General features: G+C 43.2%; 52 protein-coding genes (2 of these 52 cut by a window edge). 30 read left to right on the forward strand and 22 right to left on the reverse strand.

Going from position 1 to position 57,671, the window contains the following annotated elements:
- Positions 1 to 72, reverse strand: the start of a protein-coding gene (sbcB, locus tag AWH66_RS18710; protein ID WP_063606741.1) for an exodeoxyribonuclease I. It extends 1,350 nt beyond the left edge of the window; the window shows 72 of its 1,422 coding nt (coding positions 1-72); the start codon lies at positions 70 to 72; its stop codon lies beyond the left edge, outside the window.
- A gap of 283 nt (positions 73 to 355) precedes the next feature.
- On the opposite strand from sbcB, the gene AWH66_RS18715 reads away from it, so the two are divergent.
- The 9 genes from AWH66_RS18715 to AWH66_RS18755 all read left to right on the forward strand — a co-directional run bounded on the left by AWH66_RS18715 (position 356) and on the right by AWH66_RS18755 (position 8,033).
- Positions 356 to 1,729 (forward strand): Na+/H+ antiporter NhaC family protein, encoded by a 1,374-nt coding sequence (locus AWH66_RS18715; protein ID WP_063606740.1) that lies wholly within the window; start codon positions 356 to 358, stop codon positions 1,727 to 1,729.
- Positions 1,730 to 2,019: 290 nt separating this feature from the next.
- On the forward strand, positions 2,020 to 2,613 hold the full coding sequence (locus AWH66_RS18720; RefSeq protein ID WP_063606739.1) for a GNAT family N-acetyltransferase: 594 nt from the start codon (positions 2,020 to 2,022) through the stop codon (positions 2,611 to 2,613).
- 431 nt (positions 2,614 to 3,044) lie between these two features.
- Positions 3,045 to 3,680 carry an alternative oxidase gene (locus AWH66_RS18725; protein ID WP_063606738.1) on the forward strand — a complete coding sequence of 212 codons (636 nt, stop codon included), beginning with the start codon at positions 3,045 to 3,047 and terminating at the stop codon, positions 3,678 to 3,680.
- Positions 3,681 to 3,853: 173 nt separating this feature from the next.
- A complete protein-coding gene (locus tag AWH66_RS18730; protein WP_063606737.1) occupies positions 3,854 to 4,447 on the forward strand; it encodes a DJ-1/PfpI family protein in 594 nt (197 codons plus the stop codon).
- On the forward strand, positions 4,444 to 4,947 hold the full coding sequence (locus AWH66_RS18735) for a GNAT family N-acetyltransferase (protein WP_063606736.1): 504 nt from the start codon (positions 4,444 to 4,446) through the stop codon (positions 4,945 to 4,947). Before AWH66_RS18730 ends, AWH66_RS18735 begins: the two co-directional genes overlap by 4 nt.
- Positions 4,948 to 4,987: 40 nt before the next feature.
- On the forward strand, positions 4,988 to 5,662 hold the full coding sequence (locus AWH66_RS18740; RefSeq protein ID WP_063606735.1) for a YoaK family protein: 675 nt from the start codon (positions 4,988 to 4,990) through the stop codon (positions 5,660 to 5,662).
- 9 nt (positions 5,663 to 5,671) lie between these two features.
- A complete protein-coding gene (locus AWH66_RS18745) occupies positions 5,672 to 6,049 on the forward strand; it encodes a VOC family protein (RefSeq protein WP_063606734.1) in 378 nt (125 codons plus the stop codon).
- 97 nt (positions 6,050 to 6,146) lie between these two features.
- Positions 6,147 to 6,770, forward strand: a complete 624-nt coding sequence (locus AWH66_RS18750) for a LysE family translocator (RefSeq protein WP_063606733.1) — start codon at positions 6,147 to 6,149, stop codon at positions 6,768 to 6,770.
- Between the two features lie 222 nt (positions 6,771 to 6,992).
- On the forward strand, positions 6,993 to 8,033 hold the full coding sequence (locus AWH66_RS18755; protein ID WP_063606732.1) for a DUF2157 domain-containing protein: 1,041 nt from the start codon (positions 6,993 to 6,995) through the stop codon (positions 8,031 to 8,033).
- Between the two features lie 39 nt (positions 8,034 to 8,072).
- Here AWH66_RS18755 and AWH66_RS18760 read toward each other — a convergent pair whose 3' ends face one another.
- Positions 8,073 to 8,717 carry a DUF3299 domain-containing protein gene (locus tag AWH66_RS18760; protein WP_063606731.1) on the reverse strand — a complete coding sequence of 215 codons (645 nt, stop codon included), beginning with the start codon at positions 8,715 to 8,717 and terminating at the stop codon, positions 8,073 to 8,075.
- Between the two features lie 118 nt (positions 8,718 to 8,835).
- Positions 8,836 to 9,858: a helix-turn-helix domain-containing protein gene (locus AWH66_RS18765; RefSeq protein WP_063606730.1), complete on the reverse strand. Its 1,023-nt coding sequence runs from the start codon at positions 9,856 to 9,858 to the stop codon at positions 8,836 to 8,838.
- 236 nt (positions 9,859 to 10,094) lie between these two features.
- On the opposite strand from AWH66_RS18765, the gene AWH66_RS18770 reads away from it, so the two are divergent.
- From AWH66_RS18770 to AWH66_RS18785, 4 genes are read left to right on the forward strand one after another with little or no spacing between them, the layout of a single operon-like run.
- Entirely contained in the window at positions 10,095 to 11,249 is a 1,155-nt protein-coding gene (locus AWH66_RS18770) for an HlyD family secretion protein (RefSeq protein WP_063606729.1), read from the forward strand.
- Positions 11,239 to 12,258 (forward strand): DUF2955 domain-containing protein, encoded by a 1,020-nt coding sequence (locus AWH66_RS18775; protein ID WP_063606728.1) that lies wholly within the window; start codon positions 11,239 to 11,241, stop codon positions 12,256 to 12,258. The genes AWH66_RS18770 and AWH66_RS18775 overlap by 11 nt, the downstream gene beginning before the upstream one ends.
- A 9-nt stretch (positions 12,259 to 12,267) precedes the next feature.
- Positions 12,268 to 13,332 carry an AI-2E family transporter gene (locus tag AWH66_RS18780; protein ID WP_063606727.1) on the forward strand — a complete coding sequence of 355 codons (1,065 nt, stop codon included), beginning with the start codon at positions 12,268 to 12,270 and terminating at the stop codon, positions 13,330 to 13,332.
- Positions 13,333 to 13,351: 19 nt separating this feature from the next.
- The gene (locus AWH66_RS18785) at positions 13,352 to 15,115 is read left to right on the forward strand and encodes a phospholipase D family protein (protein ID WP_063606726.1); all 1,764 of its coding nucleotides are present in this window, start codon (positions 13,352 to 13,354) and stop codon (positions 15,113 to 15,115) included.
- Between the two features lie 208 nt (positions 15,116 to 15,323).
- Here AWH66_RS18785 and AWH66_RS18790 read toward each other — a convergent pair whose 3' ends face one another.
- Positions 15,324 to 16,082 carry a hypothetical protein gene (locus AWH66_RS18790; RefSeq protein WP_240495638.1) on the reverse strand — a complete coding sequence of 253 codons (759 nt, stop codon included), beginning with the start codon at positions 16,080 to 16,082 and terminating at the stop codon, positions 15,324 to 15,326.
- A 147-nt stretch (positions 16,083 to 16,229) separates the two neighbouring features.
- Between AWH66_RS18790 and AWH66_RS18795 the strand changes: the two genes are divergently transcribed.
- The 4 genes from AWH66_RS18795 (at position 16,230) to AWH66_RS18810 (ending at position 20,743) form a co-directional block, all read left to right on the forward strand.
- Positions 16,230 to 17,189 carry a helix-turn-helix domain-containing protein gene (locus tag AWH66_RS18795; protein ID WP_167360971.1) on the forward strand — a complete coding sequence of 320 codons (960 nt, stop codon included), beginning with the start codon at positions 16,230 to 16,232 and terminating at the stop codon, positions 17,187 to 17,189.
- Positions 17,190 to 17,386: 197 nt separating this feature from the next.
- Positions 17,387 to 18,766, forward strand: coding sequence for an amidohydrolase family protein (locus tag AWH66_RS18800; protein WP_063606725.1), 1,380 nt, complete (start codon positions 17,387 to 17,389; stop codon positions 18,764 to 18,766).
- Between the two features lie 52 nt (positions 18,767 to 18,818).
- Positions 18,819 to 19,466 (forward strand): DUF3299 domain-containing protein, encoded by a 648-nt coding sequence (locus AWH66_RS18805; protein ID WP_063606724.1) that lies wholly within the window; start codon positions 18,819 to 18,821, stop codon positions 19,464 to 19,466.
- Positions 19,467 to 19,477: 11 nt separating this feature from the next.
- On the forward strand, positions 19,478 to 20,743 hold the full coding sequence (locus AWH66_RS18810) for a carbohydrate porin (protein ID WP_063606723.1): 1,266 nt from the start codon (positions 19,478 to 19,480) through the stop codon (positions 20,741 to 20,743).
- A 24-nt stretch (positions 20,744 to 20,767) separates the two neighbouring features.
- On the opposite strand, the gene AWH66_RS25995 is transcribed toward AWH66_RS18810, so the two are convergent.
- The 4 genes from AWH66_RS25995 to AWH66_RS18825 form a co-directional block, all read right to left on the reverse strand.
- Positions 20,768 to 20,920, reverse strand: a complete 153-nt coding sequence (locus AWH66_RS25995; RefSeq protein WP_006071423.1) for a hypothetical protein — start codon at positions 20,918 to 20,920, stop codon at positions 20,768 to 20,770.
- 144 nt (positions 20,921 to 21,064) lie between these two features.
- Positions 21,065 to 23,863 carry an Hsp70 family protein gene (locus AWH66_RS18815; RefSeq protein ID WP_063606722.1) on the reverse strand — a complete coding sequence of 933 codons (2,799 nt, stop codon included), beginning with the start codon at positions 23,861 to 23,863 and terminating at the stop codon, positions 21,065 to 21,067.
- An 85-nt stretch (positions 23,864 to 23,948) separates the two neighbouring features.
- Positions 23,949 to 25,811 carry an Hsp70 family protein gene (locus AWH66_RS18820; protein ID WP_063606721.1) on the reverse strand — a complete coding sequence of 621 codons (1,863 nt, stop codon included), beginning with the start codon at positions 25,809 to 25,811 and terminating at the stop codon, positions 23,949 to 23,951.
- On the reverse strand, positions 25,811 to 26,443 hold the full coding sequence (locus tag AWH66_RS18825) for a DUF2760 domain-containing protein (protein ID WP_063606720.1): 633 nt from the start codon (positions 26,441 to 26,443) through the stop codon (positions 25,811 to 25,813). The genes AWH66_RS18820 and AWH66_RS18825 overlap by 1 nt, the downstream gene beginning before the upstream one ends.
- A 335-nt stretch (positions 26,444 to 26,778) precedes the next feature.
- On the opposite strand from AWH66_RS18825, the gene AWH66_RS18830 reads away from it, so the two are divergent.
- Positions 26,779 to 28,314, forward strand: a complete 1,536-nt coding sequence (locus AWH66_RS18830; RefSeq protein WP_063606719.1) for a sensor domain-containing diguanylate cyclase — start codon at positions 26,779 to 26,781, stop codon at positions 28,312 to 28,314.
- Between the two features lie 88 nt (positions 28,315 to 28,402).
- Positions 28,403 to 28,933: a 3'-5' exonuclease gene (locus AWH66_RS18835; protein ID WP_063606718.1), complete on the forward strand. Its 531-nt coding sequence runs from the start codon at positions 28,403 to 28,405 to the stop codon at positions 28,931 to 28,933.
- A gap of 75 nt (positions 28,934 to 29,008) precedes the next feature.
- Here the strand turns inward: AWH66_RS18835 and AWH66_RS18840 are convergent, their stop codons facing one another.
- From AWH66_RS18840 to AWH66_RS18850, 3 genes are all read right to left on the reverse strand, one after another.
- On the reverse strand, positions 29,009 to 29,455 hold the full coding sequence (locus AWH66_RS18840) for a tellurite resistance TerB family protein (RefSeq protein ID WP_063606717.1): 447 nt from the start codon (positions 29,453 to 29,455) through the stop codon (positions 29,009 to 29,011).
- A 71-nt stretch (positions 29,456 to 29,526) separates the two neighbouring features.
- Positions 29,527 to 31,449 (reverse strand): alkaline phosphatase D family protein, encoded by a 1,923-nt coding sequence (locus tag AWH66_RS18845; protein ID WP_063606716.1) that lies wholly within the window; start codon positions 31,447 to 31,449, stop codon positions 29,527 to 29,529.
- Between the two features lie 23 nt (positions 31,450 to 31,472).
- Positions 31,473 to 31,859: a VC1380 family protein gene (locus AWH66_RS18850; RefSeq protein WP_063606715.1), complete on the reverse strand. Its 387-nt coding sequence runs from the start codon at positions 31,857 to 31,859 to the stop codon at positions 31,473 to 31,475.
- A 250-nt stretch (positions 31,860 to 32,109) separates the two neighbouring features.
- Between AWH66_RS18850 and AWH66_RS18855 the strand changes: the two genes are divergently transcribed.
- From AWH66_RS18855 to AWH66_RS18875, 5 genes are all read left to right on the forward strand, one after another.
- Positions 32,110 to 33,441 (forward strand): MipA/OmpV family protein, encoded by a 1,332-nt coding sequence (locus AWH66_RS18855; RefSeq protein WP_063606714.1) that lies wholly within the window; start codon positions 32,110 to 32,112, stop codon positions 33,439 to 33,441.
- Between the two features lie 114 nt (positions 33,442 to 33,555).
- Positions 33,556 to 37,476, forward strand: a complete 3,921-nt coding sequence (gene hrpA / locus AWH66_RS18860; protein ID WP_063606713.1) for an ATP-dependent RNA helicase HrpA — start codon at positions 33,556 to 33,558, stop codon at positions 37,474 to 37,476.
- Positions 37,477 to 37,661: 185 nt separating this feature from the next.
- The gene (locus AWH66_RS18865; RefSeq protein WP_063606712.1) at positions 37,662 to 38,174 is read left to right on the forward strand and encodes a porin family protein; all 513 of its coding nucleotides are present in this window, start codon (positions 37,662 to 37,664) and stop codon (positions 38,172 to 38,174) included.
- A 217-nt stretch (positions 38,175 to 38,391) separates the two neighbouring features.
- Positions 38,392 to 39,510, forward strand: a complete 1,119-nt coding sequence (locus AWH66_RS18870) for a linear amide C-N hydrolase (protein WP_063606711.1) — start codon at positions 38,392 to 38,394, stop codon at positions 39,508 to 39,510.
- A 157-nt stretch (positions 39,511 to 39,667) separates the two neighbouring features.
- Entirely contained in the window at positions 39,668 to 40,054 is a 387-nt protein-coding gene (locus tag AWH66_RS18875; RefSeq protein ID WP_063606710.1) for a VOC family protein, read from the forward strand.
- Between the two features lie 110 nt (positions 40,055 to 40,164).
- On the opposite strand, the gene AWH66_RS18880 is transcribed toward AWH66_RS18875, so the two are convergent.
- Positions 40,165 to 41,646 carry a carboxypeptidase M32 gene (locus AWH66_RS18880; RefSeq protein WP_063606709.1) on the reverse strand — a complete coding sequence of 494 codons (1,482 nt, stop codon included), beginning with the start codon at positions 41,644 to 41,646 and terminating at the stop codon, positions 40,165 to 40,167.
- A 167-nt stretch (positions 41,647 to 41,813) separates the two neighbouring features.
- Between AWH66_RS18880 and AWH66_RS18885 the strand changes: the two genes are divergently transcribed.
- Positions 41,814 to 42,455 (forward strand): LysE family translocator, encoded by a 642-nt coding sequence (locus tag AWH66_RS18885; RefSeq protein WP_063606708.1) that lies wholly within the window; start codon positions 41,814 to 41,816, stop codon positions 42,453 to 42,455.
- Here AWH66_RS18885 and AWH66_RS26000 read toward each other — a convergent pair.
- The 7 genes from AWH66_RS26000 to AWH66_RS18915 form a co-directional block, all read right to left on the reverse strand.
- Complete coding sequence (locus AWH66_RS26000) at positions 42,418 to 42,687, reverse strand: hypothetical protein (RefSeq protein ID WP_063606707.1); 270 nt, start codon at positions 42,685 to 42,687, stop codon at positions 42,418 to 42,420. The genes AWH66_RS18885 and AWH66_RS26000 overlap by 38 nt on opposite strands.
- A gap of 184 nt (positions 42,688 to 42,871) precedes the next feature.
- Complete coding sequence (locus AWH66_RS18890; RefSeq protein ID WP_063606706.1) at positions 42,872 to 43,138, reverse strand: DUF2960 domain-containing protein; 267 nt, start codon at positions 43,136 to 43,138, stop codon at positions 42,872 to 42,874.
- A gap of 27 nt (positions 43,139 to 43,165) precedes the next feature.
- Positions 43,166 to 44,938: a bifunctional molybdopterin-guanine dinucleotide biosynthesis adaptor protein MobB/molybdopterin molybdotransferase MoeA gene (locus AWH66_RS18895; protein WP_206360062.1), complete on the reverse strand. Its 1,773-nt coding sequence runs from the start codon at positions 44,936 to 44,938 to the stop codon at positions 43,166 to 43,168.
- A gap of 2 nt (positions 44,939 to 44,940) precedes the next feature.
- Positions 44,941 to 45,549 carry a molybdenum cofactor guanylyltransferase MobA gene (mobA, locus tag AWH66_RS18900; protein WP_063606704.1) on the reverse strand — a complete coding sequence of 203 codons (609 nt, stop codon included), beginning with the start codon at positions 45,547 to 45,549 and terminating at the stop codon, positions 44,941 to 44,943.
- On the reverse strand, positions 45,527 to 46,249 hold the full coding sequence (locus AWH66_RS18905; protein WP_063606703.1) for an energy-coupling factor ABC transporter ATP-binding protein: 723 nt from the start codon (positions 46,247 to 46,249) through the stop codon (positions 45,527 to 45,529). Before AWH66_RS18905 ends, mobA begins: the two co-directional genes overlap by 23 nt.
- A gap of 63 nt (positions 46,250 to 46,312) precedes the next feature.
- Positions 46,313 to 47,011 carry an ABC transporter permease gene (locus AWH66_RS18910; protein WP_063606702.1) on the reverse strand — a complete coding sequence of 233 codons (699 nt, stop codon included), beginning with the start codon at positions 47,009 to 47,011 and terminating at the stop codon, positions 46,313 to 46,315.
- Positions 47,011 to 47,844, reverse strand: coding sequence for an ABC transporter substrate-binding protein (locus AWH66_RS18915; RefSeq protein WP_268680794.1), 834 nt, complete (start codon positions 47,842 to 47,844; stop codon positions 47,011 to 47,013). Before AWH66_RS18915 ends, AWH66_RS18910 begins: the two co-directional genes overlap by 1 nt.
- Positions 47,845 to 48,168: 324 nt before the next feature.
- Between AWH66_RS18915 and AWH66_RS18920 the strand changes: the two genes are divergently transcribed.
- From AWH66_RS18920 to AWH66_RS18935, 4 genes are read left to right on the forward strand one after another with little or no spacing between them, the layout of a single operon-like run.
- Positions 48,169 to 49,623, forward strand: a complete 1,455-nt coding sequence (locus tag AWH66_RS18920) for a sigma-54-dependent transcriptional regulator (protein WP_063606701.1) — start codon at positions 48,169 to 48,171, stop codon at positions 49,621 to 49,623.
- On the forward strand, positions 49,616 to 51,640 hold the full coding sequence (locus tag AWH66_RS18925) for a sensor histidine kinase (RefSeq protein ID WP_063606700.1): 2,025 nt from the start codon (positions 49,616 to 49,618) through the stop codon (positions 51,638 to 51,640). The genes AWH66_RS18920 and AWH66_RS18925 overlap by 8 nt, the downstream gene beginning before the upstream one ends.
- Positions 51,641 to 51,654: 14 nt before the next feature.
- A complete protein-coding gene (locus AWH66_RS18930; RefSeq protein WP_063606699.1) occupies positions 51,655 to 52,101 on the forward strand; it encodes a GNAT family N-acetyltransferase in 447 nt (148 codons plus the stop codon).
- On the forward strand, positions 52,091 to 52,309 hold the full coding sequence (locus AWH66_RS18935) for a DUF1059 domain-containing protein (RefSeq protein ID WP_240495639.1): 219 nt from the start codon (positions 52,091 to 52,093) through the stop codon (positions 52,307 to 52,309). The genes AWH66_RS18930 and AWH66_RS18935 overlap by 11 nt, the downstream gene beginning before the upstream one ends.
- An 82-nt stretch (positions 52,310 to 52,391) precedes the next feature.
- Here AWH66_RS18935 and AWH66_RS18940 read toward each other — a convergent pair whose 3' ends face one another.
- The 3 genes from AWH66_RS18940 to AWH66_RS18950 all read right to left on the reverse strand — a co-directional run bounded on the left by AWH66_RS18940 (position 52,392) and on the right by AWH66_RS18950 (position 56,148).
- The gene (locus tag AWH66_RS18940) at positions 52,392 to 52,763 is read right to left on the reverse strand and encodes a thiamine-phosphate diphosphorylase (protein WP_240495640.1); all 372 of its coding nucleotides are present in this window, start codon (positions 52,761 to 52,763) and stop codon (positions 52,392 to 52,394) included.
- 155 nt (positions 52,764 to 52,918) lie between these two features.
- Positions 52,919 to 53,797, reverse strand: a complete 879-nt coding sequence (locus AWH66_RS18945; RefSeq protein ID WP_063606697.1) for a mechanosensitive ion channel family protein — start codon at positions 53,795 to 53,797, stop codon at positions 52,919 to 52,921.
- Positions 53,798 to 53,805: 8 nt separating this feature from the next.
- The gene (locus AWH66_RS18950; protein ID WP_063606696.1) at positions 53,806 to 56,148 is read right to left on the reverse strand and encodes an ATP-binding protein; all 2,343 of its coding nucleotides are present in this window, start codon (positions 56,146 to 56,148) and stop codon (positions 53,806 to 53,808) included.
- A gap of 248 nt (positions 56,149 to 56,396) precedes the next feature.
- On the opposite strand from AWH66_RS18950, the gene AWH66_RS18955 reads away from it, so the two are divergent.
- Positions 56,397 to 57,671, forward strand: the 5' portion of a protein-coding gene (locus tag AWH66_RS18955) for an ABC-F family ATPase (RefSeq protein WP_038230565.1). The gene runs 312 nt beyond the window's last position; only the first 1,275 of its 1,587 coding nucleotides appear in the window; its start codon is at positions 56,397 to 56,399; the stop codon falls past the right edge of the window.

The raw sequence follows: 57,671 nt of genomic DNA on the forward strand, positions 1-57,671 counted from the left end.
TCTGTCTTTAGCTGGGCTCACTCCCCATGTTTCATAATCGAAAAAGAAATAAGTGGGTTGGTGTTGGGACATTAGAAATGGTTCCTTAAATCATAGACTAAGCACAATGAAATGATGCTTGGATAACTCTTATTAGACCACCCGAGAGAGTGTATGGCAACGAACATTGAGCATTCTCAGCGGTATTATCCACGCGATTTTGGTGTTTCATTTCTTTCAGTGTTTACCGCGCTTTTCGTTTAGCTGGTTTATCATACAGTTGAATGGCCAATAGACATTTAGACGTCTAGACGTTGACATGTCTTGATGGTGGCATTATGCTGCTCGCCTTCCTGTTATTGCTGCCACTTTTGATATGACCAACACGAATAAAGACAAACAATCTATTGTTCCTTCATCTATAGCACTGCTTCCTCTTGTACTATTCCTGACACTATTTATAGGTGTAGGCACCTATTTATCCTTACAAGGTGTAGATTTCGCGTTTTATCAACTTCCTGCGCCAATTGCTGCATTACCTGCGGTGGTTCTGGCGATCATTTTAAGTAAAGAAGCACTGAACAAGGCTATTGAGCATTTTATTAAAGGCGTGGGACATCAAGATATCATCGCCATGTGCCTGATTTATTTGTTAGCGGGTGCGTTTGCTGCAGTAGCGAAAGCCTCTGGAGGTGTTGATGCAACAGTGAACCTCGGGTTATCGGCCATTCCAACAAGCATGATTCTTCCTGGTATATTCCTAATTTCAGCTTTCATTGCGACCGCAATGGGGACGTCAATGGGCACCATAGCTGCCGTCGCACCTGTTGCTCTCGGTATTGCAGAATCTGCGGGCATGAGTGTGCCACTGACCGCGGGTGTCGTATTAAGTGGCGCTATGTTTGGTGATAACTTATCTATTATCTCCGACACAACTATTGCTGCGACACGTTCGCAAGGGTGTGAAATGAAAGATAAATTTAAAGAAAATATACGTATTGCTATTCCTGCAGCGTTTATTGCTTTAGTGATTTTCGCATTGAATAGTTCTGCGACTCAGTTACCAGAAACTGGAGATATTGAGTGGTTTAAAGTCATGCCTTACATCGCGATTCTGGTGTTGGCTGTCTCTGGATTAAACGTCTTTGTTGTTTTAGCCGTAGGGATTCTGCTTGCGGGGACGGTGAGTCTGACCTCTGTTGAGGGTTACCAACTGACAAGCTTTGCCAAAGATATTTATGCTGGCTTTGGCAACATGCAAGAAATCTTCTTATTGTCTATGTTAATTGGTGGGCTGAGTGAGCTAATGCGTCGTCAAGGCGGCTTAGCATTTCTAACGCAAGTTATTACTAAAATGATTCGTAAGTTTGGGTCAACGCATTCAACGCAAGCAAACAGAAAGGCGAGTGAGTTCGGTATTGCGGGCTTAGTCTCTCTGGTCAATATGTGCACGGCAAACAATACCGTAGCCATTATTGTCTCTGGTAGCGTAGCTCGAGAACTGGCTCAAGAAAACAACGTAACCGCACGCCGCTCAGCGAGCTTACTTGATATCTATTCATGCGTAATTCAAGGAATACTGCCTTATGGTGCTCAAGTGTTACTGCTTGGCTCCGTGTTCCAATTATCGCCTTTAGAAGTGGTTTCTAACTCCTATTACTGCTTCGCATTAGCATTATCAGCGGTGGTAGCGATCGTGTTAAAACCATGCGCGAAGCAATCGAGAGGTTGCGAAGAGAAACACGCATAATAGCCTCATAGTTGAAGGGCTAAACATCCAATTTTGATAATAAGTAAGGCTTCATTGTATGGAGCCTTTGCTTTATTTGGGGAACTCAGACTCTCAACACCTGTCCAAATACCGTCAGATAAAACGCCTCTATGTGCAGGTTATGCTGCTTTATTAATCGATATGTTATTAACTATCGTAGAATATTGACTTTGCTTTAAAGTGCTGTTTTATTGGAGGAAGAAGGCAAGCAAATGCGCGTGTGTTTCTTTTCCTACGATTTCGATTTAAATCCGCCATGAGGAAGTAGCATGTCTGAATTACAAATTATCAAAGCCGATTACTCTGCAGTACCAGAACTATGTAACATGTTTCTAGATGCTTACGCTGATAATGAAGCGATGCAAGCAGCATTACGTCAAGACGAGGTGGCTAACTTCGCACATGATTGTTACTGGCGTTGGGCTGTTGGCGAATGGGGTTTAGCCGGTGGTGAAGTGTACACCACTCCAGAGCGCGATGGTTGCGTTATTATGCGTTCACCTGGTAAGCATCAGCCGGATGTTATGCAAAAAATGGAGATTCTATCCATTGTTACCCGCATGATGGGCTCTTGCAAAATTGAGTTGGCAAAAGAAGTCTGCGAACAAATGCTGGCGGTGCCACCGTTGCAAGATTGCTATTGGTTATGGGGCCTAGGAGTGTCACCGAAAGCTGGAGGAAAAGGTCTTGCGAGTGCGTTAATCAAAACCGTCACTGACCAGGCAGATGCGGCGGGCAAACCAACTTATGTCGTAGCATCAAGTGAGAAAGTTGTGAAGACTTTTGAGCGTCGAGGCTTTGAAGTACTGTCTAAGAGTGAAAATTTCCCATACTGGTTCATGCTTCGACCTGCTCAAAGCTAAAAACAGTTGTCAACAAAGAGCCTTGGTTAAACCGAGGCTCTTTTTCTTTTGAACCTACCTCTAAACGTATAACCCTCCACCTGTTTCAATCCTCCTCGCTATAATCCGATTCCCTTTATCTTACTAAGCGAAACAAATCCAACATTGAGGCAATTGTGTAACTGCCTGTGTCTGCTAGATAGTGTCTTCGTTTAATTATTCTTAGATAGCCAGTATTCCCAATATGATTCAATTTTTTCGACAAAATGATGATTGATTGTAAGTTACTGATATAAATAAACTAATACCTTTAATCAATACCTTGTTTCTAGTGTCTTTTCCTTAATAACCCTACAAAAACTCAACTATTATTGGTGTTATTCAAAAATAGTTGAATGAATGATAGGAAGTAGGTATGTTGTTTGTAGATTAATCATATGGAGATATCAGTAATGGTAGAATTCAAATTGACGCACAAGAAAGCTGAACGTGTTTCAGAAAAAGTCGCTCTTTCTGTCACTAAGTTGCTGAAGTATGTACTCAACCTTTTTTACGGTAAGAAGTACGATAAAAGGGCGGTTATTCTGGAAACTATCGCCGCCGTACCTGGAATGGTAGCGGGTATGTTCAATCACCTAAAAGCACTTCGGCGTATGAGAGATGATGAAGGTTGGATTCGAGAGCTTTTGGACGAAGCAGAAAATGAGCGAATGCACTTAATGATTTTTCTAGATATTGCCAAACCTAGTTGGTTGGAGAGGCTTATAGTCCTACTGGGTCAGGGCGTGTTTATTGTTGTCTACTCAATAATCTATTTACTCTCGTCAAAAGTTGCACATCGAGTAGTAGGTTACTTTGAAGAAGAAGCGTGTAAAAGCTATACAGAATACTTAGAGAAGATAGATGAAGGGCAAATAGAGAATATTCCCGCTCCCAAAATTGCGATCGATTACTACCAGTTAGCCGATGATGCACTATTGCGCGATGTCGTTTTGAGAATTAGACAGGATGAAGCTGGTCATAGAGATAGAAACCACGGTTTTGCTGACGCTTATGAGCGTAAAGATTTGCCTTCGCATCTCGCCTAACCAATAAAAAAGACGCTTCGGCGTCTTTTTTATATTTAGAACAACGATTTCATTTGTTGTGAGTGAGATGCCTTTGAGGTCATCCAATATTTATGGTCTGTGTTACAAAGGTTGAAATAATCTTTGTAACTCAATACTGTAGGTAACAGTATCTTAACAGAATGGAGGCTGTGATGAATGTTGGAATCTACGTGTATCGTGATGTAGAGGTATTAGACTTTGCTGGGCCTTTTGAAGTATTTTCTACAGCGAATCGGTTTCTGGACGAAGAAGAAAAATGGTCGGTCAGCCTTCTATCTCAAACACAAGGTATCGTCTTCGCAAGAGGTGGTCTTAAAATCCAATCCGACTACTCTATCTACAGTCATCCGGCTATTGATGTACTGATTGTGCCCGGAGGGGTTCATACTCAGGAGATGGAAAATACTCGTGTATTAGATTGGATAGGTGAGACAGCAGCTAACTCGACGCTTGTGGCATCTGTGTGTACAGGCGTATTTTTGCTGGCTAAATCGGGCGTTCTTTCTAACCAAACCGTCACGACCCACTGGGAAGATCAAAATGAACTACAACAGCTGTTTCCAGGGTTAACCATTATAAATGATACACGCTGGGTAGATTGCGGTGACATTGTCACATCAGCTGGTATTTCTGCGGGGATTGATATGAGCTTGAGGCTGGTTGAAAAATTGCACGGACGTGATATCGCACTTAAAACAGCAAAACAGATGGAGTTTGATTGGCGTGAACATGGAGTGACGTTATGAGCATTGCTGTCAGACGTTTAACCCATCCAATATCGGAAACTGTGTTAGCACTAGCTGTGTCAGATGAGCAATTGCCTTTTGTGGGTGTAGTTTCCTGTATTATTCAGAGCAGTTTAGGTAACCCCAAAGAGAGCCAATGGGTAATCTATTCGGGTGAGACTCCAGCAGGGTTTTTCCTTCTTGATGAGGCATACCAAGTTACATTGGGGACTAAGCTGGAGAATGCTACTGGCCTTCGTGCTTTCTTTATCGATTCACGGTTTCAAGGTAGAGGTATTGCTAAAATGTGTTTAAAGCTTTTAGTTAAAGAATTTAACGTTTGGCTGGGCACTGAACACAATGACCTATATTTGACCGTTAACCGTAAAAACAAGGCAGCGTATCAACTTTATTTAGCGGTAGGGTTTATCGATACGAAAGAACTATATCTAGGTGGTCAAGCAGGTCCTCAACACATTATGTGCTTTAAATCAAAGACAACAGATGAAATAGGTCTATGATGCTGCCTTCTGAATTATGTTGTTGAGATAGGTGATTGCTGTGATATCTAAGTTACCTCGTTGGATTGAGTCGGGTGCGTTTGTACTCTCTTTACTAGCAGGGACAGTGAATGCTGTGGGGCTCATGGGGTTTCAGCATCAGGCTATCTCACATTTGTCTGGTACTGCAACATTACTAGGTACTCAACTGATTCACGATTGGTCTCTTGCTGGTCATATGTTCGCAATTATCGTTAGCTTCTTAGCTGGGTCGGCGATTTCTGGTTTATTCATTTCTAATGTGTCGTTAAAGCTCGGTCGCCAATACGAGTGGCTTCTTTGTATTGAAAGTCTATTCTTGCTTATCGCCACCTATTTACTACTCAATGGTTCTCAAAGTGGAACCTACTTTGCTTCAGCTGCATGTGGATTGCAAAATGCCTTGGCAACCACGTTCAGTGGAGCGGTAGTTAGAACGACTCATGTTACTGGTATCGTTACCGATTTGGGGATCATGATTGGTTCGACATTTAGAGGCGAGGCATTTGATAAACGAAAAGCCAAGTTGTTTGTCACCATATTAACGGGGTTCATCGTTGGCGGTATAGTGGGTGCTCTGTTATATCGGAATTTAGCGTTTATGGCACTCGTTGTTCCTGCTGCAGCATGTCTCGTTTTAGCGTTGGTGTATCGAATTTACCGTAAGAAAATCGCCTATACCAATAGAGCAAATTAGAGGGAATTTATGAATATTCAATCGATTGATCATCTCGTACTCACAGTGGCAGATTTGAAATCATCTGTGAGGTTTTATGAAATGCTTGGGATGAGGTATGAAACATTTGGTGATAATCGGCATGCGCTTCATTTTGGTTCTCAGAAGATCAATCTACATATCAAAGGGCAAGAGATAGAACCGAAAGCAACCTTTGCAGTGCCAGGAAGTGAAGACTTGTGTTTTGTGATAGACACTCCGGTTGAACAAGCCAAACAGATACTCATTTCTAAAGCTATTGACGTATTCACTGGGCCTGTAAATCGGACAGGCGCCACGGGTAGCATATTATCAATTTATCTGCGCGATCCTGACGGTAATCTCATCGAACTGTGTAACTATCCATAATAGCCATTTCTGGAATAAGTTACGGTATCCAATGACGACAACAACTCAAAAAAAACTTACACTGATTAATATTGTTTTAATAGGCTAGCGAATTGTCATGGGTGATATTCTATCTTTTAGTTTGATTGTAATTTTGTTAGTGATGTCACCGGGTCCCAACGGTGTCTTAATTCTCAGAACAACATCTATATACGGAAAGCAATCTGCGACCTGTAATATTCTTGGTTTTATCCTAGCGATGTCTTTGCAAGCGAGCATGGGCATTTTCGGTATTTCTGCGATTTTAATGGGTTCACCACTTTTCTTTGTTGTACTCAAGTATATTGGAGGAGGTTATTTTCTTTATATAGGGGCGAAAATGTTGTTGGGCTCATTTAAGTCTAGCGATACTGCTTTGCCGGAGAAGATTAAACACTACACACAGCCCAAGTGGCGAAAATCAGTTATTGAAGGGTTTATTACTCAATTTTCAAACCCCAAGGGGATACTGTTTTATCTTGCAGCCTTCCCCCAGTTCTTAGATTTTGAGCACTTCTCTTACATCGATGCTTATACGTTAGTCGCGATACATGGTGTCATGTTGTTTGTTTGGTTTTCTGCTTTATCATTGTTCATTGCTAAAATGACGGGAAGTATCAAAAATACAAGATTTGGTTGCTGGGTTAACCGAGTAGCTGGTGTTGTGATGATTTATTTTGGTTGTGTTCTATTTATTCAATAGTGACATGATGTGTGGCTTGGAGCCGCTATTTTTTTAAGGGAGTTCATAAGGTCTTCTTATTGATTGGCTGTGATTATATCGGTTTTCGATATAATAATGTTTACGAGGACTACACTGAATGTATCGAGATTTACAATAATCTGACAAATAATGAGTTCCCGTTTAAGTGCGTTGTGGGTTACAAAGGCATTCATTTATCCTAGGAGTAGAAGATTCAAACGAATGAAGCTTTCAAAAAGAGAAGGTCGTGTTGTTGGCAGTGCGATAGAACAGTGGCTCGAACAAGGCACTATCAACCAAGAAGAACATGACAAACTGAAAAACAGCTATCAAGTCGCCAGTGTCGATTGGTCACTTATTGCTAAGTATTCATTTTGGATTGCGATTGTTTGCATCGTTTTATCGGTACTTTCCGTGTTGCTCGATGAATGGCTGATTAAACTACTGGATGAGATATTCTCTGCACCTGACATAGCGAAGAGTGGATTTTTCGCTGCAATATCAGCGGGCTTTTATTTTATTGGCGTAAGACGAAAATCGAAGACGCCGGACAAAGCTTTTAGCAATGAGGCCTTATTTGTACTGGGTATTGTCAGTACTGCGGTGTCGATCTATTTTCTTGGTCAGGTTATTCAAACCAATAGTTTAACCAAGTTGATCCTGCTTGCATCGCTGGTGTACGGCGTATTGGGTTTATGGATTCCTTCGCACATTGTTTGGTTGTGTGCGCTATTGTCATTTGGCACTTGGCTTGGTTTTGAAACTTATCAGTTGAGTGATGAAGGTTACTTTCTTGGCCTCAATTTCCCATTTCGATATGTGTTTTATGGCTTAATACTGATATTGACAAGTACTTTGGCAATGAAACGTTGGCCATCGAAGGAAGATTTTGCAATCACTACTCGTGCTTTGGGGCTGTTTGTGTTCTTTATATCGATGTGGCTAATGTCGGTGTTTGGCAACTACGCAGATTTTAGTGTGTGGAGTAACGTCACTCAATTTTCTTTGCTGCATTGGTCGATACTGTTACTTATTGCTTCTGTTGTAGCGGTGTATCACGGGATGAAGTTTGATGATGAACTTACGCGTGGCTTCGGACTTATTTTCATCTTCATCAATCTGTACACCCGCTTCATTGAGTACTTCTGGGAAGGGACACATAAAGCGGTATTTTTTGCCATTTTGGCAATGAGCTTTTGGTTCTTTGGAACTCGTGCTGAGAAGATTTACCGTCTTGGTCGTGGCAAGAACACTGACCTTTAAGCGTCTGACTCTCAAAAGCCTGTAAAGCAACAATAGATACTACTGCTCATACACAGTGACATTGTCTGCTGTCATTGTGTATGCGCTTATGACTTCAGTATTGCCATCGGAGAGCTCAATACTGGAAGCGGTAGACTGCTCCATCAAAGTCCCATCGACCCATACGGGGGAGTATAAACCTCGAAACTCAATTCCTTGAGGGTAACTCACCAGAACCATTTGATTTCCAGGAGGTGGTGGAGTATGGATACAGGCTCCGGCAGTCGGGACAAGTATAAACTCAGTAACAATCAACTCATCAAACTCAAGGGGCACAATAAACCCTGGAAGTCGCCCCTTCTTACCAATAAGCTTGGGATTGATATTCATATTCCAATCTGAATGATCAGCATCTATTTGTTTTTGTTCTTCGATTAGAGCAAGGATATTGATGCCGTTCTTTGCAAAGCGTATCAATGCTTCCCGATAGCTTGTCTCTAGTTCAGCACGTTCAGGTTCGTGTTTGTTTTGATAGTCTACGATCGTCATCAGATCATAGCGCTGTGTAGGTGTAAAACTCGCGAATTTGTTTTGGTAAGTAGGCGTGTCAATGGTTGGCGAGAGATCTTGCCATTGCCAGTCATTTGCATGTGCTTGCACCATAAATAGCAATGAAAGACTGACTAAAGTAACTAACGAACGCATGCTTTAAATACCAATATTTGACTACTAACCAACAAAAACTATCAGTAAGCGCGTCATGTGTACATCCTCAACCCACTCTTTTTGGTATCTTGTTGCAAGAGTGAACCTTGTGATCTTGTTATGGAGTACGCTGTGTTTCGTTCAAACTTAATATCGTTCTTTGATACATCTTTGGAGTCAGGCCGCTGATACGTTTAAACGAACGTGAAAAGTGAGAAATATCGGAAAAACCAAGCTGGCTAGCGATATGAGTCAATGATAACTCTTCTCCCATCATTTCTACCGCGACAGTAAATATTAGGTTGTCTTTTATATGACGAAAACTTGTTCGTTCCTCATTAAGTCTTCGCTGTAAAGTACGAGGGGCGAGTTTTAGCAGTTTGGCAGCTTGCTCTAATGTGAGGTTATGCTCTCGAACATAGGGTAACAGTGCAGTAAAAACTCGGTCAGTAAAGTTAGCATGCCAGGTCACTAAGGGCTCTTTTGGCGCATAGTCTTTACTGGTGATATTTGGAACTTGCTGCAAGATCTCTTCATCAATTAGCCATTCTATACGTTCGTTCTCAACGAAATATTGTGGTGACTTTCCGATAATAGCTTGAAAAACATCGACTTCTTTAGATTGGATTTTGATCTGTTTCGGTGTCCATGTTGATTTAGTCATTGCTCGGACTAACTCTATCGTATAAAGCACGGCCCAAATCTCTGACCAAAGGAATAGAGGGCTGTCATCAAACGGACGCCTGCACCAATACCATGTCCTTCCATGACTCTCTTCTAGACCAACATTGACGCCTACGGCATCGTACTGAAACACCTCTTTGGTACGCACTAGCGCTTCTTCGACCGTCATGCATTCAGATAATTCACCTAGAAGACGCGGTATCACTTTTTGTCTAATCGCCGTTCGCAATAGCTCACCGAATTGCGTTATTCCTAACTGATTTCCCAATAAGTAGATGAGTTTTTTCACTGGCTCTTGAGGCAAAAATTCTTGATCCAGATCGAACAGGTCTGGAGGAAGCCCGGACTCTTTTATCGCTTGGTGTGGGTCATGGTTGTATTCGCGAAACAGCTCTACCAATACGCGAGCATAACCAGATTTTATTAGTGGAGTAATGGGGTCGTTACAGTTTGTCATAGGTCGTTCTGAGATTCATTAGCGTGCGTCAATTACAAATAGATTAGACCGTTGGCGTAAAATGGCAAATTTAAATGGACACATCAACTACAATTTTCGCTCAGTGATAATCAACAAAGCAAACGCGTGTTGGCTCTCTAATATACTAATTTTTAAAGCAATTAATTTTAATTTGTTCCGATAATAGTCTATACCTAGATAGGATTGGTTATTAAGTTGTTAACAAGGGATGAGTAATGAGCGATAAACCAGAATCTAAAAGTCAGCCAGTAGAGAAACAGAACAAAGATTCTCAAATTGAACAGGTTCAACAAAACGCCGAGCAAGCTAAACAAAACAAAGTGAAAAAAGTCACCAATGCTCTCGTTGTCTTTATATTGGCAAGTCTCTCCATCAGTATTATTTCAGACCGAATCATTCCCTCTACAGACAATGCGCGTGTAAAAGGGTATGTCGTGCCAATTAAACCTCAGGTCTCAGGGCAAGTGGTCGATATTCAGGTGAAACCTAATCAGCTAGTCTCAGAAGGCGATACATTGATTGCACTTAACCCGGTGGACTATGAGATTGCCGTTCAAAAAGCGGAGCAGGATTTGGAAATTGCTGGACAAAATGTTGGTGCTCAAACGGCGACGATCGCGTCTGCACAGGCACGTTTGACCAGCAGCGTGGTTGAGCGTGATAACGTTGAACTGCAAACACGACGTGTGCTTACTATGGCAGAGAAAGGAGTGATTTCTGCTTCTGAGGCTGATAAAGCTCGAGCGAATTTAGCCAGAGCACGTGCCAATGTTCAAAATGCGCAGGCAGATTTGGACAAAGCGAATAAGCAACTAGGGGCAGAAGGTGAGGAAAACAGCCAAATTAAAGCAGCCTTGCTCGCATTAGAGAAGGCTCAACTGGATTTAGAACGAACCGTAGTGAAGGCCCCAACCAATGGTGGTGTCTCAAACTTCAGTTTGTCCGAAGGGTTTTATGCAAGTGCGGGCCAACCAATTATGACGTTTGTTTCTACCGATAGCATTTGGATTGAAGCGTACTTTCGAGAAAACAGTTTGGGCAATATCCAGCCAGGTAATGAGGTTGAAATAGCACTCGATTTTGCCCCGGGTAAAGTCATTACTGGAAAGGTATCAAGTGTCGATTGGGGGGTAGATTGGGGGCAATCCAACCAAGCAGGTAAATTGGCGCAAGCCAATAATCAAACAGGTTGGTTAAGACAAACTCAAATGTTACCTGTTACGATTGAATTCGACACGGCTGATACCACAGGATTGCTGCGAATTGGTGGTCAAGCAGATGTGGTGGTATACACCGATGACAACACGATCTTCAATATACTGGGTAAGGCGTGGATTCGAATTGTAAGTTGGATGTCTTATGTCCGATAGTACACAAACATGCGTGCTCAGGTTTACGTTTGGTGTCGGTGTTGCTACGTTTCTTGCTGCATGGATTGAATGGCCATTGGCGTTTGTAACACCGATTTTCACCGCTAAGTTTCTTTTTGAAAAGAAGGTGTTACATAAGGACATTGTTTATGAACTTCTACTTGCGATGATAGTAACCGTTGTAATTGGTGTCAGTTTAAGCTTGGGTCTTGCTCAATATCCGATACCTCTATTGATTGCGGTAGGGATGTTGATGATGTTGGGGTATTACCTGTTTCTCGACCCGAAATGGAATCTGTTCGCGACCATATTGTTAATGTCGACGTTGATGTTGCCTTTTATGGCAATTGATAGCCCACCAATTGCTATATTTTTGGCGTTGGGTTTGAGTTTATCTGGTGCCATTGCTGTCGCAATATTCGCGGTAATGCACATCTATATGCCGGAGAGAGAAGAAACCCACCATGATTATCAATCGGTGCCATTTACCTCAGAGTTCCGTTGGCATTCCGCGTTGAAAGCAATGATTGTCGCTTTCCCTGTTGTCTGTTTCTTCTTCATTTTCCAAATCTCTGAAGCGCTACTTTCGATGATATTTATTGCTTTGTTATCGCTAATGATAACAGGCGAAAAGTCCATCAAGTTAAGTCTGTTTTTGCTGATTAGCAATGGTATTGGTGGTGTGATTGCCATACTGGTATTTGGTGTACTAGCTCTGGTCCCTAATATTGTTTTTTACACTGTCTTTATCAGTCTTCTAGCAATTGTTATTGGTAGCAAAATGTACTCAGAGCCTACAAAGGCACCGGTGTACGCGACGGCCTTCAACACCGCTTTGGTGTTGATAGGCACGACGTTAATGAGCTCTGGTGTGATTGACGAAAAAATGTGGATAAGGCTCGGACTTCTTGGTTTGGTCGCTTTATACATGATGATTGCTGCTTTCTTTATCGAAACGAGGCAATGGAAGGTCCTGCAGTTCAATGGACAGATGATGAAATCTATTTAGGTAAACGTTATGAATTTTGACAGTTCCTTTAATAAAAATGCGATCGATACTTTTATCAAAATCGCGACCATTTCCATTTTGGTTTATTGGTGTTTTTCCATTCTTAGACCTTTCATGATGCTCGTTGTTTGGGGCGGCATTATCGCCGTCGCACTCTATCCAGTGGCGTTATGGTTACACGCTAAATGCAGTATTTCCAAAGGCAAAGCAAGTGGGTTGCTTTCGTTGATTGGCGTTCTGCTACTACTTATTCCACTCGTTTGGTTATCTAGTGGTTTATATACGGGAGGCACAGAAGTGTATTCGCAACTACAGGACGGAACACTTCAAGTACCAAGGCCGACTCAAACCGTCAAAGAACTGCCTGTTGTTGGCGAAAAGATATATGCCGCTATGTATCATGCTTCGACTAACTTAGAAGGAGCGATGGTTAAGTATAGTGAGCAGATAAAATCGCTAGCAACAACCTTAGCTGGTGCTGTAGGGTCCTTTGCGGGTGGGTTACTGCAATTTATCGTGTCGACCATCATCGCTGGCGTATTTATGGCGAATGCTGAGAACTGCCAAAAAGCGTTTAACAAAGTTGCTAATCGACTCACTAACGGAAAAGGTGCGGAACTCGTCAATCTATCCAAATCAACAGTTCGTAGCGTCGTGCAAGGCGTATTGGGTGTCGCGGTTATTCAATCGATCATGGCCGCAGTCGGTATGGCGTTTGTTGATGTGCCTGCGATAGGGCTTTGGGCACTAGCGGTCTTGTTAATGGCTATTATTCAGTTGCCGCCAATATTGGCGCTTATTCCGGTGATTGCTTATGTGTTTGGTACCCAGTCGACCACAGCTGCAGTGCTGTTTTTGGTATGGTGTGTCATCGTCAGCGGTAGCGACGCGGTTCTTAAGCCTATGCTATTAAGTCGTGGCTCAGATATTCCCATGTTGGTTTTACTATTGGGTGCATTAGGTGGAATGGCGATGTCAGGTATAGTCGGCCTGTTTGTTGGTGCCGTTGTATTAAGTTTGAGTTATCAACTGTTTGTATCTTGGCTAGAAGAGCCAGAAAAAGCCAAAGACTAATATGAGGAGAACTGGCTAAATGTTGAAAGGGATTTCTATCTTCGTTTTATTGTTAGTTTTGGGCGGGTGTGCTTCTAATGCTCACTCTCCGAGTTCTTCTAACGATGAGTGGACATCACAGCTAATGGAGCAGCGTCGTTGGCGCGACGCTGAAGATTTAGAGAAAGATTATCTTAAACTCTCGTCAGAGAATCGATTACCAGTTCAACCAGCTCTTGTTAAAGTGATAGGCTCACAGCAGGCGGATGCAATAAAGAGCCTTGCGGCGAAGATCTACTTGATTGAAAACGCGCAACACACCGTTGATCTCACATACTATATTTTCTCTGACGATTTAGCAGGTAAAGCCACATTGGGAGCTTTGTGTGAGGCCGTGCAACGCGGTGTTGATATCCGAATTATGGTAGATAGCTTGGGTTCGTACAGTCTTAACAATGGCAACTTAAAAGGCCTTATGCAGTGTGAGAAAAACGCTGGCTATATTCGTGATAGGGAAGGACAGATTACAACTCAGAAAGCTCGCGTACAGGCGGTCGTCTTCAATGCACTAACAGATGGTGATTCCAGATGGAATCATCGCTCTCACGACAAGCTATTTATTGTGGACGGCTTCTATAATCAAAATGCTTATGTGATTACGGGTGGGCGGAATATCTCCCTTCATTATTACGGGATCGATAGCAATGGAAGTAAGGATTACTCAGCGTTTCGTGATATTGAAGTCATAATCCGTCCTTTAATTGAATCGAAGCCCGAGCAGTCGCCATCTCGACTAAGTGAGTATTATTTTACTGTCCTGTTTACTAAACCTGGTAACAAAAAGCTTGATACATGGTCAAGTTACAATCGAGACAAGTCTTTATTGTTAAAGTCTTATCAGAAGTTGAAAGCAAACCCAGAGTTTAACCGAGCATACACTGGTATAGCTCAGTATCTAGATATAGATTATCGTACTGCAGATGCCAAGTTTGCGCATGAGTTGGACAATCTAAATGCGGACGATGTTGTAACGCGTTATAGCCATAATAAAAGTGCTAATGCCAATTCAATTAGCGGCATTCTGGCAAAAACTGCCTATACCAATACTGAGCTTAAAAAAATAAGAGTGGTGTCTCCATATCTGTTTCTTCAGTCAGATTTGCTAAAAGATGAAGGTGTAATCGATAGAGACCTCAACACCGCGTTAAGTTGGTTGGAACAAGATCCAGAGCGAAGTATTGAGGTTATTACTAACTCAGTACTTACTAGTGATAACTTCTTCACTCAAGCCGTGATTGACATGCACACGGTACCCTCACTCATTATGCAAGACGAAACCCTCAAGCAAACTTGGTTAGACGATGACCTTGATAATAACGAGCTCAACGAAAAGTTCCTTCAATCATCAGCTTGGAAGAAGGCGGTTAACCATCCAAGAATCAAGTTCTACCAATTGGGTAAACCCGACTCGGTATTACTTGGTGGAACACAATACTATGGCAAACTTCATGCTAAGTTTCTGATTATTGATGAAACTGCGTTTGTAGGCACGACCAATCTCGATTTTCGTTCGTTGCTTTACAATAATGAAGTGGGTTTTTTCTTATCGGGAGAGCAGCTAATCAGTGATCTAAACCAACAATTTGAACTACTTAAGCAAGACTCGTTGCTTTGGGGTAGTGAGGAGTGGTTGGAGATGAGGAAACAGCTTAGAGCAGCTGGCGGAACAAAAGGCAAGACATCTGAAAGCCAACGAGAAATCTATAACATACTTGAATCTACTAGCCTCAAGTATCAGTTCTAAGTGACTAGGTATTTGCTATTGGTGGCGCAATCTGGCAAATCTCGAACATTTGCGTGCGGTATGTTTGGTTGTCAATCCAACTATAGGAGTCGTGAATGATCGTACATTTTAGAGTTCAAGATATTGAAGAGTTGTGGCTGCATATCGATTTGGCTGCTCATCTTCAAACAAGGTTTAGAATGTTAAATAGGGTGTAGAATACTCAATTCTAAAAACTGAACGCCCAACCTATCATCGGGCCCTGCTGGGTGACATCTATCTGTGTAGTGCCCGAGTCATTTTGAATATTTAAGTAGCGATAACCAAACCAAATGTTGTTTAGATTACTTAATCGATACATTCCTGCGAGATTGAGCCCTCTATTCACATCATTGTCGCCGGCAATACTAGTATCTACAGTAAGGCTCAATCCCCAGTCCTGATTAAACCAGTGGGCGTACTTTAACCCCACTAGCCAATCGAACTGGTGTCCTGATGAATTAATCGATGGGATGTCGTACTCGTTAACACCTATATCAACATTGAACTTACTATAAGTATGTCTAACTCCGGTAAGCAACACTAAGCCATGGGTAACTTCATAACCAGCGAAGAGGTCATTTAAAGACATAGTGGCATCTAGGTCGATAGTGGTCGTGATATCCGGGAGAAACGGCAGTTTCGGTTTGTAAGTCGATGAATTGGAGCTTTTGATATGCAAATAGTTAGCACGAACACCCAATAGCCATTTACCTTTCTGAGCATAGAAATCGCCCATGATACCGAAATTTAAGTTACTAACAATGTTGTCAAAGGGAATGTCAATATCCACGGTACCATCTGAATTTCCTGAGGTACCGGTGATGCTTGGTGTCCATATCATTGGGAACACCAACAAGTATTCCCATTCCTCGGATTGACTTGACTGAGCGAGGCAAGGGGAAAGCATCGTCATGCTAGTTAAAGCAGCTAAACTAACCGACTTCATATATATTCCTTTAAATACTAATTTATTCAGATGGTTACCATCTAGGATAGACTATATTAGTCCTATACCACCTAATAACTTGTGTACTAGATGATGGCCAGACCTAGAAAAGAAGAGCAAGTCCACATTATTCGAACAGAACACGTCATGTTTTTTATTGATCTCTTCAAGGGGATGGATGTTGATTTACTTCCTTTATTAAGAGAAGCACGTATTCCCAATACGATTGTTCAACAACCTAACTATTCTTATTTACCAGAATCAACGTTGAAAAACCTGTTATGTCATCTCGGAAAGCGATTATCTAGCGGTCAATTTGGGATTAGGGTATGGGAAATGGCTTCACTTGAATATGTCCCATATTATTTGAGTAAATTACCCGTTAATACGACGGTTCATGAGGCGCTTAGCAAATTTGGACAACTATTAGAAATGGAATCGTCCAATACCAAAGTCTACATAAAAAAGGCTGGTGGAGCGTGGTGGTTTGTGAGGGAGAAAACGGGCGCGGACGAAGTTTGGTTCCAATATGCAGAGCTTTTTTCGGTGACGTTTATGACACAGTTAGTCCATCAATTAACAGCAGGAAAGTTTCATCCGAATGAAATTGGCGTTCAGTCGTCTTCTGTTGATGCTTTTAAATTACTGCCGCAACTGCAGAATGTGGTGTTCTACAACGAACGCCCTGTGACTGCAATAAAAATACCTGACAGCGTCATGATACAGATGACCAGCTTCAATGTGCCGAAATCTGAGCCCAGCCAACCCTTACCAAGGTTAGGACAATTTGCTCAGAGCTTAAAGCTCGCCCTTAAACCCTATTTTACCGCTGGGAAATTACCTTTAGATATGGCTTCTGAGGTTATCAATATCCATTCAAGAACGATTCAACGTCGATTGAAAGAGGAGGGGACTAACTATAAGGCTTTTAGCGAACAGATCTTGTTTGAACTCATTAAAACGGAGCTTACGTCTTCCACCACCACTATTGCGATGATTGCTCAACAATTTGGTTACTCTGATTCAGCACATTTCACACGAGCATTTAAGCGTTATGTTGGTGTTACCCCATCGCAATATAGGTCAAATGTCTCTATGCAAAAGTAGCCTCTGTGTTTTGTCGCTAAATGGCAATACGTTAGGTTCGCAAATGTATAAATTATCACCTAAGGTTTAGATGTTAATTGTATGTAAACTCAGCGTGTTACATAAAAGCAATTAGCCTCGTAACAGCAAATTCATATCAATGATTCGGAAAGTTACGCGAAGTGGAACTCCACTTAGCATGGACTAAAGGTGAAATAATGAAATCGATCGGCGGTAAACTGTCTCTTCTAGCAGCTTCTTGTGCCTGTGCGCTCTCAGCACAAGCAGACACCATTTTGTTTAAAAACGTTAATATTTTTAATGGCACTGACAACAAACTGTATGAAAACCACTATGTGTTAGTGGAAGACAACTTAATTAAAGCGGTATCCAAAGATGTAGTTGAAATCTCCGATGCGCAAGTCATTGACGGAAATGGTATGACATTAATGCCTGGCCTGATTGAAGGACATGGCCACCTGCTTTTAAACGGCGGTAACTTGAGTGATCACGAGAATAATCGAACTATAGAAGAATTAGCTGCTCGTTCTACGGTTAATGCTCGCGCGGCGTTTCGTTCAGGCTTCACCACTTGGCGTGATGCTGGCGGTTTGAATACCGGCTTACGAAAAACGATAGACTCAGGAATGCTGGAAGGGCCAAGACTTTATACCTCTGGCGCTTTCATTGGTCCTACAGGTTCGCACGCAGACTTCAGTAATCTCACAACAGCCAATCAACACTTTTTTGGTTCTACGACGAGTATGGCAAGAAATAGCGTCAGCTTTAATGCCGACGGTATTACCGACATAAAGGCAGCCGCACGTCAGAATTTCAAACAAGGCAATACGCAAATTAAAATCATGTCTTCAGGCGGTGTTGCTTCATCTTTTGACCCTTGGCAGCTAAATGCGATGTCGCCAGAAGAAATTGCAGCCGCGGTAGAAATTGCTGAGGCCTATGGTTCTTATGTCATGTCTCACGCCTACAGTAAAAAAGCAATTTTGCGCAACCTTGATGCAGGCGTAAAAACCATTGAACACGGTTTTATGTTTGATGGTGATATTGCTAAAAAGATGAAAGAGAAGGGAGCTTATATCACTACGAATATGACGGCCTTTTCACCCTATTTGACTCAAATCGAAGCGATTAACTCTAACCCCGCTTCTAAGCGAAAAGCAGAGTCAGCAACGAAGGCATTCTCTAAGTACATTGAAAACGTCAATAAGTATCAACCTAAATGGGGTTTTCATACTGACTGTGTCGGTGATGTCACCGCTTGTATTAAGCAAACCGATCATACGCTATTTCTTGCCGGTAAAGAGCTGGGCAACTTCTTCACACTCAAAGGCTTGACGTCAGTGAATGGCGAAATTGTTAAACTGTCTGGTGTCATGGACCCTTATCCAGAAGGTAAGTTAGGCGTGGTTGAAGAAGGTGCATACGCCGATCTAATTTTGGTAGATGGTAATCCACTCGAGGACCTATCGGTAATTGGTGCCAACGAGAAATGGTTTGATGCTGAGCCCCGAGAGGCAGACTTAGACACAATTAAAGTGATCATGAAAGACGGTGTTGTTTACAAGAACACGCTATAGCGATTCAATGGGGCTCAGAAATTGAGCCCTCCTAATTAAGAGTAATGTGTACATGTTGAATTGGTGCTCTAGCCTGATTGTTGTTTTGTTCTCGTTTTCCGTGTCTGCGAACCAAATCTCGGTCTTAGATTGGACGGATTTAAAACCTCAATTGAAAGAAGAACTTGTGGTCTTACCGGATATAACCGAAGCCCAGCGAGAAGCTTTACAAACGATTCTGTTATTAGACTCTGTGCCTAACAAAGCGAATCAAAAACTCGCTAATGAACTCATTGTTGAATTGGATCGTGAAGGTGTCGATGCTCGTGGTCTACTCGAGAAAAGAGCGACTTATATGACTCAAATGCAAGCTCGCTCGGAAACCACGACTGACCGCTTTGATAAACAAACTATTCGAATGGCTGGCTTTATCGTGCCTCTAGAAATGACTGGAGAGAAAAGCACTGACTTTCTGCTGGTACCAGTTGCGGGCGCATGTATCCATTTGCCACCACCGCCAGCAAATCAAATAGTGCGAATACGCTACCCAGAAGGATTTGAAATTAAAAATGTGCAATATCCAGTGTGGGTTGAGGGTATTTTCACCAGTGATAAACAGACAGAGGATGTTTTTCTTGTTGACGGTAATACCTCAGTGACAATGGGCTACAGTATGGAAGCCACTAATATTAAAGATTATTACCAATCAGAAACGTTATAGTGAGACGTGTGATGACTAAAACCCTTTTATCCAGTGTTGCTTTAGCTGCGATCTTTGCGTCGCTTGTCCCCAAATTAGCCATTGGAGCCGATTTTGGCAGCCCGGACTCGGTCGATAACACTCTCAAGACAAAGCCAACTCCCAAATTGAACTGGAGAGAGTCGTTAGAGCAAAATCAGAATCTAACATTCGGCTTAGATTATCAATCACTGGGTCTTCGTGCTTCGGACACTGTGACAGGAGGCGAGAATAACGCCGCCGCTGGTGTGTTTCGCTTCTATGGGAGTTGGAACTTAGTTGGTTTAGAGTCGGGTAATGTTGGTGGACTGGTGTGGAAAGTAGAGCACAGACATAAGTACACCGATCTTTCCCCTAAAGAGTTTGCGTTTATCGGCAATGTTACTCCGAGTTTGCCTGATGGTGTCGGCTATGTCGGTATGATAGGGCCTGCGTATTCTGACCAAGGTAGTCGTCTCACTAACTTGTATTGGAAGCAGAAGTTAAACCAGGGTAGAACGTCACTCATGCTCGGGTATTTAGATACCACCGACTATGTCGATACTTATGCTCTAGCAAGTCCTTGGACAGGGTTTACTAATCTGGCCTTTAGCACAGGTGGAGGGGCGATTGGCCTGCCAGATGATGGTGTACTTGGATTAGCCTTAGGTCATATGTTGACTGACAATTTTTATCTGATTGGTGGAGTGGCCGATGCTAACGGTGACTCTAGTAACCCATTTGATTCTTTCTTTGACGGCAGTAAACTTTTTACAACGTTAGAGTTTGGTTGGACCGCTTCACAAGAGCAGATTTATACCGATAACATACATGTCACAGCATGGAATATTGATGGCGGTACAAGACATAACTTGTCGACTATTACCTTGCCAGATGGCACCACAACTTATAGCGATCAAAATGGTCGTGGTGTTAATTTTTCAGCAAGCTATTTTGCTACCGCGCAGCTAATGCCATTTATTCGAGGAGGGTTCTCAAGCGGAGATGTGGCCTTATATGATACCTCTATCAGCGCTGGTATCGGCTATTTTGGTTTGGGTAATGCAACGAGTAATTTGGGTTTCGCCGTAAACTGGAGTGAGGTCAATGAAGCGTTTGGGAGTGGTTTGGATAATCAAATTACCTCAGAGTTATATTATAACTGGGCTGTGAATGACTATATTCAAGTCACACCTGACTTACAGTATATAAAGAACCCTGCGTTCTCTGATAAAGACAGTACTTGGATTATTGGCCTAAGGCTACGAGTTGCCATCTAAAAAAGAGCTCATATGAGCTCTTTTTTAATTTCCATCGTAGATGTAGCTATACACTCTGACTGGCCATCCGTAACCTGTGTATTCTTTAGCAAGAACATCTGCGACTTCAACTGTGACTTCAATTCTTACCCAAGCACCGATGCCCAATGGCTGATACTCAATGACTCGATTTTTCATTACTAGGTTTCCGCTATTATGAGGAGTGATAATCAACGTTAAGGCGCAATGTATACGCCTTAACGAAAATTAGCTTGGAATAGCCGATATTACTTACCTATTTGTGCCAAAGTGTTCCAAACCATAGCAAACTGTGTCGCTGGGTTATTGATTGATGAGTCTCAGACCAACCGGTAGGGCGTCACCAAATAACTTTTTAGAATCAGATTCAGACAGTTTTTTGACCTCGGAAACCAATTCATGCCAACTAGAAGGTGCTTTCGACGCTTTCAACTTATCTAACACCTGTCCCCGATAGTCATGAGAAATATCTAGAGAGCGGTCTCCGGTTTTACGGCACATCAAGACACAAGCGAAGCCTATCATTGGTTCTTTTAGCCAGTCTTGCTCAAGGAGTTTTGGTAGCCATTGTTCAATCTGTTCCCGCGATATCACGTTATGTTGGCTGCCGTAAAGTGGTGTACGAGAAGCAAGTCTGCCTAATGCCCACCAGTGTGCTTGTTCGAACTGAGATTGGTTGAGTGCTTTGCTGAGATACCAAGTAGCCAATAGAACTTTGTCATCAACGTACAAATTCTCTAAGCTTGCCGATAAACGAACCATGGCTTCATAACCTTTATCCTTGGCTCCTTGGAATGTTTTGGCATTTTTCATTGCACCAGGATGTAGGTATTTGGCTAGTCCACCTAATATTACTTCCTGTTGTTCTTCGTTTAAACCACCTGAGACACGACGCCAGAAAGTCCACCAGTCACTCCAGCCTTGAGCATTTTGAAACTGAATACCTTGTTGGTACAGCCCCCAGATTTGCTCCATACGCCATGAGTCGGTCGCATCACCAAAACCAGGGCGCATACAAAAGCCTGTTAATCGAAGCCAATTCTTTTCGTGTTGTTCAGAGCGGCGACGGCGTTTACGACCCAGTGAAAAACTGTCAACAAGAGAACGTAAGGTATAGAAATCCCAGTCATCTTTCTTACCGAGGTTTTTCTCAAGCGTTTTGGCGAGCAGCTTGATTTCTTTGCTGTCAGCGCTGTTTTTGTTGCCACTATACAAACGAGAAATTAAATCTTTGCTTGGCTCCAGCCCAGGATGAGCGGTGACCGTTTCTTCTTGTGCTTGCTGATTTCGAACTTCAAATTCAAGCGCCCATCGCTGAGCATCATCCTTAGTACTTACGCATTCAACCTTAAGCGTACCGACCTCAGTCAATTGGCAAGCGAGCTGAACTTCAACCCTTTCTTTTTGATTGGCAGCAAGCTGCGATTCGCTACCCTGTAACGTGCTGATGTATGGAGGCAATGGTGTGAACTGATCGGGGTCGATTTGAATCATTAAACCGTTCTGTACTTTTTGATGATCGCCAAAGTAATCATGGGTTGAAGTAAGAAGGTTAAATCGAACAGGTTCACCCAGAGTCAGTGCAAATCGACGACCGGTTAAACGAATTTCTTGCCCCTCATCTGTCCCTTTGGACAATAAACATAAGGCTTGGCCAAGTTTGTTCTTTTCTTGTAAGTGTAAAAAGTAGGAACGTGCACTACCGCCACCAATTTTAAGCTGTGCACCACGACGTGCTTTTGCAAAAGCGACAGCACCAAGTGCAACGGACCAATCTGGGTGAGGGTTAGAAAGTAAAGAAATAGGTGAGCCTTTCCAATTTTCAACAATATCGACCATGCGACGTGTGACTAAGTCACTGTTGAAAACGCCCCCATTAAGCAGAAGACCAACTGGAATCGCGGGCTCACTTTGGTTACCTAAGGCGTCTTTAGCAACTTCTTGATGCAAGTGTAAGAACTCGGAGACATGCTTGCTTACCGCAGGGTCGGAAACGTAAGGCAGTCCAAATTCAACGACAGCGCTTCGCTTCTTGTCGGGTAGCTCACCAAACGTCGTGGTCGGGAAGAAGCCCTCGAGGGCGATTTGATGCACTTCATGTTTAGTTAGAGCAATGCTTTTTGTGCCACCGATTAAACGAGAACCACTACCCAACATGGTGATTTTCATTTCATTGGGAGCATTTTCAGAGAGCAGTGCCTCTTTCGCCTTACGAGTTTGTTGAATCAGCTTTGTTAGACTAGCAGCATTAAGTTTTTTAGCCTCGTTAAAGCGTTGCTCAGCCATATGTGCAAGTGCTAGATCAAGGTTATCACCACCTAGCATAAGGTGTTCGCCGACACCGATTCGATTCAGTGTTAGTTCGTCATTGTCGTGTTTAGCTTCAATCAAACTTAAGTCAGTAGTACCACCGCCAACATCACATACCAGAATCAGTGGTACTTGAGCCAACTCTTGTGTCGCGGTATCTTTGTGTCTCGCGTACCAGTCATAACAAACGGCTTGTGGTTCTTCTAACAGATGGACTTTTGGTAGTCCTGCCAATTTTGCTGCTTGTAAGGTGAGCTTTCTTGCGGTTTCATCAAAGGAAGCTGGAACCGTAATGACTACATCTTGAGCTTCAAGTTTGTTGTAGTGATGGCGGTGGTTCCATGCTTGACGAATATGGTTGAGATAGCTTGCACTAGCAATGACTGGCGACACTTTTTCGACATCTTGCGCACCGGCCCACGGTAGAATGTCGTCTTCGCGATCAACTGCAGTGTGCGATAGCCAACTCTTAGCACTTGAGACCTGTCGGCCTTCAACTTTTGCACCCAACTCTCTCGCCCATTCACCAATGATGATATTTTTCAGATCACCATCGACCGATTGATTTTCCCATGGGAGAGTGAGGTCCGCTTCGGACACTTGCTGAGCTGCAGGGTGATAACGGAAAGAGGGTAGTAGCGGTTTACGCACTACTTCGCCCGGGCCAACTAGTTGGTCGATTTCAAACAATTCGACCGCAGAGTTAGAGAGGTCGTCTTGAATTTCACAGAATGCGACAACCGTATTGGTTGTACCTAAATCGATACCGACCAGATATTGTGAGGATGCCATGACATGCTCCAGTTAGGTCTTAATAAAGACTGGGATTAGCGATAAAAAACGGCACCTAATGTGCCGTTTTGTCATTTAATTATTGTTATGCGTCTTCGCGGACGTCAAATTCAACGTGCCATTTTTGGCCATTGTCCGAAGCGATGGCTTCCAAATATAGAGTACCAAGCTCAGTAACGCGCGATGATAGTGTCACAGGAACTACTTCGCCGACGCTACGGCCTTCTGATACTGGCAGAGTAACTTGAATTTCTGGCAGTTCTTCCAGCTCTTCTGGTTGCCAAAAGTCAAGATGAACACCTGCCTCATCATCACGGCGAGTTGTTGAGCCGAAGAATTGGAAATGAACAGGTTGACCAATGACAAGTCCAAATTCTTGACTTGGGACTTGAACACTACTGCCTTCTTCCATACCGAACGGTGCGACGCAAAGTGCTTCCATTGGTGGAGCCATACCCGGAATCGCAGGCATCGCACTTTCAATGCCGATGTAATAACTTGAGGCAATACCGCCGCGAATTCGAACACCTTGACCACGACGAACGCTACCGTAATAAGCTGCACCACTTGCAACGGCAAGATCTAAGTCTAGACCAGAAAGCATTTTCGCCTTGTCTGAGCCCGCAGTCTCTAGCCACGCATTAATGGTGTTGAACAAACGATCAGAGAGTAATTTCGATTTAAGGACACCGCCGTTAAAGAGCAGGGCTGTCGGCTTGACAAACTCAGGCGCTGGTTGCATGCCGGGAATACCTGCAAAGGCGTTATCTGTAGCATTGCTTTGGCGGCTCAAAAACGCAGCAATATGGCGAGTAATCGCTGCATCTTGTGCGTACGGGAGACCCATTTGCGTTAATGCACCGCGAGCACGTTGAACCGGATGCTCTTGAATACCCACTTGTGGGAAGAAACCGTCTACAAGAGTTTGTTGAACTTCTTGCTGGGTCAATTCAGTTTTCAGTGTTGCGCCTAGTAACTTAGAACCACGACTAGGGACAACAATCGGTACTGCTTGAAGCTCAGAGTCATTTAGCAAGGCTTCTTTAGCGTCACGACAAGCGTGAGTCATTGCTTGAACTTGCCAGGGTTGCAGTTCTTTGCCATCTTGCGCCAGCTTCATCTTTAGGCGATAAGCTAAAGCAAGATCCATATTGTCACCACCAAGCAGAATATGCTCACCAACGGCAACGCGTTCAAGATTCAGGTTGCCATCTTGCTCTGTCACTGCGACCAAAGATAAGTCTGTGGTACCACCACCTACATCGACCACCAAAACCACATCACCTACATTGACTTCATCGCGCCACTTATCGTCGCTGTTATCGATCCAGCTATACAATGCCGCTTGAGGCTCTTCAAGTAAGGTTAAGTGAGCTAATCCAACGTTACGCGCTGCTTCTGCAGTAAGATCGCGCGCCGCAGGATCAAAAGAAGCGGGAACGGTAATGGTTACGTCTTGGTCTTCGAGCTTATACTCTGGGTGCATGTGATTCCATGCATCTTTCAAGTGTTCTAAATACAGCTCTGTCGCACGAAGAGGAGACACTTTAGCGACTTCTTCTGGACTTCCTTGTGGAAGAAAGCTTTTACGTCGGTTTACGCCGCCATGACACAGCCAAGATTTAGCACTTGCAATGAGACGAATAGGTGTTTTTGAACCTAGGTTTCGAGCAACGGCACCCACCAGTGCTTTTGGTTCACTTGTCCATGGCAGAGTTCGGGAGCCTTGTCCCATCTCGTGCTCATGAGGTTGATATAGAAATGAACCTAGCTGTTTGAAAGATTCTACAGTACCGGGCGCTGTGAGCTGCGGAATAGAAACTACCTCTACTTGCGCGGTCTCGTCTGTCGTATCAAGAAACGACATGACACAGTGCGTCGTACCTAAGTCGATACCGACACTGTAATGAGCAGATGGATGATTCTGTTCGTGCGTTGATAGCTCCATTATAGCTCTACCTCTGCTGGTGCGATGACAGATGCGTTGTAGTTCTCAGACAACTTAGGCAGAGTTACTTTGTCTGCTTTCCAACCTTTATGAATCAGTGTGCCGGAGAATGGTGCATTACCCGTTACGCTGCCAGTTAGGCGAACAGATTGCGGGTCAAAGCCTTCTTCGATTGTTACGCGAGTTTCTTCGTCTTCATTGCGAATTGGAGACAAAGTAAAGTACTCGGTGATCACTTTTTTACCACCAGAATGGACAACACGAGCCGCCGCACCTACTTCTTCATCGGAGAATGAAGTTAGGTCTTCTTGGAGGAAATCGACCATGCGAGCTTCTTGCTGCATCAAAGACAGAAGTTGCATTGCAGAATCGGTAGAAGCGGTCGCAAGTTTAGATTCTACTTCTACAACTTTTTCCACGACTTTTTCAACTTCAACGACTTTCTCAACTTCAACGATTTTTTCTACTGGCTTTTCAACCTCGACGATCTTCTCTACTGGTTTTTCGACCACTTTTTCAACGACTTTGCTTTTACGTGATACCGCGATGGCAAGCAACAAAACGCTAGAAGCCGCTAGGCCAGCGTGCAACATGTCGAAAGTAGTTGGGATAACATTTAGATCGATGTTCATAGGAGTTTCTCTATGTGTCAGTCATTAGTTGTTAATTTTGGGGCGAAGTCTAGCATAATCAAGGCTCATAGCGCGATGGTTTCGCAATAATGTCATTACAAAGTGAGTTTTTTGGTGAAGAATTCAGCAGATAATGACGATTTTACAAATTTAGGTGATCTTCGCTGTTTTTTTTAACACTGTAACTTTTGTCCATGTCAGAGCTGTGTAAGATTTAACAGTAAAAGGTAAGGTATTGTATTTTCGATACTTATATCACATGGCTAATAATATTTATCACAAATATAAAAACTGGTAACACTAATAAAACTATAACCAGTTAGGACAATATATATATGGTTACAGGCTTAAGCAAAGAGGACCGCGGAGTCAAACGGTACTCAGTGTTAGTGCTAATTCTCGGATTAGTATTGACGATTTTCATTACACATCTTGTATATAAAGGGCAAAAACAGCTTTCCGATTCTAATTTTGAGTTCTTAGCTCAAAACCAAGCCGAGAATATAAAAGAACTTGTCATGTTAGACGTTGCCTTTATCGGCGCAGGGGCAAGTTTTTATCACGCAACTCAACCACCAACGTGGGATAATTTCTCCACTTTTGTCGCACCATTGTTGGCAGATTCGAAAAGTTTAATAGCTATGCAATGGATGAAGAAAGTTTATCCTGAGCAGGTAGAGTCACACGTAAAGCGAGTCAAGCAACACTTTCCAAGTTACCAAATATATACGGTGCCTAAAGACGAACCTCGCCAAGATGGTTACATCCTTGAAAATGATGAACCTATTTATGTGGCGAGTGATGTCTATCCTGTTAATGAAGCCAACCTACGTGCGCTAGGATATTACTCTTCCCGAGAGCGTGTTAGACGAGTGATTCGTAGCACACTGGAAACCGGAGAACCGAGTTTGTCAGATAAGATTCGTCTGTTGCAGGACGGATTTGATCGTTCGTTACCAAAACAAGGGATGCTTGTTTACCATCCAGTATTCGAGGTCGGTGATAATTCATTACGTGGAGTAGTAATTGGAGTCGTTCGCACAACCGCATATTTCGAGCAGATTGTTTCTCGAACCTCCATAGGCAAAGAAGTGGGTATTCAAGTTGTCGATTTAGGGTTTGATGCCGAGGATGACCCCATTATGTATGAGAATGAAGCGTGGCAAACGTTGTCTGGGGATATAAAGAGCATCATTGTGGATCTTTATGATCGACAGTGGAACATTCAGTTTAAACACGATTCAGAAATTTCTCAGAATGACAGTTTTATTCTCCTGTGTGTCGCTTCAGGCGGTTTTATTATTTCGATTCTATTGGCTTACGTGGTTCAGTTGATGCTTCGTGAACAACGAAGATTGACCAAGTTAGTCAGTCGCAGAACACGTGACTTGCAGTACTTAGTAGAGCGAGACCCTTTAACGGAAGTGTACAATCGACGCGCATTCAATCGCTTAGCGGACTACCATATTTCATGCAATAAGCCATTTTCTTTAGTCATTATTGATATTGATAAGTTTAAGCAAATTAATGATAAATATGGTCATGTTTCTGGTGATGAGATCTTGATGCAAGTTGCTGCATACATAAAAGATCAACTGTATCCCGATGATATGCTGTTCAGGCTTGGCGGCGATGAGTTTGCTGTGATAAGTCGTTGTGTTGACGAAGAATTACTCAACGTTTATTTAAACGAAGTGTGTGAAGATATTTCCTTTATGAAATGGGACACCATAGATCCTAACTTTGTTTGTACACTGAGTATAGGCGCCTCCGTATTTAAAGGAGAGTCCTTGGAGAAATTGATGAATCGTGCCGATGATTTATTGTATAGAAGCAAAGATAAAGGCAGAAATAGAGCAATGGTTGCTTGAATTTTTAGCGATTGAATGGAGAACTGTCGAGGTTTGACGTTTGATACGTTACAATCCGACGGTTCGTTTAACTAATCTTAAAATCCCTATGAATTATAATCGTGTCGTTTGTTTTGATCTTGAAATGTGTTGTTGGAATGTCGACGGTGTTGGCACGACTGGCGAGATAATTGAAGTAGGGCTTGCAGAAATAGATTTAGTTAAGCAAGAAGTAGTGAAGCGAGCGCAATATTACGTTAAGCCTGAAACTGATAAGGTGTCGTTATTTTGTACAGAGCTTACCGGTATAACGCCGCGTAAAGTAGAAAAGCAGGGTCGTCCGCTAGCTTCAGTGATTCAGTCGATGGTTAAAAACTTTGGTGGAACCAACAAAATTTATGCCTCATGGGGCCGAGACGACATAATCTTACTCGAAGAATGTCAATCGAAAGGCATCGAGATGCCATTCAAAGAGTTTGTTAATTTGGCGACGTTATATCGCATGCAACATCGACTTAAAGATAAACGTATTGGTCACAAAGCGGCACAAGAAAGCCAAGGAATAGAGTGGGAAGGCAGACAGCACTCGGGTTATGTTGATGCGTACAACCTTGCTAAATTGGCATTGACTATGCTGTAACTCGCTGACTAGTAGTGACAAAAGCCGACCAGAAATATTCTCTGCTCGGCTTTTTTGTACTTATAGCGTATGGCATTACTTGTCAGTGACTTGAATCTTAGCTCGAATAAACTCACTGTGATCAACATAGAGGAGCTCTGCTACTTTGCGAATCACTGCATCTTCTAGTGGGTCGATAACTCCGTCTGCGTTGGCGACTTCCCACATAGCTTTGATTAAATCAAAGCGCTTCTCCTGACTTAACTCTCTTAAGCCAGAGGTAAAGTCGTACAAAGAAGCTGAATTCTTGGTCTGTTCTTGCGCTTGAGCCAACAGCGTTTTCGACTCTCGTTCGTCAAGTTCTAACAATCGTTCGATTAAAGATAGCTTGGCTTTTTCTTCTTCCTCTTCCACTTGATAATCCGCATTAGACACTTCGCAAAGCAGTGCGGCGATAGCAAGGTTAGGGCTAATTGACTTGTTGTTAGATAAGTCATCGCCTTCAATAAGTTGTTTAAATATGGAAGTAATGGAATTAAACATGGCGTTACCTGATTTTATTGCTTATTTATAATACATAGTGATTGTTGAGGCAGATCACAAGTAATTAGAGTTTAGCTTTCGGAATTAGTTTCAGGGAATGTGGTTTTTGTGCCATCTCCATGAAGGACCGATATCTCGACAGGTTTGCCTTCATCATCCAATCGTACCTTTCCGATACCACTTTTATTGACCAGACGATTATGATGACTTGGTTCGGGCTTACGTTTGAAGATCTTTAAACGTTTACGCTTAGTAAATAAGTTCAACGGTGAACGCGGTGAGTAAAGCCATTTATCGAGGGTGTCACAAATCGTCAGTAGTGGTTCCGGAAACTCATTCTTTATTCCACTACAGGTGATTTGGTAAATGTGTGAATCCGTCTGCTTATAACGAAGCTTTACGTCGTAGACAAAGGAGTAGTGGACGTCACCCGACAAGATGACAAAGTTTTTAGGTGTCTTGGTATGGGTAAAAATGGACAGCAAAGTATTGGCACTTCCAGGATGGGCCATCCAGTTTTCAGCATCAATAATTAGGGGATTACCCATTTTTGTCGCCATACTTTGTAGCGTCTCTATAAACTTAACACCAAACATAGGGGCGGGAGACACAACGACGACAGAGTCTAGACCGATGAGCTCCTGTTGAAATTCCACCATTGCTTCCCAGTCCATTAGACCAGATGGTTTATTCAGATTGGACTCGGAACGCCAGCGTCGTGTGCGAGTATCAAGAACCACTACTTTGGGTGATGACTCAAGACTAAAATGCCACTTCTCGTATCGTAGCAATTGCGTGATTAACTCATCGTGTTGGTCTTGCGCGATGACTTTGTTTCCGTTGGCATAAGAGAACAGTGCAACCAAACTGTTTCGCCAGTCATTCTTCATCTGAACTGGGGTATTACCCCAAGCTTGACATAGTAGATAGGACAAGAGAGCGTTGCCTATTATTCGCTTAGAAAACGCGTTTTCGTAAGCTGCTTTTTCCCAGCCAACAGTCAGGTTCCAATCGTCAGTTACGTCGTGATCATCAAAAATCATATAACTTGGGATATGCGCCATTACTCGCCTGACCTTAGGTAATCCAGCGACAAACCTATCAAGTTCTGCCTTTTCCTTGCTCCAAAGAGGTTGGTCTTTCTCTAGCAAAGGTTGGCTTTCCGAACCATAATTGGGACGCAGTTGGTTAAAATGAATGGCATCCCAGAGTTCAGGAGACCAATTAAGCAAGTACATTGCCAAAAATTCTGAGAAGCTAATCAGATGATTTTCGCATTCTCTAGAGCTGAAAATAGGCGTGTCATTTTTATTAATCAGACCCTTCAGGCGATGAGTCTCATCTTGGTAATGGGGTAGTATTTGGTCTCTAGAATAGAGCGCGTTGGTACAATGGTAGAGTTCATCTGCATTTCCAACAGGGGCACCAATAAATGACTCACCAGGTAACTCAAGTAATTTGATGACTTTATGGATAGCCACCAACATGGGACCGGCAACATGATCAGCGTATATTTGGTCGCCCGTAAGCAACAGAAGGTCTGGTCGCTCATTGTCTTGTGTAGAGGTCGCTAATTGATCGAGCAACACATCGACTTGAAGCAAGCTGTCGTCACTATGATGATGTGGGTTTCTACATGAGCCGTGAAGAATATGATCAGACTTATCTGACAAGATGATGTCTACCCAAGATGACGTTGAATAGAACATATTGTCATTAAGAACGCTGATCTTGGATTGCCGCCAAACAACGTTATAGCTTAGGTGGCAGGATTGAGACGTTGAAAGATTAGTGTGGAACTGAATGAGCCATAGTTTGTTGCTTATCTTGTAGACCTGCTCAGTCTTAAAATCACGGTAAGAGATCTCTTCATCGATATTCATCACAAGCTGGAGATTGGAAGGACACAAAGAGGTCGCCAGCCATAGAGTGAATTGTTGAGGGCTAGTGCGACGTAATATTGGGCCTGCCAACACAGGATTGAGCTTTTTCATGGGGCGTTCTTTCTACTTACTTTCTAGGAATGTTCCAGTGCTGGTTGCTCTGATGCTGTCGTTGCATCGTTCATTTTCTCAAGCAGTTCGACAAACTCTGAGCTGCTAGTTTCGTGACCGATTAGGAAAAAAGCGGTCAATGCATCCAAAAGATGCTCATTATTGTTGCTTTGATCAATAATCTGAGCGAGTCGCTCACGAACAAGCTCTATTTCATGCTCAACAAATCCTCGACCTTCAAACGTATCTTCCGCTTCGTCAGGAGCGTTGTCGAACTCTAAGAATAACAAGTCATTATCGACTTTGGCGCTCAAAAGTCGTTCTGGAAGCCATGTCTCACCCGTGACGACATCAATATGTTGATCGTTTGGCAAAGATTGGAGAATTTTTTTTAACTTTTCTACTTTCACGATTCGTCTAAATAGTGGAAACTATGACACCCATCACTGTTGGTTATTTATTGAGCCATAAGGCAAATAACAGTGTGGTGACATAAAAATATGCGTTAACCCCATAATATACAACTCTACTTCACTGAGGTAGCTGTTGTTAGGTTATTTGATAAATAGCGTGTGAATTTTGGCTATCAGTCAAAATAGTGATTACGTGCTCCTTAGCTTATTAATTGTAAACATATTCCAGTTGGAGAAACTGCAAGACATGATAAAGAGAAATCTCGCGCTCGCGACCGCAGCATCACTTTGTACAACACCAGTGGTATTGGCAGAAGAGTCAGCGCAAGAAGCGGATTGGGGCATTGCAGCAGTGTGGCGTACAGCGAACATTCCTTTTGATACCAAAGGAAGTGATACCACCGTTAGTACCTTTATTCCGATGATGTTCTTTAAGAATGACTATGTCTTTCTAGACGGTACTATGGCAGGTGCCCACCTCTATAAAACGGATGACAAAGAATTAGAGCTTAACGCTATTGCGCGTATGCGTTTTATCGACATACCAGCAGACGAGCAAAATGCCGTTGGGGGAGACACTGCGGACTATGGTCTGCAAATGCGTTATAACTTTGATGACGCTTGGCACTTCGACACCGAGCTAATGACAGACGGACATAACCGTTATCATGCGAACTTTAGACTCCAAGGGATGCTTGATTATGGTGACCTTGAATTGCGTCCTAACGTCACCCTGCGTTATAAAGATGCTGACTTTAACACCGAATACTATGGTACATACCGAGGTACTACAGATAGCCTAAGTGGCGCTATGGACTATGCGATGGGCGTTGATGCTAAATACCACGTCGTATCAAACCTATACCTTGTAGGTGCAACGAATATTCGCATGTTGGATAACCAAGCGTATCATTCATCAGTGATTAACGAACGTTTTGAAGGCGAAGTGTATTTCGGTGTTGGTTTCTTCAACGAGAAGAAAAAATCAACATCAAAAGCGAAGCAAGTTCGTCGTGATATCGGTGCGAAACCTTATGTGCGTGTAGCTCATGGTTATGCGTCACCATCGGACATGGGTGATATCCTGACCTTTAACGGTAAGCGAGATCCGTATAATAACCAAGTAACGTCGGTATTTTATGGCCATCCATTAACGGACGAATTGTTTGGTATGCCGTTGGATATCTATTTGAGTCCGGGTATTGCTCACCACTGGAGTTCTGAGGTTCAAGGTTCTGGTACTGAATTTATCACGCTTATCAAAGCATATTACACGTTTAACTGGCCAGTGAAGATGCGTTTAGGTGTGGGTAACGGCCTGTCATATATCGACAACATTACCTATATCGAACAAGAAGAGATGAAGGATAAAGGTAAGCGTGCAAGTCACCTTATGAACTACATTGACATTTCTTATGACATCAGCATAGGCTCTATTATCGGTAAACCAGCACTTGAAGAGTTATGGCTTGGTTATGCTCTGCATCACCGCAGTGCGATATTCGAAGCTTCGTCCCAGTTCGGTCGAATCAAAGGTGGTAGTAACTACAGCACCTTCTATCTTCAGTACCACTTCTAATCAGAAAGCTCCGCATTGCGGAGCTTTTTTGTATCCTTCTCGCTTAACGCTAATTTCCTACCTGTGCTACAATCCGGCCAGTTTTTAATAGTAAAAAGTTAAGTAGGGAACGTTTTGACTTCCTCTCAAAATTCCAATCAACAGTCGCAAGTGCAAGCGAACAATCCACAGTCACTTAAAAAAGCATTAAAAGACTGTATGATTCGCGACCGCTTTCGTTTGAGTAAGCGTATTGCAGGCGCAACAAGAATTAAAAAACCAGAAGCTCAATCTGCAGTATTCGACGAAATTGCTATCGATATTGCGCGTTCGATGATGGTTGCTCAGCAGCGCGCAGCTGCAAAACCCACCATTAATTACCCAGAGCAGTTGCCAGTTAGTCAGAAGAAAGATGAAATTGCTGAAGCCATTGAGAACAACCAAGTGGTTATTGTCGCGGGTGAAACGGGTTCAGGTAAGACGACTCAGCTACCGAAAATTTGTTCAGAATTAGGTCGAGGACAATTTGGCTTAATTGGTCATACACAGCCAAGACGACTTGCCGCGCGTTCAGTGGCAAATCGTATCGCCGAAGAGATGGAGACATCACTGGGCGAGTTCGTAGGTTATAAGGTCCGATTCAACGACCAGATTTCTGAGAATACCCAAGTGAAATTGATGACAGACGGTATCTTACTGGCTGAAATTCAACATGATCGTTTTCTTAATCAATATGACACCATCATTATTGATGAAGCGCATGAGCGCAGTTTGAATATCGATTTTATTCTGGGTTACTTACGTGAGTTACTCCCGAAACGCCCTGATTTAAAAATCATTATCACTTCAGCGACCATCGATCCAGAGCGTTTTTCAAAGCATTTTAATGACGCGCCAATTATCGAAGTCTCGGGGCGAACATTCCCCGTTGAAACCCGTTATCGGCCTCTGTCTGGGGACGATGATGGTGATAGAGATCAGCTAGAAGGTATTTTCGAAGCGGTAGATGAACTGTGTGATGAAGGTCTTGGCGACATTCTGATTTTCATGAACGGTGAACGTGAGATTCGTGATACGGCGGACGCATTAACAAAACGTAACCTTCGTGATACTGAGATTGTTCCGTTGTACGCTCGCTTATCCGCTGGCGAACAGAATAAGATCTTCCAACCACATGCAGGTCGACGAATTGTACTCGCCACCAACGTTGCAGAAACATCACTGACTGTTCCGGGGATTAAGTACGTTATTGACCCTGGTACCGCTCGTATTAGTCGATATAGTTATCGCACAAAGGTTCAGCGTCTTCCTATTGAGCCAGTTTCTCAGGCAAGTGCAAACCAGCGTAAAGGTCGATGCGGCCGTGTAGAAGAGGGGATTTGTATTCGTCTGTATTCGGAAGCAGATTTCGAATCACGTCCAGAATTCACGGACCCAGAAATTCTTAGAACCAATCTAGCGTCAGTCATTCTGCAAATGACGGCTTTAGGATTGGGTGATATTGAAGCTTTCCCATTTGTTGAAGCACCTGATAAACGCAATATTCAGGACGGTGTTCGTCTGCTTGAAGAGTTAGGTGCTATCAATGATAAAGCAAAGGATCCTAAGAAACGTTTAACACCAATTGGTCGTAAGTTAGCTCGCTTACCTATTGACCCTCGTTTGGCTCGAATGGTGATAGAGGCCCCAAGACTTGGATGTTTAAAAGAAGTTATGGTTATCGCTTCTGCTTTATCTATTCAAGACCCAAGAGAACGTCCTAGTGATAAGCAGCAATCGTCCGACGACAAACACAAGCGCTTCTTCGATCAAGAGTCTGATTTCCTAACGTTTGTAAACCTATGGGATTACATTCAAAAACAACAAAAAGCGTTGTCTGGAAACCAATTTCGCAAGCAATGTAAGCAAGACTATTTAAACTACTTGCGTGTACGCGAATGGCAGGACGTTTACTTCCAAATACATCAAGCCATGCGTGAGATGGATGAAAAACTCAACCAAGAACCGGGTAGCTATCAATCTGTCCATACTGCCTTACTGGTTGGCTTGTTGTCGCATATTGGCGTGAAAGACCAGGAAAAAAACGAGTACCAAGGTGCTCGAAACGCGCGCTTCCATATTTTCCCCGCTTCAGGTCTGTTTAAGAAGCAACCTAAGTGGATTATGTCGGCAGAGCTGGTAGAAACTTCAAAGCTCTGGGGGCGTATTATCGCCAAGATTCAGCCAGAGTGGATTGAGCCTCTAGCAAAACATCTAATCAAGCGTAGCTACAGTGAACCCCATTGGTCGAAAAAACGCGCAGCCGTAATGGCACACGAAAAAGTGATGTTGTACGGAGTACCAATTGTTCCGAAGCGATTGGTTAACTATGGTGCGATTGACCCAGTTTTAAGTCGCGAACTGTTTGTGCGCAGTGCCTTGGTTGAAGGGGATTGGGAAACCAAGCACGCGTTTTTTAAACAAAACAGAAAGCTATTACAAGAAGTAGAAGAGCTAGAACACAAGTCGCGTCGTCGGGATATCCTTGTTGATGACGATGAGCTATTTGATTTTTACGATCAACGTGTAGGCACAGAAGTTGTTTCTGGGCGCCATTTTGATACGTGGTGGAAGAAAGCAAGTCAGAAGAACAAAGAGCTTCTTAATTTTGAAAAGGAGATGCTGTTTAAGGGCGACGCTAGTCATGTTACCGATCTTGATTATCCTAACTTCTGGCATCAAGGCGGATTTAAACTCAAGCTAAGCTATCAGTTTGAACCTGGAGAAGATAGTGACGGTGTAACAGTGCACATCCCATTACCTATCCTTAACCAGATTGATAACGAAGGGTTCGATTGGCAAATCCCGGGGTTGCGACATGAACTGGTGGTGAGCTTAATCAAAGCATTGCCAAAGACACTACGTAAGAACTTTGTACCAGCGCCAAACTACGCAGACGCGTTCTTGGCTCGTGTCACACCGATGGAAGCACCACTTTTAGATGCATTGGAAAAAGAACTTCGCCGCATGACAGGTGTGGAAGTATTAAGGGACGATTGGAATCTAGAACAACTTCCTGAACACCTGAAAATTACTTTCCGTGCTGTGGATCATCGCAATAGAAAGCTCAAAGAGAATCGCAATCTTTATGAGTTGAAAGAAAGCCTGAAAGACAAAGTGCAACAAACTTTGTCTAAAGTTGCTGATGATGATATCGAGCAGCAAGGTTTGCATACGTGGAGTTTTGGTGAACTGCCAAAAGTCTATTCGCAAAAGCGCGGTGGATTTGATGTTAAAGCTTATCCTGCTCTAGTGGATAATAAAGACAGCGTTGAAATTAAGTTGTTTGAAACGGAAGTAGAACAAGAGCAGGTCATGAAAGAAGGGCAACGTCGTTTGCTGCTACTGAATGTACCTTCTCCAATTAAATATCTGCACACCAATCTTCCGAACAAATCGAAGTTGGGTCTCTATTTCAACCCTTATGGCAAAGTGTTAGACTTAATTGATGACTGTATAGCATGCGGTATCGATAAGCTTATCGAAGGTCAAGGAGGCTTGGTTTGGGATGCAGACAAATTTGAACAACTTAAAGAGTATGTACGTGGTGAATTAGGCGATACAGTTGTAGACATTGCACAGCAAGTGGAGACAATCCTGACGACCGCGTTCAACATTAATAAAAAGCTTAAAGGTCGTGTAGACTTGACGATGGCATTCGCGTTATCGGATATAAAAGCGCAGATTGAAGGATTGATTTTCAAAGGCTTCGCAACCGAATGTGGCTGGAAACGACTGCCGGATATTCTGCGTTACTTGAAAGCAATTGAGAAACGCATGGAGAAGTTACCGATTGACCCCAATCGAGATCGCATGCACATGCTAAAAGTGGAATCCGTCACTCAAGACTACAAAGAGTTACTTAACAAGATTCCAAAAGGTATGAAAATACCAGAAAACGTTAAAGAGATTCGCTGGATGCTAGAAGAGCTCCGCGTGAGTTATTTTGCTCAGCAGCTCGGTACACCATACCCAGTCTCTGATAAGCGCGTATTGAATGCGATAGACGCTTGCTAAGCGTCCAACTAAATAGATTCTATGCAAAAATGTGATAGATATAACTTCTAAGCGTATGAGAATTCAGAAAGTTTTACCGAAAATTAAAACTTGAAGGATTCTCCTACGATATAGTGTGTGATATATAAAGCTCCGCGGTGGCTTTCATTGGACTCGCCGCATTTTATTAAACAAGAAGGTTACAAATGAAAAAGACACTTTTAGCGCTTGCGCTTGTTGGTGCGTCGACGTCAGCGTTCGCTGATGCGTGGTTGTATGGTGGTGTTTCTGCTGGTCGTGCAGACTACAATGGTAACAGCGATACTCCAATGGGTTTCCACGTCGGTACTGGTATTCTGCCTATCATCGGTATTGAAGGTGGTTATTGGAAACACGGTAACTTCGATGGTACTAGCGAAGGCAAGAACGGTTACGCAGAACTAGGTTCTTGGTACGCAGCACTTAAGCCGAGTATCGATATTGGTCCAGTACAGATTTACGCTAAAGGTGGTTTACACTACTACAACGCTGATTATAAAGATGGTCTAAGCGGCAGCGACAGCGGTACAGACTTTATGTACGGTGTGGGTGCAGAGTATTTCGTGACAGATATGCTTTCTGTTGGTGCGAGCTGGCAACGATTTAACGGCGTTAAAACCAAATTTGATGACAAAGATTTAGATAGCTTTACTATCAATGCAACACTTCACATCTTCTAAAACTATGTAAGTGTGTAAAAGGCGACCTTGAGTCGCCTTTTTCGTACTTGGCGACCTAAAATTGACCGAATAGAGAGTCTTTTGATGGATGGTGTTATCAATAATCGCCTGGTGAGATAATTGTTTTCATCTCATTGCAATTTCCATTTTCAACCAAGAGAACTAGGTCTACACTCATAGCACTACAATGTGTAGCCTAACTTTTAGGTTGTTTGAAATGTTCAGAAAAACGTTAATTGCGATAGTGCTTTCTGCTAGCGTTATCGTACCTGCTAGTGCTTGTACTGGTATCTCTCTTTCTACTGTTGGGAACGACTTCATCCAAGCTCGAACTATTGAATGGGGTGAGAGTAATCTAAATAGTAAACTGATCATCTCACCGAGAAAACACCAGTTCACGTCGATTATGCCCGATCGAAAACAAGGACTAGGTTGGGACAGTCGCCTAGGTTTTGTTGGCATCTCAGTGAGTGATGACCGATTTATCGGAGAAGGGGTAAATGAGGCAGGATTGAGTGCCGGACTTTTCTATTTCAAAGGATACGGTTCACTAAAACCATATAATGAGGAAACGAGGCAGAATAGCATTACCGATATGGATTTTGTGCGTTGGATGTTGTCGCAATTTAAAACTGTCGATGAAGTTCTAACCGCGATGAAATCTATAGATATCGTGCCAGTATATCTAGACGCTAAAGGACAGCCTTCACCAACAGGGCATTGGCGTGTAACAGACAAAACAGGTCGAAGTGTTGTGATTGAAATTATGAACCAAGGAGAGGTGCATATTTACGAAAATGAAGTAGGCGTTCTGACTAACTCTCCAACGTTTCCTTGGCAGGTGACCAACTTAAACAACTATCTGCACTTGCAACCCGGAACCAGTGCTCCTCGGCAGTTTGGAGAGGTTGAAGCAAAATCATTCGGTATCGGTTCAGGGTTCTTAGGCCTACCTGGCGACATTACACCGCCTTCTAGGTTCGTACGTGCGGCATTTTATGTAACCACTGCACCTGACCTCAAAACCTCGGCACAGGCAGTTTCTCAAGCCTTTCATATTCTGAATAACTTCGATATTCCCATCGGCTCAGAGTTTGGCCCGCAATATCGAGAGCATATTCCAGACCTACCAAGCGCGACTCAGTGGACTTCAGTGGTTGACCAGACCAATGGCGTTCTTTATTACAAGACGATGAATGACAGCCGAATTAAGAAAGTGGATCTCAACGCCATTAATTTTGCTGCCAAAAATGAGACGAAAAGAGCATTAGATGATGGAAAATTTGAGTTCGAAGACATCACACAAAGTGTTCAACCTGCGATTAACAATCAATAGACGTAGTAACGACTGAATTTTCACTATTTTGAATCAAAGCGGTCCTTTAAAGGGTCGCTTTTTTAATAAGGATAGAAAAGACTCGAATATGTTTTGGTTGTAACTTGCCCACCATTAATAAGGCGTGTAACTGCCTAATAAAGTGGAGGAGATATAAGTGGATAAGCCGTTTGAGGACCATGGTTTGTTTAGTTGGTCAGAGTTAATGACTCCAGACTTCGACCAGTCGTGTCGATTCTATGAATCAATGTTTGGTTGGAAGTTAAAAGAGGTACCAGGTCGAAATGGCAGTCGCTATGCTTTGGCGACAAGCAACAATGCGTCAGAGCCATTTGCTGGAATACTCACTCTCGATGATAATGATATTCGAGCACATTGGCGTACTTATGTGACGGTTGATTGTGTTGAAGAGACCTTGAGAAAAGCTGAACTGGTTGGTGGGTCGGTGTTAGTCCCTGTAACAATCATTGAGCGCGTGGGCAAAATAGCGGTAATTGAAGATCCTTGTGGTGCTATTATTTCCGTTATTGAGTACGGTTCTTAGAATTAGTCACGGTTATAGAGCGTGAGCGTAATCATCTTTTAATTAATGCTACTAAACAGTAATTAACCAGCACAACAAGGATTCACCTCTATGTGCTGGTTTTAATATTTTTATAAGTAACGGCTTTCTAAGTGAGCTCTGAAGTATTTTGCATCAAGTTCTGAACCGGTAGCCTGTTTAACAAGTTCTCCGGTTGCCAACGTACTTGCCTTGCTCCAAATGTTATCACTCAACCAATTAAAGACTGGAGCCAGTTCTAAAGAAGACAGTGCATCATCTACATCCACTTCTTTTCTCATCGCCGCCATAAACTGCGCCGCATACATTGCACCTAACGTGTAGGAAGGGAAATAACCAAATGCCCCATCAGTCCAATGGATATCCTGCATGCAACCGTCTTTAAAGTTATCTTGTGTGGTAAGACCTAGGTACTGCTGCATCTTCAGATTCCACAGTTCAGGAATATCCTTATAGGAGATCTTACCATTCATCAAATCTCGTTCGATCTCATAACGTAGAATAACATGGGCTGGGTAGGTAAGTTCGTCCGCATCAACGCGAATATATCCAGGTTGCACTCGGGTATAGATTTTCTGTAGATTGTTTGCTTCGAATACTTTCGCATCATTAGTTGAGAAGTGTTTTTGAGCCAGTGGCGCTAAGTTGGCGATAAACGGCTGGCTTCTGCCTAACTGCATTTCGAAGAACAAAGATTGAGATTCATGAATGCCCATTGAACGTGCTTGGCCAACGGGTAACCCTGCCCACCGTTTTGGTAAGCCTTGTTCATAACGAGCATGACCGGTTTCGTGGACAATTCCCATTAACGATTGAACAAAGTCAGACTCATCATAGCGAGTTGTGATTCTGACATCCTGAGGTACACCGCCACAGAAAGGGTGCGAACTGATATCTAGACGACCATGGTCAAAGTCGAACTGAAGTAGTTTCATCACCTCCAATCCAAGTTCATTTTGATCTTTGGTGCTGTATGACTCTTCAGTGGTATAAACCGACTCTGTTTTTTGCTTTTCGATAACCTGTTGGGTCAGTTCTGGTAGCCAAGATACCAAGTCACCAAAGATAGAATCGAGCTGCTGTGAGTTTACCCCTGGCTCATAGATATCCAGCATCGCGTCATAAGGAGTTAACCCTGATTGTTCTGCTCTAATTTGGGCTTCTTCTTGCGACAGTTTCACTACCTCTTCGAAGTTCTTACAGAAGCCGGCCCAATCATTGTCACCACGCTGTGTACGCCAAGCGTGTTCGCACTTGGAACCTGCGAGAGACTTTGCTTTCACTAATTCTTCTGGAACGACAGTGTTAAGCTGCCATTGTCGTTTCATTTCCCCTAAACTGGCTTGTTGTGAAGGGTCGAGTTCATCACTCTGAGCCTGTTCGAACCATTCTGCTAGCTGCGGCGCGGTCGATAGTTGATGGATATGAAGTGACAGTTGAGCCATCGCTTCTGAACGAGCTTGGTTGCCGCCAGATGGCATCATTGCCGCAGCATCCCAACCACATATGGCGGATAAATGACTGAAATTAGAAATAGCTTTATAGTGTTCAACCAGTTTGTTGTAGTTTTCCATGTCTTATGACCTTTTGCGTGAACGATTGTCCTAACTTAACACTAACAAGGAGTTACGGAAAGTAGCCGATAAAATCTGGCGTTGAAATCTAAAATAACCATGGCTTTTTAATCGGAGTTACCTCAGAATTCGAACTCTGATGTTTTAGAAAGATGACAGTGGACGTTATGCATATTCTTAACCTTGAAGCCTTCCTTATTGCTATTACTATCCTTACGCTAACACCGGGATTGGACACGGCGCTGGTGATTCGTAACACATCTAGAGGCGGCTTCAATGATGGTGCAATAACCAGTCTTGGAATCTGCTTGGGGCTATTTGTTCATGCAACATTCTCAGCTCTGGGTATATCAGTGATACTTACGCAATCAGCGGAATTGTTTGCGTTTGTAAAGACATTGGGCGCTGCTTATCTAATTTGGTTGGGTATCTCGAGTTTACGAGCGTTAAAATCAAATCAGACCATAGAACTAGAGAAAGGTAAGGCGAATACCGTAGCAGCTTCGCGCTCACTAAGAGAAGGATTCTTGTCTAATGTGTTGAACCCTAAAACCGCCGTATTCTACTTAGCGTTTTTACCTCAGTTTATTAACCCAGAGCACTCGCCGTTTTTGCAATCATTGTTAATGGCCGCGATTCACTTTGTCATCGCGATGGTGTGGCAATGTGGACTCTCAGGCATGCTTAACTCCGCTAAGTCACTTCTAAACAACGGAAATTTCGTACGTTGGATGGAAGGTACGACAGGTGCAGTGCTGATCATTCTCGGCATTAAGCTGTTGGTTGAAGAGCCGCCGATGAGTTCTTAGCTTTTTCCAATGAGCGTTGCGCGGTATAGAGTTGGTTTAGAGTGACGGTAGGGGACTTCAATAGAAATTTATCGAAACACTGGTAGTATTCTTGGGAGTCACTTATCTGCTTACAGTAATTACGAGCTTCTAGATTGTGGTTGTAAAGTTGAGTTTCGCTCGCAAACTCGTTGTACGACGCGCACCCACCTAAAATCATCAAAGTTGCTACTAAAGAAATTACCTTAATCATATTCGCTCTATCACTGTTTTTGTTGTAATGAATATTACGAGTCTGCTGATAGAGTTAGTTACCATTTCATGCCATTAGTTCCACTTGATAGTAAAATTTTTATATGGCAAACGTTTTTTATTACCTGAGTGAATAAAAAACACCGAATCTATCGACTCGGTGTTCTGGTTATTGAATTAAGTAACTACATCGGCTTTTTGCCAACTCCGAAGTTCTCTTTAGGCATGAGCGTGATTTTTCCAAAGCCCAATTTTTTAAAATGGTTGTCGCGATAATTGCGAACAGCCTTGGTATCTGAAACGGCTTCGATTTGCTGTTCCATTCTTAAGAAATCAGAAAGGTCGATGCCCTCTGCTTCAGCGACAGCCTCATGAATATTGCGATGCTGTTGGTAAGAAAACGTCAGTGTTTTCTCTTCATTCTTGTATTCGTAAATGATGGTACGAGCCATGATTTTCTACCTGCTGATAATTTAGCGCTAGATTCTGCCTTGAAGCGGGATAATTGTCACGCTTTCGCCTACTTTTACCGTATCGATATGTGGTGCAATCTCTATTAGGCAGTTTGCTTCACTCATCGAACGTAAGATCCCCGAGCCTTGTTTTCCAGTCGTGCGAACCATTAACTGTCCCGATTCTTCATCGAGCTCGTAGAAGCCTCGGCTAAACTCGGTTCTTCCTTGGCGGGAACGCAGTGGCTCTGAGGCAATGGCGATGGCTTTGTGTGGTACAAACTGTCCAACACCTTGCATCTTCTTAATCGCAGGTTCAACAAAGTTAATAAACGATACCATCACTGCGACTGGATTTCCTGGAAGACCAAAGAATGGTGTTCCATTGATGTCACCAAAAGCGAGAGGACGTCCAGGGCGCATATTAATACGCCAAAAATCAACGTTACCGTGTTTTTCAAGAACGTTCTTAATAAAGTCAGCGTCTCCGACAGAGACACCACCCGAGGTAATAACCAGGTCCGCACTGTGACTCGCTTCAGTGATCGCATTCTCCATAACGGACTCATCATCTTCGAGGATGCCAAGGTCAACAATCTCACAGCCTAATTTCTGTAACATCGCCATGATAGTAAAGCGATTCGAGTCATAAATAGAGTGAGCACGCAGAGGTGTTCCAGGGGCTTGAACTTCATCACCGGTAGAAAATACCGCGACTTTTAGGTTGCGATTCACGTTTACGCTATCTAGCCCAAGCGAGGCGATCATGCCCATCTCAGGTGCCTGCAACAATGTGCCGGTTTCAAATACCGATTGATTGATCGCTAGGTCTTCTCCAGCTTGACGAACATTTTGTCCAGTCTTAATGCTGGCATCACCAAAGTTCACTGTATCGCCATCGACATTAGCCTGTTCGCGCATTATAACGGTATCAGCACAGGCTGGCATTGGCGCTCCAGTCATGATTTGTACCGACTCACCAGAGCGAAGTTCTTGGTCGTAGCCATAACCTGCCATCACACTCGCGACGACATTGAATTGTTCTAGTCCAGCATCTGCACCAATGATGGCATAGCCGTCCATTGCTGAGTTGGTGAATGCTGGTACATTGATAGGGGACGAAATATTTTCTGCTAGCGTGCGGCCATAAGCATTGATTAGTGGGATAGTTTCAGATGCAGACAAAGCATTTACGGCGTTAAGAATTTGCTCTTGACCTTGTTTCACGGATAAGAAAGCGGGTGATAGCGTATCGCAGCACGCTGCCTCTTTCTTAGGGCTAGAGGCCTCTGGGCTAACATAATTTAAGATGAACCTTGTAATCGCGTCCAAATCATTGATGCTCATTGTTGGTAGTGACACATCCAACTCACTGTCACTGGCGATAGCAATAATATTGTCATCGCTTGGGTGTAGCCAAGGTTTGCCCACTTCTTTACGGTTTAGCTCAATTTTAGGGAAGGCGATGTTCTTGCAACCCTCAACAAGAATCAAATCCAGCGCTTGATGATCAAAACGCGTCAACAAGTATTCAAAGTTTGCTTCAGCCTCAGGGGTTTCCGTCATCAACGCATGTCGATATCGAGAAGAGATCAACATCTGGCTAGCGCCCGCTTTACGTAGGCGATAGCTGTCTTTACCTGGTTTATCTACATCGAAGTTATGATGCGCATGCTTTAGCACACCAATTCTTAGCCCGGTAGCGGTTAATTTTGGAAGTAAGGCTTCCAACAACGTTGTTTTGCCGGTACCGCTATAAGCAGCGAAACCCAGAAGTGGGACATTATTAATGGATTTGATGGTCATAGAGGGCTCTTCTGTGAATGCTCAATGGTTGCTGATAGTTTCGACAGTTCTTCTGGTGTATTTAGATTAACAAAACAATCGGGATTATCTGAAAAATCAACGTACTTGGTATTGCACTCTTTGTATAACAAAATGATTTTTCTATCGCCACGCTCTAAAAATGCTTCCAATTTCGGTATAACTCGCTTGTGAAACATGGTGAAAACAGGCTGATGAAAATCGCCGTCATGTGCCACTAAAATGTCGGTCGAGTCTTCGACAGCATGACAAAAACGCTCAACAATACTTTCATCGATAAACGGACTATCACATGGGACAAAGCCGACCCAGTCTGTTGATGAAGCGGCCAAGCCAGCGTGCATTCCACCAAGAGGTCCCGGATAATCTTTATACGTATCGCTAATAACGGGAGCATATTGGCTATATTGGTCTACATTGCGGTTGGCGTTAATGGTAATGGATGAAGTTTGTGTGGTGAGTCGTTGTAAAACATACTCGATTAAGGGCTTACCATTAAAATCTATTAAGCCCTTGTCATTTCCGCCCATACGAGACGCTTGGCCTCCGGCGAGGATAACCCAACTAGTCTGAGTTGGATGCAACATAATCACTCTCTTGATCGGTTTGTTTTTTATCAATAATTTGTAGCAGTGGAGATTCTATCAAGGTGCAGTCTTTTATCCACCATTGTTTTCGACACAACTTAGTTAATGCATTAGATTGATGGCTCGTGACCACAATACTAGAACCGTGCTTTAAAAGGTCCTCAGCCATGAAAACTAAACGTTCAATTGATTCTTGATCAAGGGAGGCACTTGGTTCGTCCATCAACAAAATAGAAGGTTTTAGAACCCAAGCGCGAGCCATAGCAACTCGCTGTTTTTCACCGCCAGATAACACTGATACATGCTCGTCAGCGAGCGTTTCAAGCCCGACTAATCGCAACGCTGCAATCACTTCTGCGCGCTTATCATGAGCTTCTAGTCGCTTATGCTTGATGCCATACGCGACATTTTGATAGACCGAGCCATCAAAAAGGTAAGGGGATTGATGAAGATAAATAACGTCTTTACGACCTGAACCACCAAACATGCGCGAAATTATGCTTTGGCAATTGGGAAATACTTCACCTGATGTAGGTTTTAATAAGCCAGCCAAGATCTTCAGTAGTGTAGTTTTACCGACGCCATTATCGCCTTTTAAGTAAACTGCTTCATTTGGCCCGATCGTTAGGGATGGAATATGAAATAAGACACGGTCTTTGAACCGCATGGAAACCTGCTTTGCCTTAAGCTGTATTGTCATTATTGTCCCTCAAGCAGAGTCTTGGATTAATTATAGTGTTTGAAACAAAAAACGTTGAGCAAGTTAAGTTCTAAGGACGCCTTTACCACGCATTGATGACAGCATAAAGTTAAGCACCAATGCCAACACCAATAGGACGATTCCTAAGGCGACGCCTTGTGCGAAAGCACCTTTGTGGCTCTCCATAGCAATGGCTGTAGGGATATTTCTGGTTAGGCCCATTATATTACCACCGACCATCATTGAGCAGCCCACTTCGGTGACGATTCGAGAGAAACCAGCAATCACAGCGGCCATTAACGGAAAACGCGACTCCCAAATGAGCGTCATGAGCGTTCTAAAACGTGAAACACCTAGTGTTACAGAGGTTTCCATTGCTCTTCGGTCAGTACTTTGCAAAGCCCCATGCATCATCGACACCAAAACTGGAAAACAGATCAATATTTGACCCACAATCATGGCGCGTTGTGTAAACAGCATTTCCCAGTCACCCAAAGGTCCCGAGCGTGATAGCAGCATATACAAAAGCAATCCAATCACAACGGTTGGAATCGCTTGCATGGTGTTGACCAATGAAAGCAGAAACCATTTTCCGGGAAAGTTACTGTAAGCTAAAAAATAGGAGGCAATAATGGCGGGCAAAACAACCAGTGACACGGCGGATATAGAGACGCTAAACGACACGGCTACGATACGCCATAGATCTTTGTCTAGACTAAATAGGAGGCTTAACGCCTCCATAGTGGTTTCGGTGATGCTCATTAACTGTTCGTTTTCTTCGCGTCAGCCACGAACAATTGTTCGCCCATTTTACGATAGCTATTGATCATAGATTGTCCCTTATCTGATACCAACCAGTCACTCAGTACGCGAGCGCCTTTGGTATTAAGAGTAGGGTAACGCTCTGGGTTTACAATAATGACTTGGTACGGATTGAAGAGCTGCTTGTCACCTTGGAACAAAATTTCAAGGTCGAGCTTAGCTTGGTAAGCAAGCCACGTCCCTCTGTCTGTCATCGTATAGCCTTGCATTTCTGAGGCCATATTAAGTGTTGGTCCCATACCTTGGCCTACAGAACGATAGCCGCCGAAGTTAGGCTCAATCTTAGTTTGTTTCCAGATTTGCAGCTCTTTTTTGTGAGTACCAGAGTCATCACCTCGAGAGACAAAAATGGCGTTAGTTTTAGCGATGTGTGAGAACACTTCTTCTATAGTTTTCTGATCGTGTACGTCAGCGCTGTCTTTCTCTGGTCCTACGATTACAAAATCGTTATACATTACGCTACGTGGTTCTATACCATAGCCCGCATCGACAAAGTTCTGTTCCGCTCTAGGAGCGTGTGTCATAACGACATCAACATCACCATTTTCTCCCATTTTCAGAGATTTACCTGTACCAGCTGCAATAATATCAACTTGATAGCCAGTATCAGTGGTAAATTCTGGGAGTAGGTAGTCGAGAAGACCGGAATGGTAGGTACTGGTTGTAGTTGCGAGGCGGATGCGAGATTGGTCGGTATCTGTACTATCTGCATAAGCCGTTGCAGATAGTGCCGCTAGAGACACAGCAGAAACCATTAATCTTGAGAATGTCATAATATTGTCCATTTTGGTTATTTTTATCATTAGTCTACGTAAACGCATGACAGCTTGGTGAAGAACAACGCCACCAGCATAATTCATACACTAGGTACCCTTCGTCATGCGTATGGTACCTATTCCTATACGCGTGCTACCTTTAAGCAAAGACAATGCCATAATTTCCTTAGAAAAAAAGCGGCAAAGTGCGACATTTTGCTAATATTTCTCGCAGTTAAACTACAATTAGTTTGAGCTGGGACAAAATGTCGCAATTTAACCCATGATGTTTTGTAGCAGATTGGTACACTCTGTCTCAAACAGGAACGAATACATATATTTATGACTTTTTTTCAAACCTCCGAAATTACCAACCAACTGACGTCTCCATATCTCGCTTTCTCTGTACTTGTCGTTGATGATGAAGTCGGTATGCAAGCCATTCTTAAAAAAGCACTGAGTAAAGGGTTTGGACAAGTCGACACTGCAGGAAGTGTTGAAGAAGCCGAACAGCTTAGGATCAACCACCACTATGATCTGATCATTTTGGATATCAACTTACCTGGCAGGTCTGGTATTGAGTGGGAAGAAGCGTTTAACGACTTAGATCGTAAAGCCGACGTGATATTTATGACAGGTTACGCTGACTTGGAGGTCGCAATCAGTGCTTTAAAACTAGGAGCGTCTGATTTTATCTTAAAGCCCTTCAACCTAGACCAAATGCTACAAGCCGTTAAACGCTGTATGGATAAGCGACTGGCTGAAAGAATCAATGTTGCTTTGAGTCATGATATTAGCCGACGTGTTAGTAAAGAAATTATCGGCCTTTCTGAAAAGACCAAGAACTTAAAACAGCTCATCGGTCAATTTGCGCCATCTAGAGCGTCGGTGTTGATAGAAGGAGAGTCGGGAACAGGCAAAGAATTGGTCGCGAGAGGTATTCATACGGCCAGTAAACGACAAGGGCCATTTGTTGCTGTAAATTGCGGTGCACTAGCTCCAGAACTCTTGGAAAGTGAATTGTTTGGCCACGCCGCAGGTGCTTTTACTGGTGCTAAGAAGAATCGAGAAGGGCTTTTCCGGGTTGCCAGTGGGGGAACATTATTTTTAGACGAAATAGGTGAAATGCCCCTGGCGATGCAAGCGTCTTTACTGCGTGTACTTGAGCAGAGAACGGTTAGACCTGTGGGTACAGAAAAAGAGATCAGTATTGATGTTAGAGTCGTTGCCGCAACTAATCGCAACCTACAAGAAGAGGTCGATCAAGGGAAGTTTCGGCAGGATCTTTACTACCGGTTAAATGTTTTGAAAATAGAAGTGCCAGCGTTAAGAGAACGCCTTGCCGACTTATCAGACTTGGTACCTTTCTTTACTCGGGCGCTTGCCAAAGAACTGGGTGTTCCAGAGCCCAAATGGGCTCATGAGGATATGCACTCCATGCAAGATTACGATTGGCCGGGCAATGTGCGTGAACTCAAGAACTTGTTAGAACGCTGCATTCTTCTCAATAAACCGCCAGCTCACTACTTCAATGAGTTAAAAGGAGCTCCGGTTAACACTTCTATCACCATGTCTGTTAACGATTTGACCACAATGCCCGCGAATTCGGCGATTCAAGATGGCCAGTTTGGTTATCCTAACTCTTGGTCTCTAAAAGATGTCGAAAAATCTCATATTCAGCAGGTGGTAGAAGCGCATTCCGGCAATAAATCGGCAGCGTCGCGAGATCTAGGTGTAGCACGTAAGACATTAGAACGTAAATACAAAGAGTGGGACGAAGGCTGCGCAGATGAATAGATTGATGCGCCTTTGGAATAAATGGCGCTACAGAACCAAATCAATGGTTCGATACCGTCTGTTGTTTTTAACGTCAGCGCCTATTTTCCTCACCCTGATCGCGTTATTTGGTATAACGGCTTACTGGTCCATTCACTATACATGGCAGAGTGCGCTGATTGACGTATCTGAACGCTTAAGCATCGTTGGCGACAAAATCGATAGCTTGCAAGATGAACAATACGACCACATCCAAGCCTTCTCGGAATCGTATGAGTTTCGGACTCGTTTAACTCATATTCAAACCAATAACGAATTTGATGTGTGGGTAAGTTCTCAACGTGAGCGTTATCAACTGGATTTCTTGCGTTGGATGCCTGCTAACAAGATTAGTCAATCCGGATACCGAAAAATGGCACAGCAACGCTCTTTCTTTGATGTGCTGTCGAGAGCTGCAGCTTTTGAGATGGAACCGTCACTGGCGGAACATTCAGAGGTTTGGCAACAAGAAAACCACGTGCTTGAGGAACGCTCTCTGGTCAGCCGCTCAATCATCGCTGTATTTGATGACAACAGTCACTTACTTGGCTATTTGGATGGCGGCGTCTTAATGAACAACAATTTGGCACTGGTGGACCGTATTCGCGACACCATTTATCCAGTGAGTAACCGTGAACGTCATATACAAGGAACGGTGACCTTATTCCTTGATGATTTACGAATTGCGACCAATGTACCGATGGACGAGTCATACACCGGTAGGCGGGCACTTGGTACCTTAGTGTCTGAAGAAGTTAGCAATGCCGTGTTAGTAAAGGGTGAGAGTTGGATAGATAAAGCGTACGTTTACGATACGTGGTACATCGCTGGCTACAAGCCGATTCGCGATATCGATAACAACATTGTGGGCATTGCCTATACTGGCTATTTAGTTTGGCCTTTAATTAAAACTTATATCACTAACATCGGTGAGGTGAGTGTCATCATCATCGGCTTACTTTTGGCTTCTGGCTTTATTGTTTATCGCGGTGCTCGGGATCTATTTAGACCCATTGAACAGATTCATCGTGTGGTAAAAATGGTTCAGTTAGGCAAAGATGAAGAACGTATTGGTGCGTTAGGGCTGGATGATAAACACGAGCTAAGTCAACTCGCTAAGCAGTTTGACAACATGCTTAATCAACTACAGTTCCGTAATGAGCAGATTCAAGAAGCAGCTCATGAACTTGAAGGTAAAGTGCATTCTCGTACCGCCAGCCTAAAAGAGAAAACGGAGCAGCTTGAGTTACATATCAAGCTGTTAAATCAAACTCGAAATAAACTTGTTACCAATGAAAAACTGGCCGCCTTAGGGGAGCTAACTGCGGGCATTGCCCATGAGATTAACAACCCTACAGCAGTTATTTTGGGCAACGTTGAGCTTATGCGTTTCGAATTGGGATCCGATGTATCTCGTGTTGAAGAAGAAATTGATGTCATATTGGCGCAAATCGATCGCATTCGAAACATTACTCGAAGTCTGCTTCAATACAGTCGCCAAGGCGGTGTGCAAGATGAAGTCACATGGCAGCACGTGAATCCAATTGTGGATGAAAGCGTCACATTGGTAAGAACTGGAGCGAAGAAACGCGACGTTGAATTCATCGTCGACCTTAATGCGAAAACGCCAGTCGAAGTGAATAGACATCAACTTCTGCAAATACTGGTCAACCTGCAAATGAATGCCATTCATGCTATGCAAGGTAAGGGGCGTTTAACCGTCTTAACAGAAGATTGGGTAGAAGGAGGACAAAGCATAGGCTCACTGATTCATGTTATAGACGAAGGCTGCGGCATTTCTGATGCCAATATCAAACGAATTTTCGATCCGTTTTTTACCACTAAGCGAGATGGTACTGGATTAGGTCTTTCTGTATCTCAGAGTATTCTGAGCCAAACGGGAGGTGAGATCCGTGTGAAGTCTAAGCTTGGTGAGGGTAGCCAGTTTACACTTTATTTACCGCAAAAAGCGGATCATCATTTACTGGTTAGCGCATAACGAAAGAAATTCGAATGAAGTATACAGAGCGTATTGCCACTAAGGATGACTACGACTTTCTATATCTTTTGAAAAAACGAGCAGAATATCAAGCCGTTCATACCGTCTTTGGCTGGCACGAGCCCTTGCAGCAGGAATTGCATCGCCAAGAGTGGCAGCAGGCTAGGCCGATGGTTATTGAAGTGCAAGGTGAAAGGGTTGGCTGTTACTTATTCCAAAACAAAGAAGTCGATTGTTACTTAGGGCGTTTCTTTCTATTGCCGGAATTTCAAGGCTTAGGGATTGGTTCCCAGATTCTACGTTCTTGCATCAAAAGGGCGAAATCTAAGCCACTCACCCTATGCCACTTGCAAGGAAATAAAGTTCATCATCTGTATAAACGTCATTCTTTCACTACCCTTAGAGAGGATGAGCACTTTGTCTATATGAAGAGGGAGCCAGATGAAATCAATGACTTGTAGACAACTTGGTGGAGCTTGCGATTTGGTGTTTGAAGCAGAAACATTTGAACAAATTGCTGAATTAAGTAAGCAGCACGGGATGGAAATGTATCAGAAACAAGAGCCAGCACACCTTGATGCAATGAATAAGATTCAAGCAATGATGCAAAATCCTGAGGAAATGAAAGCGTGGTATGAAGAAAAGAAACGTGAGTTTGACGCTTTGTAATATGAGATAAGCTCGTGGTTATTCACAATAGATATCTCGATGTATATCGAGATATCATTGCAAACAGTCAATGTTGATGTGGCTACATACAGATAGCGACAGTTCCAGCAACCATTAAAGTGATAATGGCATACCACACAAATTGTGTTTTTTGATCCGCTACATTGATTCGAATGTAGTTAATTTCGTCTTTTGCCATTGCTTCGAAGTCACTAAAACTTACTTGAAAGTCACGACTTGCATTTACGACGTCGTTTTGTAATTTGTTAAACGTCGCTTCAATAAAATTTTTTGCTGCTCCCAGTGGTGCAGAAGAAAGTGCCATGCGGTCCCATACCGCCATTCTTGATTCGAACTCACTGTCACTAACACAGTTGAGCTTTAATAAATCATGTTCACGCTTGATGCGTTCTTTACCCATTTTATCGTAATTCAGATTCTGAAATTTGTTCACGACAATTACTCCAAAGGTTTCAGAGAGGCAGTACGCGTTGTCACGCCTACTACCGTAACTGCTCGGAATAGTAGATAGGTCGTTGTGGCACATCAACTTGCAGTTTTTATCTAAACGACAAATTTCATTTACTTAGTATTGTCGTTCGGACGTTGTTAGCTTGATCTGACGGCGATTTGTGGTGGGTTAATACCGTGCTTTTTGAACTCTTCCATAACTCTCAGGGTAATATCAGTTTCAAACAGTTTCTCATAGGCGGTATCAACAACATACGCCTTACAGGTCAGTTGAATCGCTAGATAATTGTCTGTGATGGTCTGTTTCACTAGCACGGTAACAGGTTTAGGCAGATGAATATAACGACTTGAGGAAGCCGCTTCTTGAATCAAGTTTCTCGCCAAGACAATATCTTCATTCATTCCGATATAGAACGGAATCACAACTTGCATGTCGAGTGCACCGTAGTTTCCACTCACCGTGACCTCATTAAGGAATTTATTGTTTGGGATGGTAATGATGTCGTCATTTAAGGTTCTCATGCGCACAGAACGCAGCCCTATGGTCAAAATATCACCATAATTACCTTCGAATGTGACACGGTCACCCACTTGGAATGGTCGGTCAATCATCACAGTTAAGCCTGCGATAAAGGAGGCGGCAAGGTCTTTCATAGCGAAACCTACTGAGACTGCAAGCGTGCCACCAATGAGAGCAAGGATATGGTCGTTGATTCTAAAGCTCAACATGAATACCACGATACCAGCGGTCATGTAGATGAAGAACTGCAAGAAGGACTGTAGCTTTTGCAAAAGCATTCGATATTGCACGAACTGACTTCCGATGCTGTCCACCAAGGAGTTCATAAACTTAATCAGTAACCAAGTTGCCATAATGATGATGACACTTAGAACGACACCAGACCAACGAATCAAGGTGGCAAATTGAGTAATACTGTCCACAGAGGCGATTTCTTCGTTGGCAAAGCTAACAGAAGGCAGTAATAACAAAACAATAATGTAGATAAGCTGTTTCATGTTACCTCCTACTTAACCAGCAAGTGTTGGCGATCCAACACATTAGTAATATGCCTAAACCAGTGGTCTGAAATACGCGCCTTATCTTCTTTCCATTCAATGTAACCTCGACTTTGAAAATAGCGCAATGTCCCAATGACTTCAGAGATCGTAAGTTGCGTGCAATCTGAGACATCTTCGGGAGAAGCTGCTTCTAATTGAACGATTGAACGTAGAATTGCCAACATAGGTTTTGGCATTTTATCGAGTTCTTCAGACTCTGGTGCATGAAACAGACGGACAACCACTGCATCGGTATCTTTATTACGTCGCAGTGAAAATCTAAAGAAGCGCAGTGCAACGGTGGGATTGCCATCAGAATAGTGCCACAGGATACGGTAGAAGCCTTGCCTTGCACGATCCTCTTCAGATTCACTGTCGTTGTCCCACTGTTTAGGCACAACCAATCCTTCAAAACCAACTTTGTTGTCGTTGCCTTGGTTAATCCGGCTATCCAGCAGCGCTCCTATTTGATCTTCGGTCCATTTAGGAAGGAACGCCACCCAGTCAAATAATAGGCGTTCACCGCGAGCTCTATCAACAAATCGCCAGCTGGCTTTCTCTATAGAAAACACCGCTCTGTGGCTTTGCTTTGAACGGCGCAGTAGGTTAGTAAATCGAATCAAATCGTTTAGTCCACCGACTTTAGGTTTAACTAGCCTTTGGCAGTTATCAATAGCAATTAGGTAATTGGTGTTGCTCTTACGCAAATGACTGAGGATTTTCATTTCACTTGCGTCTTCCTCTAGGCCAATACTGACTGCAAAGTGCACCAACAGTTGGTTGTACCCGGCTAGGGGACAATTGACGTAAACGGGTTCAGCATTTTTCACTTTATGTAGCAGCTGTTTTAATAGTCTAGTTGCACCAATCCCACGTTCACCAGTGACAACGCAGATTGCTGGACTATTGGTTAGCAGGTATTTTGATAGCTGCTGGAAATCATCTTTGGCGTACTCCACTAAAGGACTGAAGTCATCGCCAGGTAGTACATAATCAAAAGCAGCGTCGCCTTTTACTCGCACTAAATTATTGTCTGCGCTGCTACCGGTTTGTTTCGCCACCTCAATTTTGAACAGATAAGTAAGGCCTTGATTAAAGACGGTATATTGCGACAACAATCCAATAAGACGGTTTTTAAGATGGTGTAGGGCAATCCATAAGGTCGCGATAGACGTTGCGACCAAACCAATGATGAATAGGTCTTTCTTAGTTGTTGCCCAAGTAACCCATAACGGCTTCTCGGGAATCTTTTCTAGTGAGTGAAAAACCGTATCTTTCCACATGACTATTACGGTTAGGGTGATTAGCGCAAACCAGAATGAGAATAAGCTTGATATCCAGTAATAAATCGTACCCTTGCCAAGGGTCTGTGCTGCTATCTGAAGAACAAGACCTGCAACGATAAAGCTCCAAACGTAACGCCTTACAGTTGAGAGTCTATGTGCCACTATGGCCTTGCTGGTTGCGAAACTATTACGGTGAACGAATTCCAAAATGAATGAAATCGCAATAGATCCGCCAAGTATCCACCACGTAAACAACTCCAAATACGACAGTTGAGATAACGCCTCGATACTACTAAGTACGCGTAGCGAGACAGTAATAGCAATCAGCCAAGCAATTGCAACACTCGCTCGACCAAGATACCAAATAAACCGAACCCATATAGGTGGTTTCCCAACAGCGGAGGCAACATGTGATTTAAGTTGATCAAATAAGCGCCGTTGATTAGCCAACCACCACATTAAGATGCAATATATAAAGAAGACTTTTATTCCAACCCAAATGACCGGCACTGGGGAGATAAATATCTCCTTCACCAAGGTTTTTAAGCTCCTTAATTGGAAGAAAATAAAGTATTCAGCATTTAACGTGGATATACGTAGTTCTTGTTTAAACTGAGTCACACCATCTGGACCAAACCCAGTAAGCTGATCAAATGTCTTGTCCGAGGCCAGTTCTAGCAACCTCTGTTTACTGTGACTCAAGCTGTTAAGAGTGAGGTACTGTGTTTCAACGTTAAACCAATGTTCGTCAGTCACATCATCGCGAAATACCGCAAGTGCTTCATCGTAAGACAAGATTTCACGGTCTTGTTGATCTAACGTATAAGCGAGTAGACGTCTTACCTTATTGTTGTCTTGAGGCGTTAAGAATAACTTCGCAGGTAACGCGGCGATTTCAGTAGCCAGTGATTGGGCGTCTTCAGAGGGGACAGGATTATCGTCATCTTGGTAATCCCATCGTGCAGAGGCTGGAAAGCTAAGGCAAAGCGTTAACACTGCTATCCAGAGAGATTTATTGATCATTATTAGCACACCACTGTTCGTAACTAGTTGTAACTATTTAAATTCTTAATTTAGTGTAGTTAGCGTCGCCACACTCTGCACGTGACAGCCAATAAAAAGATAGAGAATATTGCTTCACAGCTAAAAAGATGCACGTCGAGTCACCAGAATCCTACGCATCATTAGGGCGGGAATGCAGTTGTCACTTGCATCTGAAGGCAAGAGACTGTAGGGTTGCGCAGTTTTGTTTAATCTCAAAGGTAACGCTTGTGCTATCAACCGCAAATATCACTCAACAGTTTGGTGCTAAACCACTGTTTGAAAACATTTCTATCAAGTTTGGCGAAGGTAACCGTTATGGTCTGATCGGCGCGAATGGCTGTGGTAAGTCTACATTCATGAAAATCTTGAGCGGCGAGTTGGAGCCAACAAGCGGTAACGTTTCTTACGACCCTAACGAGCGAGTAGCAAAACTAAACCAGGATCAATTCGCCTATGAAGAGTTCACGGTTGTAGACACTGTTATTATGGGTCACAAAGAACTTTGGGCCATCAAGCAAGAACGTGACCGTATTTATTCTTTAGCTGAAATGAGCGAAGAAGATGGGATGAAAGTTGCGGACCTTGAAGTTCAGTTTGCTGAGCTTGATGGTTATATGGCGGAAGCAAAAGCAGGAGAACTGCTACTTGCGGTTGGTATTCCTGAAGAACAACACTTTGGATTAATGAGTGAAGTTGCTCCAGGTTGGAAGCTGCGTGTTCTATTGGCGCAAGTGCTGTTTGCAGACCCGCACATCATGCTACTTGATGAACCAACCAACAACTTGGATATGGATACGATTCGTTGGCTAGAGCAGGTACTTAACCAACGTAATTGCACCATGATTATCATTTCGCACGACCGTCACTTCTTAAACAGCGTGTGTACACATATGGCTGATTTGGATTACGGTGAGTTACGTGTTTATCCGGGTAACTATGATGAATACATGTTTGCTGCTACACAAGCTCGTGAACGTCTGTTAGCTGATAACGCTAAGAAGAAAGCACAAATTGCTGATTTACAAACGTTTGTTTCTCGTTTCTCAGCTAACGCATCGAAAGCGAAGCAAGCAACTTCTCGTGCTAAGCAAATCGATAAGATTCAGTTAGAAGAAGTGAAAGCGTCAAGCCGTCAAAACCCATTTATCCGCTTTGATCAAGAAAAAGAGCTGTTCAGAAATGCTTTGAACGTGGAAAACCTATCTAATGGTTTTGAAGAGGTATTGTGGTCTGACTTTAACGCTATCTTTGAAGTTGGCGAGCGTGTTGCAATCATCGGTGAGAATGGTGTAGGTAAAACAACGCTACTTAATACATTAGCCGGTGAACTTGAACCGAAAACGGGTGAGTTTAAATGGTCAGAAAATGCCAATATCGGTTACTACGCCCAAGACCATGCTCATGATTTTGAAGAAGACATGAACCTGACTGATTGGATGGGGCAGTGGCGCCAAGAAGGCGATGATGAACAAGTGGTACGTAGTTTCTTAGGACGTATGTTG

This window comes from Vibrio barjaei (assembly GCF_001639065.2).
Lineage (GTDB): Bacteria > Pseudomonadota > Gammaproteobacteria > Enterobacterales > Vibrionaceae > Vibrio > Vibrio barjaei.

Excerpts from the sequence above, each read along its gene's own strand:
- AWH66_RS18715 (WP_063606740.1), top strand. The coding sequence starts at position 356 with ATGACCAACACGAATAAAGACAAACAATCTATTGTTCCTTCATCTATA.
- AWH66_RS18720 (WP_063606739.1), top strand. The coding sequence starts at position 2,020 with ATGTCTGAATTACAAATTATCAAAGCCGATTACTCTGCAGTACCAGAA.
- AWH66_RS18725 (WP_063606738.1), top strand. The coding sequence starts at position 3,045 with ATGGTAGAATTCAAATTGACGCACAAGAAAGCTGAACGTGTTTCAGAA.
- AWH66_RS18730 (WP_063606737.1), top strand. The coding sequence starts at position 3,854 with ATGAATGTTGGAATCTACGTGTATCGTGATGTAGAGGTATTAGACTTT.
- AWH66_RS18735 (WP_063606736.1), top strand. The coding sequence starts at position 4,444 with ATGAGCATTGCTGTCAGACGTTTAACCCATCCAATATCGGAAACTGTG.
- AWH66_RS18745 (WP_063606734.1), top strand. The coding sequence starts at position 5,672 with ATGAATATTCAATCGATTGATCATCTCGTACTCACAGTGGCAGATTTG.
- AWH66_RS18750 (WP_063606733.1), top strand. The coding sequence starts at position 6,147 with ATGGGTGATATTCTATCTTTTAGTTTGATTGTAATTTTGTTAGTGATG.
- AWH66_RS18755 (WP_063606732.1), top strand. The coding sequence starts at position 6,993 with ATGAAGCTTTCAAAAAGAGAAGGTCGTGTTGTTGGCAGTGCGATAGAA.
- AWH66_RS18760 (WP_063606731.1), bottom strand. The coding sequence starts at position 8,717 with ATGCGTTCGTTAGTTACTTTAGTCAGTCTTTCATTGCTATTTATGGTG.
- AWH66_RS18765 (WP_063606730.1), bottom strand. The coding sequence starts at position 9,858 with ATGACAAACTGTAACGACCCCATTACTCCACTAATAAAATCTGGTTAT.
- AWH66_RS18770 (WP_063606729.1), top strand. The coding sequence starts at position 10,095 with ATGAGCGATAAACCAGAATCTAAAAGTCAGCCAGTAGAGAAACAGAAC.
- AWH66_RS18775 (WP_063606728.1), top strand. The coding sequence starts at position 11,239 with ATGTCCGATAGTACACAAACATGCGTGCTCAGGTTTACGTTTGGTGTC.
- AWH66_RS18780 (WP_063606727.1), top strand. The coding sequence starts at position 12,268 with ATGAATTTTGACAGTTCCTTTAATAAAAATGCGATCGATACTTTTATC.
- AWH66_RS18785 (WP_063606726.1), top strand. The coding sequence starts at position 13,352 with ATGTTGAAAGGGATTTCTATCTTCGTTTTATTGTTAGTTTTGGGCGGG.
- AWH66_RS18790 (WP_240495638.1), bottom strand. The coding sequence starts at position 16,082 with ATGAAGTCGGTTAGTTTAGCTGCTTTAACTAGCATGACGATGCTTTCC.
- AWH66_RS18795 (WP_167360971.1), top strand. The coding sequence starts at position 16,230 with ATGTTTTTTATTGATCTCTTCAAGGGGATGGATGTTGATTTACTTCCT.
- AWH66_RS18800 (WP_063606725.1), top strand. The coding sequence starts at position 17,387 with ATGAAATCGATCGGCGGTAAACTGTCTCTTCTAGCAGCTTCTTGTGCC.
- AWH66_RS18805 (WP_063606724.1), top strand. The coding sequence starts at position 18,819 with ATGTTGAATTGGTGCTCTAGCCTGATTGTTGTTTTGTTCTCGTTTTCC.
- AWH66_RS18810 (WP_063606723.1), top strand. The coding sequence starts at position 19,478 with ATGACTAAAACCCTTTTATCCAGTGTTGCTTTAGCTGCGATCTTTGCG.
- AWH66_RS25995 (WP_006071423.1), bottom strand. The coding sequence starts at position 20,920 with ATGAAAAATCGAGTCATTGAGTATCAGCCATTGGGCATCGGTGCTTGG.
- AWH66_RS18815 (WP_063606722.1), bottom strand. The coding sequence starts at position 23,863 with ATGGCATCCTCACAATATCTGGTCGGTATCGATTTAGGTACAACCAAT.
- AWH66_RS18820 (WP_063606721.1), bottom strand. The coding sequence starts at position 25,811 with ATGGAGCTATCAACGCACGAACAGAATCATCCATCTGCTCATTACAGT.
- AWH66_RS18825 (WP_063606720.1), bottom strand. The coding sequence starts at position 26,443 with ATGAACATCGATCTAAATGTTATCCCAACTACTTTCGACATGTTGCAC.
- AWH66_RS18830 (WP_063606719.1), top strand. The coding sequence starts at position 26,779 with ATGGTTACAGGCTTAAGCAAAGAGGACCGCGGAGTCAAACGGTACTCA.
- AWH66_RS18835 (WP_063606718.1), top strand. The coding sequence starts at position 28,403 with ATGAATTATAATCGTGTCGTTTGTTTTGATCTTGAAATGTGTTGTTGG.
- AWH66_RS18840 (WP_063606717.1), bottom strand. The coding sequence starts at position 29,455 with ATGTTTAATTCCATTACTTCCATATTTAAACAACTTATTGAAGGCGAT.
- AWH66_RS18845 (WP_063606716.1), bottom strand. The coding sequence starts at position 31,449 with ATGAAAAAGCTCAATCCTGTGTTGGCAGGCCCAATATTACGTCGCACT.
- AWH66_RS18855 (WP_063606714.1), top strand. The coding sequence starts at position 32,110 with ATGATAAAGAGAAATCTCGCGCTCGCGACCGCAGCATCACTTTGTACA.
- AWH66_RS18865 (WP_063606712.1), top strand. The coding sequence starts at position 37,662 with ATGAAAAAGACACTTTTAGCGCTTGCGCTTGTTGGTGCGTCGACGTCA.
- AWH66_RS18870 (WP_063606711.1), top strand. The coding sequence starts at position 38,392 with ATGTTCAGAAAAACGTTAATTGCGATAGTGCTTTCTGCTAGCGTTATC.
- AWH66_RS18880 (WP_063606709.1), bottom strand. The coding sequence starts at position 41,646 with ATGGAAAACTACAACAAACTGGTTGAACACTATAAAGCTATTTCTAAT.
- AWH66_RS18885 (WP_063606708.1), top strand. The coding sequence starts at position 41,814 with ATGCATATTCTTAACCTTGAAGCCTTCCTTATTGCTATTACTATCCTT.
- AWH66_RS26000 (WP_063606707.1), bottom strand. The coding sequence starts at position 42,687 with ATGATTAAGGTAATTTCTTTAGTAGCAACTTTGATGATTTTAGGTGGG.
- AWH66_RS18890 (WP_063606706.1), bottom strand. The coding sequence starts at position 43,138 with ATGGCTCGTACCATCATTTACGAATACAAGAATGAAGAGAAAACACTG.
- mobA (WP_063606704.1), bottom strand. The coding sequence starts at position 45,549 with ATGTTGCATCCAACTCAGACTAGTTGGGTTATCCTCGCCGGAGGCCAA.
- AWH66_RS18905 (WP_063606703.1), bottom strand. The coding sequence starts at position 46,249 with ATGACAATACAGCTTAAGGCAAAGCAGGTTTCCATGCGGTTCAAAGAC.
- AWH66_RS18910 (WP_063606702.1), bottom strand. The coding sequence starts at position 47,011 with ATGAGCATCACCGAAACCACTATGGAGGCGTTAAGCCTCCTATTTAGT.
- AWH66_RS18915 (WP_268680794.1), bottom strand. The coding sequence starts at position 47,844 with ATGACATTCTCAAGATTAATGGTTTCTGCTGTGTCTCTAGCGGCACTA.
- AWH66_RS18920 (WP_063606701.1), top strand. The coding sequence starts at position 48,169 with ATGACTTTTTTTCAAACCTCCGAAATTACCAACCAACTGACGTCTCCA.
- AWH66_RS18925 (WP_063606700.1), top strand. The coding sequence starts at position 49,616 with ATGAATAGATTGATGCGCCTTTGGAATAAATGGCGCTACAGAACCAAA.
- AWH66_RS18930 (WP_063606699.1), top strand. The coding sequence starts at position 51,655 with ATGAAGTATACAGAGCGTATTGCCACTAAGGATGACTACGACTTTCTA.
- AWH66_RS18935 (WP_240495639.1), top strand. The coding sequence starts at position 52,091 with ATGACTTGTAGACAACTTGGTGGAGCTTGCGATTTGGTGTTTGAAGCA.
- AWH66_RS18945 (WP_063606697.1), bottom strand. The coding sequence starts at position 53,797 with ATGAAACAGCTTATCTACATTATTGTTTTGTTATTACTGCCTTCTGTT.
- AWH66_RS18950 (WP_063606696.1), bottom strand. The coding sequence starts at position 56,148 with ATGATCAATAAATCTCTCTGGATAGCAGTGTTAACGCTTTGCCTTAGC.